The sequence below is a fragment of the Mucilaginibacter lappiensis genome (assembly GCF_050433765.1).
Lineage (GTDB): Bacteria > Bacteroidota > Bacteroidia > Sphingobacteriales > Sphingobacteriaceae > Mucilaginibacter > Mucilaginibacter lappiensis_A.
On sequence record NZ_JBNPWP010000017.1, the window covers coordinates 1 to 57,671 of the forward strand.

General features: G+C 42.9%; 48 protein-coding genes (1 of these 48 running past the window's edge). 20 read left to right on the plus strand and 28 right to left on the minus strand.

Features of this window, described 5'->3' with window-relative positions:
* Positions 1-195: 195 nt before the first annotated feature.
* A complete protein-coding gene (locus M2273_RS29945; protein ID WP_429401943.1) occupies positions 196-681 on the minus strand; it encodes a DUF6644 family protein in 486 nt (161 codons plus the stop codon).
* A 2-nt stretch (positions 682-683) separates the two neighbouring features.
* Positions 684-1,037 carry a DUF6152 family protein gene (locus M2273_RS29950; RefSeq protein WP_429401944.1) on the minus strand — a complete coding sequence of 118 codons (354 nt, stop codon included), beginning with the start codon at positions 1,035-1,037 and terminating at the stop codon, positions 684-686.
* A 425-nt stretch (positions 1,038-1,462) separates the two neighbouring features.
* Here M2273_RS29950 and M2273_RS29955 point away from each other — a divergent pair, with 425 nt between their 5' ends.
* A complete protein-coding gene (locus tag M2273_RS29955; protein WP_429401946.1) occupies positions 1,463-2,539 on the plus strand; it encodes an AAA family ATPase in 1,077 nt (358 codons plus the stop codon).
* Between the two features lie 106 nt (positions 2,540-2,645).
* Here M2273_RS29955 and M2273_RS29960 read toward each other — a convergent pair whose 3' ends face one another.
* Complete coding sequence (locus M2273_RS29960; RefSeq protein WP_429401948.1) at positions 2,646-6,278, minus strand: DUF7149 domain-containing protein; 3,633 nt, start codon at positions 6,276-6,278, stop codon at positions 2,646-2,648.
* A gap of 281 nt (positions 6,279-6,559) precedes the next feature.
* On the opposite strand from M2273_RS29960, the gene M2273_RS29965 reads away from it, so the two are divergent.
* Positions 6,560-7,540: an acyl-ACP desaturase gene (locus M2273_RS29965; protein ID WP_429401950.1), complete on the plus strand. Its 981-nt coding sequence runs from the start codon at positions 6,560-6,562 to the stop codon at positions 7,538-7,540.
* Between the two features lie 534 nt (positions 7,541-8,074).
* On the opposite strand, the gene M2273_RS29970 is transcribed toward M2273_RS29965, so the two are convergent.
* Positions 8,075-9,682 (minus strand): mechanosensitive ion channel family protein, encoded by a 1,608-nt coding sequence (locus M2273_RS29970; RefSeq protein WP_429401952.1) that lies wholly within the window; start codon positions 9,680-9,682, stop codon positions 8,075-8,077.
* Positions 9,683-9,728: 46 nt separating this feature from the next.
* Positions 9,729-10,055, minus strand: a complete 327-nt coding sequence (locus M2273_RS29975) for a hypothetical protein (protein WP_429401954.1) — start codon at positions 10,053-10,055, stop codon at positions 9,729-9,731.
* Positions 10,056-10,266: 211 nt separating this feature from the next.
* On the opposite strand from M2273_RS29975, the gene M2273_RS29980 reads away from it, so the two are divergent.
* Positions 10,267-11,286: an aldo/keto reductase gene (locus M2273_RS29980; protein ID WP_429401956.1), complete on the plus strand. Its 1,020-nt coding sequence runs from the start codon at positions 10,267-10,269 to the stop codon at positions 11,284-11,286.
* A gap of 139 nt (positions 11,287-11,425) precedes the next feature.
* Here the strand turns inward: M2273_RS29980 and M2273_RS29985 are convergent, their stop codons facing one another.
* The 4 genes from M2273_RS29985 to M2273_RS30000 all read right to left on the minus strand — a co-directional run bounded on the left by M2273_RS29985 (position 11,426) and on the right by M2273_RS30000 (position 17,605).
* The gene (locus M2273_RS29985) at positions 11,426-12,190 is read right to left on the minus strand and encodes a DUF4846 domain-containing protein (RefSeq protein WP_429401958.1); all 765 of its coding nucleotides are present in this window, start codon (positions 12,188-12,190) and stop codon (positions 11,426-11,428) included.
* Complete coding sequence (locus M2273_RS29990; RefSeq protein ID WP_429401960.1) at positions 12,187-12,948, minus strand: M23 family metallopeptidase; 762 nt, start codon at positions 12,946-12,948, stop codon at positions 12,187-12,189. Before M2273_RS29990 ends, M2273_RS29985 begins: the two co-directional genes overlap by 4 nt.
* Before the next feature lie 46 nt (positions 12,949-12,994).
* Entirely contained in the window at positions 12,995-13,567 is a 573-nt protein-coding gene (locus tag M2273_RS29995) for a pentapeptide repeat-containing protein (protein WP_429401962.1), read from the minus strand.
* Positions 13,568-14,107: 540 nt separating this feature from the next.
* Positions 14,108-17,605, minus strand: coding sequence for a methylmalonyl-CoA mutase family protein (locus tag M2273_RS30000; protein WP_429401964.1), 3,498 nt, complete (start codon positions 17,603-17,605; stop codon positions 14,108-14,110).
* A gap of 138 nt (positions 17,606-17,743) precedes the next feature.
* On the opposite strand from M2273_RS30000, the gene M2273_RS30005 reads away from it, so the two are divergent.
* Positions 17,744-19,870: a TonB-dependent receptor gene (locus M2273_RS30005; protein ID WP_429401966.1), complete on the plus strand. Its 2,127-nt coding sequence runs from the start codon at positions 17,744-17,746 to the stop codon at positions 19,868-19,870.
* A 418-nt stretch (positions 19,871-20,288) separates the two neighbouring features.
* Here the strand turns inward: M2273_RS30005 and M2273_RS30010 are convergent, their stop codons facing one another.
* A complete protein-coding gene (locus tag M2273_RS30010; protein ID WP_429401968.1) occupies positions 20,289-22,850 on the minus strand; it encodes a family 20 glycosylhydrolase in 2,562 nt (853 codons plus the stop codon).
* Between the two features lie 290 nt (positions 22,851-23,140).
* Positions 23,141-24,070: a cobalamin-binding protein gene (locus tag M2273_RS30015; RefSeq protein ID WP_429401970.1), complete on the minus strand. Its 930-nt coding sequence runs from the start codon at positions 24,068-24,070 to the stop codon at positions 23,141-23,143.
* Between the two features lie 233 nt (positions 24,071-24,303).
* Here M2273_RS30015 and M2273_RS30020 point away from each other — a divergent pair, with 233 nt between their 5' ends.
* The 6 genes from M2273_RS30020 (at position 24,304) to M2273_RS30045 (ending at position 28,573) form a co-directional block, all read left to right on the plus strand.
* Entirely contained in the window at positions 24,304-24,924 is a 621-nt protein-coding gene (locus M2273_RS30020) for a LysE family transporter (protein WP_429401972.1), read from the plus strand.
* A 112-nt stretch (positions 24,925-25,036) separates the two neighbouring features.
* Positions 25,037-25,597: an NUDIX domain-containing protein gene (locus M2273_RS30025; protein WP_429401974.1), complete on the plus strand. Its 561-nt coding sequence runs from the start codon at positions 25,037-25,039 to the stop codon at positions 25,595-25,597.
* Between the two features lie 41 nt (positions 25,598-25,638).
* Complete coding sequence (locus M2273_RS30030; RefSeq protein ID WP_429401976.1) at positions 25,639-26,373, plus strand: lysophospholipid acyltransferase family protein; 735 nt, start codon at positions 25,639-25,641, stop codon at positions 26,371-26,373.
* A gap of 309 nt (positions 26,374-26,682) precedes the next feature.
* Positions 26,683-27,156, plus strand: coding sequence for a ribonuclease H-like YkuK family protein (locus M2273_RS30035; RefSeq protein WP_429401978.1), 474 nt, complete (start codon positions 26,683-26,685; stop codon positions 27,154-27,156).
* A 58-nt stretch (positions 27,157-27,214) separates the two neighbouring features.
* A complete protein-coding gene (locus M2273_RS30040) occupies positions 27,215-28,051 on the plus strand; it encodes a sulfurtransferase (protein WP_429401980.1) in 837 nt (278 codons plus the stop codon).
* A gap of 48 nt (positions 28,052-28,099) precedes the next feature.
* Positions 28,100-28,573 (plus strand): SRPBCC family protein, encoded by a 474-nt coding sequence (locus tag M2273_RS30045; protein WP_429401982.1) that lies wholly within the window; start codon positions 28,100-28,102, stop codon positions 28,571-28,573.
* A 797-nt stretch (positions 28,574-29,370) separates the two neighbouring features.
* On the opposite strand, the gene M2273_RS30050 is transcribed toward M2273_RS30045, so the two are convergent.
* The 13 genes from M2273_RS30050 to M2273_RS30110 all read right to left on the minus strand — a co-directional run bounded on the left by M2273_RS30050 (position 29,371) and on the right by M2273_RS30110 (position 45,791).
* Positions 29,371-30,594, minus strand: coding sequence for an acyltransferase family protein (locus tag M2273_RS30050; protein WP_429401984.1), 1,224 nt, complete (start codon positions 30,592-30,594; stop codon positions 29,371-29,373).
* A gap of 166 nt (positions 30,595-30,760) precedes the next feature.
* Complete coding sequence (locus tag M2273_RS30055) at positions 30,761-31,711, minus strand: TIGR01212 family radical SAM protein (RefSeq protein WP_429401985.1); 951 nt, start codon at positions 31,709-31,711, stop codon at positions 30,761-30,763.
* A gap of 170 nt (positions 31,712-31,881) precedes the next feature.
* On the minus strand, positions 31,882-32,214 hold the full coding sequence (locus M2273_RS30060) for a hypothetical protein (RefSeq protein ID WP_429401986.1): 333 nt from the start codon (positions 32,212-32,214) through the stop codon (positions 31,882-31,884).
* A gap of 346 nt (positions 32,215-32,560) precedes the next feature.
* Positions 32,561-33,811, minus strand: a complete 1,251-nt coding sequence (locus M2273_RS30065) for an acyltransferase family protein (RefSeq protein WP_429401988.1) — start codon at positions 33,809-33,811, stop codon at positions 32,561-32,563.
* Between the two features lie 279 nt (positions 33,812-34,090).
* Positions 34,091-35,116, minus strand: coding sequence for a hypothetical protein (locus tag M2273_RS30070; RefSeq protein ID WP_429401990.1), 1,026 nt, complete (start codon positions 35,114-35,116; stop codon positions 34,091-34,093).
* Between the two features lie 174 nt (positions 35,117-35,290).
* Entirely contained in the window at positions 35,291-36,292 is a 1,002-nt protein-coding gene (locus M2273_RS30075) for a histidine phosphatase family protein (RefSeq protein WP_429401992.1), read from the minus strand.
* Positions 36,293-36,935: 643 nt separating this feature from the next.
* Positions 36,936-37,952 carry a FimB/Mfa2 family fimbrial subunit gene (locus tag M2273_RS30080; protein WP_429401994.1) on the minus strand — a complete coding sequence of 339 codons (1,017 nt, stop codon included), beginning with the start codon at positions 37,950-37,952 and terminating at the stop codon, positions 36,936-36,938.
* A 23-nt stretch (positions 37,953-37,975) separates the two neighbouring features.
* Positions 37,976-38,932 (minus strand): hypothetical protein, encoded by a 957-nt coding sequence (locus tag M2273_RS30085; RefSeq protein ID WP_429401995.1) that lies wholly within the window; start codon positions 38,930-38,932, stop codon positions 37,976-37,978.
* Between the two features lie 215 nt (positions 38,933-39,147).
* A complete protein-coding gene (locus M2273_RS30090; protein WP_429402037.1) occupies positions 39,148-39,588 on the minus strand; it encodes a hypothetical protein in 441 nt (146 codons plus the stop codon).
* Positions 39,506-41,680: a DUF5916 domain-containing protein gene (locus M2273_RS30095; RefSeq protein ID WP_429401997.1), complete on the minus strand. Its 2,175-nt coding sequence runs from the start codon at positions 41,678-41,680 to the stop codon at positions 39,506-39,508. Before M2273_RS30095 ends, M2273_RS30090 begins: the two co-directional genes overlap by 83 nt.
* Before the next feature lie 468 nt (positions 41,681-42,148).
* Complete coding sequence (locus M2273_RS30100; RefSeq protein ID WP_429401999.1) at positions 42,149-44,563, minus strand: TIM-barrel domain-containing protein; 2,415 nt, start codon at positions 44,561-44,563, stop codon at positions 42,149-42,151.
* Positions 44,564-44,711: 148 nt separating this feature from the next.
* Positions 44,712-45,170 (minus strand): hypothetical protein, encoded by a 459-nt coding sequence (locus M2273_RS30105; RefSeq protein ID WP_429402001.1) that lies wholly within the window; start codon positions 45,168-45,170, stop codon positions 44,712-44,714.
* A gap of 12 nt (positions 45,171-45,182) precedes the next feature.
* Positions 45,183-45,791: a DUF1684 domain-containing protein gene (locus M2273_RS30110; RefSeq protein ID WP_429402003.1), complete on the minus strand. Its 609-nt coding sequence runs from the start codon at positions 45,789-45,791 to the stop codon at positions 45,183-45,185.
* A gap of 650 nt (positions 45,792-46,441) precedes the next feature.
* Here M2273_RS30110 and M2273_RS30115 point away from each other — a divergent pair.
* Both M2273_RS30115 and M2273_RS30120 read left to right on the plus strand, forming a co-directional pair.
* Positions 46,442-48,157 carry an IlvD/Edd family dehydratase gene (locus M2273_RS30115; protein ID WP_429402004.1) on the plus strand — a complete coding sequence of 572 codons (1,716 nt, stop codon included), beginning with the start codon at positions 46,442-46,444 and terminating at the stop codon, positions 48,155-48,157.
* Between the two features lie 217 nt (positions 48,158-48,374).
* Positions 48,375-49,142 (plus strand): SDR family NAD(P)-dependent oxidoreductase, encoded by a 768-nt coding sequence (locus M2273_RS30120; protein WP_429402006.1) that lies wholly within the window; start codon positions 48,375-48,377, stop codon positions 49,140-49,142.
* Here M2273_RS30120 and M2273_RS30125 read toward each other — a convergent pair.
* Positions 49,139-49,438, minus strand: a complete 300-nt coding sequence (locus M2273_RS30125) for a GNAT family N-acetyltransferase (protein WP_429402008.1) — start codon at positions 49,436-49,438, stop codon at positions 49,139-49,141. The genes M2273_RS30120 and M2273_RS30125 overlap by 4 nt on opposite strands.
* Before the next feature lie 311 nt (positions 49,439-49,749).
* Here M2273_RS30125 and M2273_RS30130 point away from each other — a divergent pair, with 311 nt between their 5' ends.
* From M2273_RS30130 to M2273_RS30145, 4 genes are all read left to right on the plus strand, one after another.
* The gene (locus tag M2273_RS30130; RefSeq protein ID WP_429402010.1) at positions 49,750-50,445 is read left to right on the plus strand and encodes a hypothetical protein; all 696 of its coding nucleotides are present in this window, start codon (positions 49,750-49,752) and stop codon (positions 50,443-50,445) included.
* 108 nt (positions 50,446-50,553) lie between these two features.
* A complete protein-coding gene (locus M2273_RS30135) occupies positions 50,554-52,449 on the plus strand; it encodes a DNA topoisomerase IV subunit B (protein ID WP_429402011.1) in 1,896 nt (631 codons plus the stop codon).
* Between the two features lie 278 nt (positions 52,450-52,727).
* A complete protein-coding gene (locus M2273_RS30140; protein WP_429402013.1) occupies positions 52,728-53,216 on the plus strand; it encodes a cytidine deaminase in 489 nt (162 codons plus the stop codon).
* 2 nt (positions 53,217-53,218) lie between these two features.
* A complete protein-coding gene (locus M2273_RS30145; RefSeq protein WP_429402015.1) occupies positions 53,219-53,878 on the plus strand; it encodes a GDSL-type esterase/lipase family protein in 660 nt (219 codons plus the stop codon).
* A 57-nt stretch (positions 53,879-53,935) separates the two neighbouring features.
* Here the strand turns inward: M2273_RS30145 and M2273_RS30150 are convergent, their stop codons facing one another.
* From M2273_RS30150 to M2273_RS30160, 3 genes are all read right to left on the minus strand, one after another.
* Positions 53,936-54,370: a nuclear transport factor 2 family protein gene (locus M2273_RS30150; RefSeq protein WP_429402017.1), complete on the minus strand. Its 435-nt coding sequence runs from the start codon at positions 54,368-54,370 to the stop codon at positions 53,936-53,938.
* A 140-nt stretch (positions 54,371-54,510) separates the two neighbouring features.
* Positions 54,511-54,948: a nuclear transport factor 2 family protein gene (locus tag M2273_RS30155; protein WP_429402019.1), complete on the minus strand. Its 438-nt coding sequence runs from the start codon at positions 54,946-54,948 to the stop codon at positions 54,511-54,513.
* A gap of 137 nt (positions 54,949-55,085) precedes the next feature.
* Entirely contained in the window at positions 55,086-55,514 is a 429-nt protein-coding gene (locus M2273_RS30160) for a nuclear transport factor 2 family protein (protein ID WP_429402021.1), read from the minus strand.
* 173 nt (positions 55,515-55,687) lie between these two features.
* Between M2273_RS30160 and M2273_RS30165 the strand changes: the two genes are divergently transcribed.
* From M2273_RS30165 to hutH, 4 genes are all read left to right on the plus strand, one after another.
* Positions 55,688-56,200, plus strand: a complete 513-nt coding sequence (locus M2273_RS30165) for a YdeI/OmpD-associated family protein (RefSeq protein ID WP_429402023.1) — start codon at positions 55,688-55,690, stop codon at positions 56,198-56,200.
* Between the two features lie 95 nt (positions 56,201-56,295).
* Positions 56,296-56,733: a hypothetical protein gene (locus tag M2273_RS30170; protein ID WP_429402025.1), complete on the plus strand. Its 438-nt coding sequence runs from the start codon at positions 56,296-56,298 to the stop codon at positions 56,731-56,733.
* A gap of 252 nt (positions 56,734-56,985) precedes the next feature.
* Entirely contained in the window at positions 56,986-57,495 is a 510-nt protein-coding gene (locus tag M2273_RS30175) for a MarR family winged helix-turn-helix transcriptional regulator (protein ID WP_429402027.1), read from the plus strand.
* Positions 57,488-57,671, plus strand: the beginning of a protein-coding gene (gene hutH / locus M2273_RS30180; RefSeq protein ID WP_429402029.1) for a histidine ammonia-lyase. 1,376 nt of this gene lie beyond the right edge of the window; 184 of the gene's 1,560 nt are visible here — the first part of the coding sequence; it begins with the start codon at positions 57,488-57,490; its stop codon lies beyond the right edge, outside the window. Before M2273_RS30175 ends, hutH begins: the two co-directional genes overlap by 8 nt.

The window sequence follows — 57,671 nt, forward strand, 5'->3', positions numbered from 1 at the left end:
GGGGAGGGAATATATATGGGGATTATAATCTTCAGAATCCCTGTGGGCTTATTTAATAGCCAATAAAGAGAAATCCCGGCTCATAAAAAAGACGCATGTGATGCGTCTCTACAATAGCTGGAATTGGTAATTGTTATCCCAGCGCTTCATATATCTCCGCGCTCAGCAAGCCACTCCCACCGCCATAATGCTGTACTAATAAGCCAGTAAACGCCCGCAGGCTATAATTGCCACCCAAACAATAATGGAAATAATTGCAGATATCTTATTCAAAGGGGAAATATTTGGAACTTCCGAATCAGAACGGTTCCGGAAAATAAACCTGTGAAACACAAGCACATTAAGTGCGGCCAGAATTAATAAGATCATTTTGAGCCAGAAAGTTGGATCGGCACCCAGTGCTTGTGCATTTGTAATGAACAATAAAATCCCGGAAGGAATGATAAGCCACAATCCCCGGCGTGACCAGGGTAATAAATGGCGGGCCAAAAACACTATCGAAAGATTTCTGGAAAAACCCAACAGGCGCAGATCAAACATAAGTGCTGCTCCAACAAGAATGACTATTCCTACAATATGTACAATTTCCAAAGCCGGGTATAACCATAACGATTGACGGATGCTAACCGCCCAGGATGAGGCTTCTAACCAGCTTAAAAATTGAGCTATAAAAGGAGCCACAATTAACGCAACTCAAATTTTTTGGCCTGAACATATATCCGTTCAGCACGCATCTCGGTTTTTATGGTTTTATGTGGATAGCCAACTATTCTTACGGAGGTACCCTTTTTAATCATATCCGCAGAAAGGCCACGGTCTGTCATGCGGCCTGCAGGTGCCAGATAAACCGTCCATAACTTGCCCTGGTATTTCACTTTTGCAATAGCATGCGGATTTTCATAAACAGATTCCTCAATGATGGTTTTATAATCGAGCACTTTAGTCTGATCATAATTAGCCCAGCCATGGTGAAAGAATGTAAACGATGTGCAAAGTAAACATACTATTACCAGCGATGTGTTTTTCAGATAAGCCATAACGTGAAATTTAATGTTAATAAATTGCTAAACAGTTGTTTAACTAAACAAACAAATTTAAGAATAGTTATTTGCAGGTTAAACAATTGTACAATACAGAAGGGCCCCGCTATCGTAATGCGCTGACTTGCGATACGTTTGCTTGTGCTTATATTTTCCCGAAAGTGTTCATATGCACACCCGTGAACGCTCATGAACACTAAAGAATATCTGATAATCAGGTAAATACATATACAGCCTTACTGACAAAACACTGTCACCACTTTCATCATCTATACCTGTTATATTTGAATATACGGTACAAGCTTTAGCCTTTAAGTCATAAGCCAGGAGTTTTGAGTCCTGAGTCATAAAATAATATCGAATACACTTTTGACTTCTTACTAAGGGCTTTAAACCTTCCTTTAACTTTCACCTTTATTCAAATGTCCCACCAAAATTATTCTGCCGAACGTCCGCTGCATATCGAAAATATCCGTGCCGAAGTCCGCGGATATCCGCTGCGCCCGGCTAAAAGATCAAAAATAGCAGCCATTCCCGACCCTGAAACATGCCGTTACCTGTTTACTGTTTTCACCGGCAACCGCTGGATGGAACTTGGCGAACGTGAACCTGAATCTAAAATGCTTTTCGGTGAATTTTGGCACCAGGGAGAACTTTGTATGCTTTTTGCCGATACTAACGTTGGTAAATCCGTGCTGGCCGTGCAAATCGGGAACAGTATAGCTCATGGCAAAACAATCGCGCAGTTTGCCCTGGATGTTAAACCCAGCAAAGTGCTTTATATCGATTTTGAACTTAGCACCAAGCAATTCTATCAACGCTATACGCACCCGCAAGGCAATTACAGTTTTACTGATCATTTTTTACGCGCTCAGTTTAATCCCGATGCCGAAATGGAGGGCAACTACAGCAACTATGATGAATATATTATTGCCGGCCTCGAGTACAAGATAAAACAAGTTAAAGCCACTGTACTTATTATTGATAACATCAGCTGCCTGCGCGGCGGTACCGAAAATGCTGCTGTGGCCCTCAGCCTCATGAAAAACCTCAAAGCGCTCAAAACCGATCATCACCTGTCCATATTGGTGCTGGCGCATACACCCAAACGCCGTAACCCCGGCTCGGCACTTTCGGCCGATGACCTGCATGGCAGCAAACTGCTCATCAACCTTGCCGACAGCGCCTTTGCCATAGGTACAAGTAACGCCGACCAGCGCCTGCGTTACCTCAAGCAAATTAAGCAGCGCAGCATCGCACAGGTATATGGCGAAGATAATGTATGCCTTTGCCGCATTGCAAAGCCCCAAAACTTTTTGCAGTTTGAGTTTGAGGGCAATAGCCACGAATGCCTGCACCTGCGTACCCGCAACATGCTGAAGCAGGAATTATTAACCCAAAAAGTGGTTGAACTCTCTGCCAAAGGCCTCAGCCAGCGCCAGATCAGCCGCGAACTTCATATTGCTGTAGGCTTGGTTAACAAGTTAATGTCCAGGTGATAAAATGAGTTCGATGATGTTAATGAGAAAAACATCGGCGTAGAGAATATCGAGTAATGGATATCAAATACATAATCAGTCCTTTAATATATATCATATATCGTTGCTATTTAGCCCCGCCCTCTACGATCTTTATTTCTTCTTCTGTTAAGTCGTAAAGCTGATAAACAAGTTGGTCGATTTGGATTTCGAGGTTTCTGGAATTGAAATCAGTATTTGCATTTTTTAATGAAATTATTTCATTTACAATTTGAGCTATTTCCTCAGCGTTATTATTTAACTCTGTCATGATAGGGAGATCTTTAAAATGTTGGAGCTTGACCTTGGGAAATAATTCATCAAATTCGGAATATTTGTTCCTAAAATAATATATCATCAATTGGGAATTAATTATTCCAAGCACTGCTTTGGTGTAAGCATCCGAACCATCAAAACGAGCAATAAACACTGATTGATCAACTATAAAATGCGAGTTTATAAATGTCGCAATTAGTTTTTCACTGGGTATTTGCCGTAAAAGAATTCTATTACCATCAAAATATTTTGGCTCTCTTGGTTCTGCCAGCCATGTACCATAACTTATGAAGGAATCATTATCCCACTTTACCAAAAAAGATTTAATATTCTTTCCCCGCAAATAGGGAACAAAAGTTTCGTCCTTCTTCTCTTTAGATTGATAAGGGTTTTGCTTTATTAGATCTTTAGTATGGCCTACTCTCTTATGATAAACTCCCACTCCACGCGCAATACTGCTGAAACTTTTTAATTTGCGAGATCGTTCTTCGATTTTTCTTAGTAATCGGTAGTTATTCTCATCTTGAAAAATATTAATGCTATAGTTATCATTGAGCAAGAAATCTTTTTGTTTGTATTTATTCCTATAGATAAATGACTCATTTGCATAGGCCTTTATTTGAGTATCGATATTTTTTTTTGTCTTGCTGCCCTTTATAATTATTGTATCAACGACTGCTTCCTCAAATATGCTGCTTGGCATATTACATATTTCAAGTAAAGACATATTTTCAATAAAATACTTTCTGACTTCAGATAGAAAAAGATTATTCAGCCACGCATTAGGCGTTATATATGTTACATACCCCTCCGTTTTCATTAGTAATATTGCCTTTTCGATAAAAAGAATATATGTATCTATCTGATAGTAAGATGTTTTATAATTGGACAATGAGTATTCCTTGAAGATCTTTTCAAATTTTTCTCCTTTACTATTAACATATGGCGGATTTCCTATTACCACATCAAACCCTAAAAAATCACCTTCATCATTTAATACCTCTGGGAACTCAAAGCGCCATTCAAAGGCATTTTCATAAATCTTATTATTCTTAATTTCTTCAATAGCGCTTTCCTGGTTACCGATTGCTATTTCTAATCTTCGCTGTTCTAACTCTAACTGTTTTTTATTCTTTTTTGTACCAAACAGATCTTCGTTAGTACTTAACAATTTATCTAATTGCCCACGCAGTTTGCTTAGTTCTTTGTATTCTTTTGCATTGCGGCTAATGGAGGTACGGAAACTATTTTTAATACTATCAATCAACCTTACCAGCTCATGTTTAGATGCTTTGTCAGTTGCATTTTTATAGGTGCCTACCGCTATTTTATAGTCGTTTATATTCCATTTGGTATTGCGCAAAGCCTGCTTTAAATCGGCATCTAACGCAAAGCGACTAATGAGTGAGTTACCTGTTTTTATATTGATATCAATATTGGGCAGGGTTTCCAACTCTTTGGTATCCGCTTTGTAATAGGCATTTTTTAACAGCTCTATCCACAAACGCAGGCGGCATATTTTCACCGAGTTGGGATTTATATCAACTCCAAAAAGGCAGTTTTCAATAATGGTTTGCTTTTCGTGAAAAAGGGTTTCCTGTATGCGCTGGCTTTCTTTGCTGTTGGGGTTATATTCAAAAATATCGCCGTTCTCGTCGGTAATAATCAGCTCATCATTTTCAACTATTAAGCCGTAACTCCGCAGCGTGCGGCCATCCTTATCCATTAATACCTGCAGGTCGCTTTTTATAGCGATCATCTCGTTTAAGGCTGATACCAGGAAATGACCCGAACCTACAGCTGGGTCGCAGATTTTGAGGCTATTGATAATGGCGTTTGCTTCCTTTTTATCCTGTATGTTATTATACAGTTCATCGTATTCTTTTAATTCCCAGCCTTTGGTTTCGTTAAATTTTTGCACCACCGCGCGGCGAATAGTTTCGCGGCACATGTACATGGTAATAAAGCCCGGCGTAAAAAACGATCCATCTTTATAACCGTTAATTTTTTCAAATATTAGTCCTAAAACTGAAGCATTGATTAGCTGTTTGTTATCTTCCTGTATTTCTTCGGCACCTTCACTGCTAAAATCATAGGCATTTAAAAAAGCAAAAAGGTAATCTAAAGTATCCAGATTGCCTTTCAGCGCTTTGCCCTTTGCATCTTTTAACACGGTTGAACTAATGACTGGCAGGGGTACAAAATCTTCCAGTCCGTTTATAAACAGGGTTTGATGTTCCAGCTCAGTAGGTTCAAAAAGTGATGAATTTAGGTAAGGTACTTTAGCAAATAGTTTTTGAATATCCTCAGTACGTTCGCCCGGTATTTTGGCCAATACACGGAAAAACAATTTATCCAGATCGTCAAAATCTTTAATCTTCTCTTTGGTTAAAAAAGTATAGCTGCGATCGCCTTTATGATAATTGATCAGTTGTGCTTCCAGTAGTTTTAAAAACAAGATGCGGTTAACCCAGGTGATCACCAGTTCAAGCGCTATATTGTATAAACGATCTTGCTGATTATCGCCATATTGCGAAGGCTTATCCACCCTTGAAACTTTATCGTGACTATCCAACTGAATAATGGCATTTTCCAGTAATGAGCCCGTATTTCGTTCGCCGGGGTTTTTACGGTTAATCAGTTTTTTGCTGCCTTCTTTATATTCGTGAAGCCCTATAATGTGCAGCAATTCTGAATAAAACTTTGGTTGCAGTGTATTGCTGTCATTTGCAAAAGGCAGCTTTAGTAAGTGTACGGGTGATAGTATTTTATAAAGTGCAATCAGGCTTTTATCATCCTGCTTATCGGCATTGGTAATAACCTTTTTATAATCGCGAATATCAAAATGAGTAACATCAACTGATAGTTCCGTATGACTTGCCAGCAATTTTTTTAGCTCATCATAAAACCAGGGATTGTCCTTATTGTCTGACTTTTTTAGCTCATATAATTTTTTAATAGCCGTATTACGATAAATCTTTTTATCAAACTCATTAGCATCAATAATGTACCAATCGTAAATATTGGTAATAATTAATTGCTTAAGCTCATTGCGGTTGCGCGTTATGCGTTCATCTAAATAATAAAGTATGAGTTCATGAACGGCCTTTACATTAGTTTTTCCGGCAGTTATCATTTCGCCTGTATTAGACGGACTTTTAACTTCCAGTATCACTCCATAAGGATCATTGGGCGATTTACCTGTATGTATCACCAGGTCATTTTTTCCAATGGGGTTTATCTGATGTTGTGAGTTATTATACCAGGTAAGTTTTAAAAAATCGGCAATTAATGATTTCAGATGTTCCTCATCACCCTTATCATTTATTTTACCCATAAGATCGATAAAATGGGCTTTGAAAAGCTCAATATCACTACGGCTTATCTTCTCTTTAAGATAGGCTTTGTTTAATGATTGTTTGGGTGTATTTATTTTAAGGTTCATGTAGTAAACAAGCCCTGTAAATTAACAAACAATTACCGGGATGGCAAATAGATGTTTTCATCATCGCTTGTAAGTAACTATATAAATTCATTACCTGTACAGTCCGCGATTGCGTCGTACCTCGCAATAACATGATTTTGTTACCCTTGCTACCGGGATCCTCCTGCCAGCTATCAAAACCTTGCCAGATTGCATGAAAAACGCCATTTAATCCAATACTGTAAAAATGAAATAATGTAATTATTCTTTAATTGATTACCTTTGTGTGATAAAGAGTTGTTATGAAATTTTTTGAAGAAAAACGTCAGGAAGTAATGGTGCATATTGAAACATTTATGCTTGAAAAAATGTTTGAATATTTAAAGCCCGTTGATACCATCTGGCAGCCATCCGATTTTTTACCTGATTCTACAAGAGACTCTTTTTTCAGCGAAATTAAAGAATTGCGGGAAAGCGCGCAGGGTTTAAGCTATGACCTTATTGCGGTTTTAATTGGTGACACCATTACCGAAGAAGCCCTGCCAACCTATGAATCATGGCTTACCATGGTTGAAGGTGTTTCGAAAGACGAAGAAGGCGGCTGGATGAAATGGACCCGCCACTGGACCTCTGAAGAGAACCGTCACGGCGATCTGCTTAATAAATATCTCTACCTGTCGGGCCGTGTTAATATGCGCATGATGGAAGTATCAACCCAGTACCTGATAGCCGATGGCTTTGATATAGGTACCGGTACCGATCCTTACCGCAACTTTATATATACTTCGTTCCAGGAACTGGCTACAAATGTATCGCACAGGCGCGTGGCATCACAGGCTAAAAAAGATGGTGATACCCTGCTGTCAAAAATGTGCGGTGTTATTGCAGGTGATGAAGCACGTCATGCAAAAGCTTATAAATATTTTATCGAAAAGATATTTGAGGTTGATCCGAGCGAGGCCATGATTGCCTTTGAGGATATGATGCGTAAAAAAATTGTTATGCCTGCTCACTTTTTACGTGAGGTAGGTTTAAAAATTGGTCAAACCTTTGGCCATTTTACCGATGCTGCTCAGCGCTTAGGTATTTATACCGCTATTGATTATGTGGATATACTGAAAGAACTGATAGAAGACTGGCACATTGAAAGCACTACCGACCTGAATGAAGCCGGCGAAAAGGCGCGTGATTATATCATGAACCTGCCATCGCGCTTACTGCGTGTTGCCGAGCGCATGAAAAACCCAATGCTGGAGTACAAATTCAGCTGGATAAACGGATAGGTTATTCTCATAAAATATTGGAAAGAGGCGCAGATGATGCGCCTCTTTTTGTTTTAGGGAAAATAACAAACCTGTCATCTCGAACGAGGTACGAGGAGAGATCTTATACGCAGGGTATATGCTGATAGGACAAGATTTAGTAGGTTAAATTCCCTCCTTGGGGAGGGGCGCATGGTTTGTGTAATGGCAGGGAGGGGTTTATTCGTGATGCAGGCCGCATAAACCCCTCCCTACACCCTCCCGTTGGGAGGGAATCGCACAAGCCAACACAGCTATCAAACTTTGAGGAGAAATAACACCGTCCACAGTCGACTCACCCGGTCTGCGCTTCGCTGGACCACCCTCTCTGCGGCTTCGCCGCAAAGAGGGTAAAGGAAAAAAATGTTGAAATCCCTTCTTTACGCGGAGCGTAGAGAGGGGTGACAAGCGCAGCGATGTCGGGGTGAGTCGATACCGCGTTTAATTCTCGTCGTCTGTCCAATAATAGGCTATTACTCTCAAAAGAGGGAAATCGCACATGCCGGTGCTGTTAATTCACTCTCCATCCACTTTAAAACCAGGTTTTGTGTATCCTTCGGGCACATAATTTTCCGGTATTTGTATGTGGTTGCCATCCCGCAATGCGGTGTAATGCGGCGACATGATCTCGACCCCGGCTTCGTTAAACTTGTCCTGTATGTTTTGGTGCAACCTGGAATAAACGCCAGCCATCTGGTTTGATAAGGCGGTATAGGCATTTACCTGGTAGCTCACATTAAAATCATTAAGCGCTGTTTGCAGTACAAAAGGCTTGGGTTCTGATGATACGCCATCGGTAGCTTCGGCTGCGGTAATGAGCAGGTTATGCACCGTTTGCCAGGGCACATCATACCCAATGGTAACGGTTGTATTTAATATAAGGCCCATAGTTTTGGCTACGGTGGTGTAGTTAGTGGTGTGTCCGCTTAATATGGTAGCATTGGGTATGGTAATATCTTCGTTTTTAATAGTACGCAAACGGGTTACCAGCAGGTTTTTTTCTACCACATCGCCTGTAGCTTCGCCAACCTTTATACGGTCGCCAATTTTATAGGGGCGCATATAAGTAAGCACAATACCCGATACCATATTTGCTATGGCCGATGAAGATCCCAACGAAAACAAGATCCCCAAAAACACCGTAACTCCCTGAAATATCTTTGAATCTGAGCCAGGCAGATAGGGGAATATCACCACAAACATAAAGGCATACAGCAGCACCCGGATGATATTATAAGTAGGCATAGCCCATTCAGGGTAAAAGCTATTAATGGTGATGGCTCCCTGCGCAATCTCGTTGGCAATAAATTTTATCAGTTTTACTATATACCGTGTTACTATATAAATAACAGCAATAGTTAGCAGGTTGGGTATATAATGCAGTAAGGCCAGCAATATTTTTTTAAACGGGTTTACCACATAACTCAATAGCTGCACCGCAATAGGTTTTGACGCCGGAAAAATGAAGAACAAAACAGGTAATGCCAGGTAAATCAGTATAATAATTAGTATAAACCTTACTATGCGTAACAAACCGGTAATGAGCGGTAACAGGCGTTTGGCATACATAACCGGTGCACCCTGCGCAGCCAGTTTATCCATCCGGCTTTCCCAGCTTCTTAATATTTTTAGTTTTGCCCATCTTGTACCCTTATTCAATGCCCATATTAAAGCAATAAGCAGCACAATAACAGCAACGGCCTCCAGTATATTAATAATAACCTGTTTGCTATTGTTACTGGTAAAATAATTACCCAGCTTTTTTTTCAAAATGTCAAGGTAACTGGCTGCCAGTTGCGGGCGGTTTAGTTCAGAGAATGTGGCATCCTTATTATTTACAGCCAGTATAATTTGGGAGTTGTAGGAAATTACGGAAACTGAGGTGTCGTTTTTTAAGGTAAGTGAGTCGGGATTAAAGTCAATACGCTCAACCAGGGCTTCTATGCGTTTGGTCACTATTCCTGCCCGTTCTTTCGCGTCAAATAAACCCTGCCCGGTATAAAATTTAAAGAGGGTATCGCGGTTAATAATTACAGGTTCGCCTTTGGCATCAACCGTTTTTTGCGCATGTGTTGTAAAAGCAGCAAATAAAAGCAGGATAAGCAGGTAATAATTTTTAGGCATAACAGGTAGATTTTATGCTAAAGCTAAAAATTATATTTCAATTCTTTTAACCTTCCTGCACCAAATCAGTACCCTTGCTACCAGATAGATCCTTAAACAGATGGTTTAGTATGGACTCAATGGTTAGTGAATTTACATCATTCACGTAATGCTCAGACCGGGTTATCTGCAACTGGGTGCCATTTACCACTATGCTGAACAAAAAGCCTTCATACATTTCCGGCTGACTTATTTCAATAGTATCGCCCTTGCGCTCAATAATAAAGTTAATATTGCTTTGCCTGCGCTCATGAAAAAACTGGTTGAGCTTTTGCTGCAACAGGTTGTATAACTCATTTGTGTGGATAGCACTATGCAGGGTTATAATTTTCATGGTAATACATTTGCAATGTTTAATATTACAAAGCAATTTTGTTATTGTTTGCTATATAAGCTATATCATTGCGAGGAAGCCCCCTCTAAATCTCCCCCAAAGGGGGAGACTTTTAAAAAAATATTTTAAATCCCTCTCCGAAGGAGAGGGTTGGGTGAGGCGCTACGCTCGCGATGACATGTTGAAAAGGGATATCAAAAACACTACCTATATGAATTACAAATTACTGGGCCGCTCGGGCCTTAAAGTTTCAGAATTATGTTTGGGCACTATGGGCTTTGGTACCGAAGCCGGCTGGGGTGCCGATAAGGATACCAGCTTTGCCATTATGGATGCCTACGCTAATGCCGGGGGCAACTTTTTAGATACGGCTAATATTTATAAACTGGGCACCAGCGAAAAAATAATAGGCGAATACATGGGTAATCATGACCGCGATTATTTTGTACTGGCCACCAAATACACGTTAAAGGATAATATGACCAATCCCAATGCGTCGGGCAATAATCGTAAAAATATGATGCGCAGTGTAGAGGAGAGTCTCAGGCGTTTAAAAACTGATTTTATTGATGTGTTATACCTGCACATTTGGGATAATATTACCCCGATAGATGAAGTGCTGCGTGCCCTTGACGACCTCATAAAACAAGGCAAGATTACCTATGCCGCTATAAGCGATACGCCTGCCTGGGTGGTAGCCAAAGGCAATACCCTGGCCGAACTGATGGGCTGGAGTCAATTCATAGCTTTACAGGTGGAATACAGCCTGCTGGCCCGCACTGCGGAGCGTGAGCTGATCCCGATGGCTAAACATTTCGGGATGACGGTTACACCCTGGGCGCCATTAGCCGGAGGCGCGTTGACCGGTAAATACCTGCGCGGTGATCATGGCCGCATTAAACCCGAAAGTAAACGACTGGACGAACGCAGTAGAAACATTACTCAAACCGTTGTTGATATTGCTGCAGAGCTGGGCGTATCAGAAAGTCATGTCGCTTTAAACTGGACCCGTCAGCAAGGTTTCTCCTGCATCCCGATAGTTGGTGCTACCAAAGTTGATCAACTGTTGGATAACCTGAAAACAGTTGAGGTGACCCTAAGCCAGGATCAGCTAAAAAGGTTAAATGATGCCAGCGCCATTGAACTCGGTTTCCCCGGCGACTTTTTTAATGAAGAGGCCGTAAAAGTGAATTCCTTCGGCGGGTTTTATGATAGGGTGGAGAAAAGATAATATATAAAAGTTTTGTCATTCTGAGGAACGAAGAACTAACTCTTGAACGTAGTGAAAAATCTATTCACGTACTTGCTAATCGCCGAACAGATTCTTCGTTCCTCAGAATGACAAATTCGGTATAAAGCCATAGCGGTTATTACTCAAACCGCTTTAAATAATTCTTGCTGATCAATTCGCCGTACAAAATATCGCTTCGTTTATCCATACTAAACCAGGGATCACTATCATATTGCAGTATCTGGATGTTTTGCGCCGGCATAAAGCTTTGCGCCAGCAGAAACTTTTTATGATGCTGCGCGTTTTCAATCACATCCATCACTATAAAGCAATGTCCTGGTGAGCCACCCCGTATAAAAATATCTCCGGTTTTAAGGGTACTGCTGTTTTGAACGCTTTTTAATTCTTTTTGCAGCGATAATGTACCCGCATAGCTAAACACCAGGCTCATATAACGCATAAAACGGGGATAGCTGTAATCTTTTTTTGCTTTTAAAACCCAGTTGTCGTTCTTGTAGCGGTAACCATTGGCATAATGCACAAAATCGCAGCGGAAGCCGCTGGTGAAGTTGAAGGATATAGCTTTATAGTTTTTTTGCTGGTACAGGTATTCACCACGCAGGCGCATTACGGCATCGGCACATTGCTGCAGATCCTGGTTGCCAATGCTCATATCAACAATAGCCGCTGTGTACAGTTCGGTACGGGCAATGTCGCCTTTGTAAGTTTTGGCTGGTGTACCCACAGGTTTAAGTGGCAAAGCCCGAAGCCATGTACCAAAACCTCCTGCCGTAGTCGTGCTACGCTGATAGCCAGCAGGGATTTTAAACCGGCTCAATACATTGTCTGTTTTAACCGGATTGATCCAGCATAACATTCCTATCAGCAGCAAAAAGCTTTTCATAACGTTTTAGCCTTTTTTAATTGGGAGTAAGGGTTATAAGGAACCGGCAGATCATTAACCAAATGGAATGCCGAAAAATGTAAATGCGTTGGCGACCGTTTCTTAAAAGCATTAAATCCGGTACGGCCTACTTCGGCAATTTTTTGACCAGGTTTTACCATATCACCAGGTTTTACAAAAATGCAGTTATTGTGGGCGTAGTAAGTAATGGTCTCCATATTGGAATTTACTGCTTTGGAAGAGGAGACATAACTGAAAGTATTGTAATGATATATCCAGATATATTTACCTCCGCGTAAATTGCTTGTAGGTTCCCATTCATTGCTGCAGGCTATTACAATACCAAAATCAACAGCAAGCACATCTACCGGTTTTTTAGTACGATCATCAATGCAATCCTGATTTTTATCGTTTATAAATATATCATGAGCAGGATGAGCGGTGTGTTTGTTGCCATCAATGTAATGATAGCCCTTATCTGAGTACCCATCCCCGTTACCACCGATGGCATGATAATTATATCCTTGCAGTGGAAAAGTCCAACCAAGTAGTATATCAAGCTGACTGCGACGCATGTACCATTGATTTATTTTTTGCAATACCTCTTTAATAGCATTTTGCGCTGCCTCTTTTTTAATGTCACCTTTTAAAACGGTTGTATTAAAGTCGTTAAACTTAATACAGGCTTTTTCAAGATTTTGAGCATAAACGGCGACGCTAATAAACAAAACACCAGCAAGCAGGATGATCTTTCGCATAAGGTTTATTGTGAAGAATAAATATAACTAAATAATAGTTACAATATTATTCAATCCTGATATCGTATTTACTCAGCAATCCCGGCAAGCCGTGCAGCGAGAACATGGCCTTTTTTATAGTATTCCCATCAGGGTCAATAGTGAAATTATAAGAGGTCCGCAAATCGGCGCCTTTTAATATGGTGCGACTAAAAAATGCCCGGTTCAGGTTGCAATTGATGAATTTAGCATCGGTCAAATCGCACTCAGTCAAATCAGTTTCTACCATGGAGCAATCACTGAATTTTGCTTTTTTATTTTTCTTTTTATAGAAGACGACGTTATCCAGGATGCAGTTTTCAAAATGGACTTCAAACAAAAAGTCAAGGGCCTTGCTAAAATTCACTCCGCTTAGTTTACAATGTTTAAAGGTGATGTTTTGAAAACCCGCGTTACTTACATCGGCTAATGACAGGTTGCAACCCTCAAACACGCAATCAATAAACACAACGCTATAAAGGTTTGCATAGGCAATATCACAGTTGATGAATTTGCAGTTTTCATAAGTACGACTATGCCCGGTTATTTGGTCGGCAGTTAGTTTGGTAAAAGTTTGGTCTTCCTGATGTTGAGGTTGCATGTGGCAAATTTATGTTTCCTGCGCTATATTTTAACCTTGCGCTCGTTTAAACCACAGGTGTTGGGAAGAAATAAAAACGTTGTCATTTCGACGAGGAACGAGGGGAAATCTTATACAATCTGCAATTAAAGCTTTGCATTGCGTAGAAGATTTCTCTTTCGCCCTCTTGCTCTTGCCGCCCGAGCTCTAAATGACAATTTTTTTGGAATTTTCGTCTTCCCAACACCTGTGGTCACAGACGAGCGCAGGATGGACAGACAGGGTTTATTTGGCTAAAGCCAGGTAACAATTTCTTAAACCGTCCCATAAATGAGACGGCAATGAATTTTTTCAACCATGTTGTTATTCACTGTATTTATCATTGCCGTTGGCTTTAGCCAACGGATAAAAATCAACAAGTTTGGCTTTAGCCAAATTGATGCATATAGGAAATATTTAACATCTACAACTACTTGCATTGGTACATGTTAGGTCACAGACGAGCGCAGTGTAGTTATATTTTACTTTGCTTAATAACTCCCCCTTCAGGGGGCCGGGGGCTTACATATTCCTCCTGTACTGCCCGCCAACCTCATACAGCGCATGGCTGATCTGCCCTAAAGAGCAATATTTACAGGCTTCCATCAGGCTTTCAAAAATATTGTGGCCGGCTATGGCCGCGTGTTGCAGATTTTTAATTAATTGGGGTATATGTTCCTGGTTGCGTTGCTGAAAGGCGTGCAAAGTCTCGATCTGATATTGCTTCTCTTCCTCAGTAGCGCGGATCACCTCGGATGGTATAATGGTAGGTGAGCCCTTTTTATTCAAAAAAGTATTAACGCCGATGATGGGGTATTCGCCTGAATGTTTCAGGGTTTCATAGTACAGTGATTCCTCCTGGATCTTGCCGCGCTGGTACATGGTTTCCATCGCCCCCAGTACGCCGCCGCGCTCGTTCAGTGCTTTAAATTCAGTAAGTACGGCTTGCTCTACCAGGTCAGTTAGCTCCTCAATAATGAAAGCGCCCTGTATGGGGTTTTCGTTTTTAGCGAGACCAAGTTCACGGTTAATGATGAGCTGTATAGCCATCGCCCGGCGGACAGATTCTTCGGTAGGAGTGGTAATAGCCTCATCATAAGCATTGGTATGGAGCGAATTACAGTTATCATAAATGGCATAAAGCGCCTGCAATGTGGTGCGGATATCATTAAAATCGATCTCCTGCGCGTGTAGTGACCGTCCGCTGGTTTGGATGTGATACTTGAGCTTTTGCGAGCGATCATTCCCCTTGTATTTATTTTTGATGGCCTTGGCCCAAATACGACGGGCCACGCGACCGATCACCGAATATTCGGGATCAATACCGTTACTGAAAAAGAATGACAGGTTGGGCGCGAAGTCATCAATATGCATACCCCGGCTCAGATAATACTCCACATAAGTAAATCCGTTCGATAGCGTAAAGGCAAGCTGTGTAATAGGATTTGCACCGGCCTCGGCAATGTGATAGCCGGATATAGACACCGAATAAAAATTACGTACTTTCTCCTGGATAAAATACTGCTGCATATCGCCCATCATACGCAGCGCAAACTCAGTCGAAAAAATGCAGGTGTTCTGCGCCTGGTCTTCCTTCAAAATATCGGCCTGTACCGTACCGCGAACGGTGGATATGGCGTAGGCCTTTATCTTTTTATAAACATCGGCAGGGAGTACCTGGTTACCGGTTAGGCCTAATAACATTAATCCTAAGCCATTGTTGCCTTTGGGTAAAGAGGCCTCACCTAACTTATCTCCTTTGGAGAGGGCCGGGGTGAGGCTATTATACCTCGGTCTATCCAGCCCCTTATCATCATACAATTCCTTAAACTTCGCCTTCACCAAATGTTCCAACTTATGCTCGGTAATATATTTTTCGCATTGCTGATCAATGGCTGCATTCATGAAAAAGCCAAGCAGCATAGGAGCAGGGCCATTAATGGTCATGGATACGGAAGTGGATGCTGAGCACAGATCGAACCCTGAGTACAGCTTTTTGGCATCATCAAGCGTGGCAATGCTTACGCCGGAGTTGCCTATTTTACCATAAATATCAGGGCGGATATGTGGGTCCTCACCATACAGGGTAACCGAATCAAAGGCGGTCGACAACCTATGCGCCGGCTGACCAAGTGATACATAATGGAAACGTTTGTTAGTACGCTCGGGCCCGCCCTCGCCTGCAAACATGCGGGTAGGGTCCTCGCCTTCGCGCTTTAAAGGGAACACACCGGCTGCATAAGGGAACTCCCCAGGTACATTCTCGGTAAGCAGCCAGCGCAGCACATCGCCCCAGGCTTCATACCTGGGCAATGCTATTTTAGGGATCTGCAATTGCGATAGCGAAGTATAATACAACGGCAGTTTGATCTCCTTATCGCGTACTTTATAAATAAAGTTTTCAGCTTTATATTTTTTAACCGTTTCGGGCCATTCTTTGAGCAAGCGTTTACATTCGGGGTGAAGTTGGGATTCGAGAGCCCTGAAAACTTCACCTAACTTCTCTCCAAAGGAGAGGACTTTGCCTTGCATATTTTTATCTCCCTCTCCTTTGTTGAGGGCCGGGGTGAGGTAGAGGTCAATCACTCCCTTTACCTGGAACATTTGTTGGGCAATTTTGCATTGCTCGTTTACCCAATCATCATAGGCCTTGCTGTTTTCTGCAATTTCGGCCAGGTATCGGTTACGGTCGGGTGGAATAATGTAGATCTTTTCAGATTCCTCACCCGGTTCTATTCCAGCTACACGCTCCCCACTCCCCGAACCACGCTCTAATAGATCCACACTGGTTTTGGTTTTAATGGTTTTCATGATGGCGGTGAACAGGGTGTTCATGCCTGGATCGTTAAATTGTGAGGCCATGGTGCCAAATACGGGCAGTTCATCATCCTTGGCGGTAAAAAGCTGGTGGTTGCGTTTATATTGTTTGCGCACATCGCGGATGGCATCAAGGGCGCCGCGTTTATCATATTTGTTGAGGGCCACCAGGTCGGCAAAATCAAGCATGTCTATCTTTTCGAGCTGGGTGGCCGCGCCAAACTCCGGGGTCATCACATAGAGGGAAACATCGCAATAGTCGGTGATCATGGTGTCTGACTGGCCAATGCCCGATGTTTCCACAATGATAAGATCATACCCGGCAGCTTTACAGATGTCGATACTTTCCTGCACATGTTTGGATAGCGCAAGGTTGGCCTGCCGTGTAGCCAGCGAGCGCATATATACCCGTGGGTTGTTAATGGCATTCATCCTTATCCTATCGCCTAAAAGGGCACCGCCGGTTTTACGTTTGGATGGATCGACAGAGATAATAGCCAGCGTTTTGTCGGTCGCCATCAGGAAACGGCGTACAATTTCATCAACCAGTGACGACTTGCCCGAGCCTCCGGTGCCGGTAATGCCGAGAACTACGGCCTCACCTAAATCCTCTCCAAAGGAGAGGGGGTGACCATACATGATGAAGTCCGCTTCTTTAGAGAGGGCCTGGGTGAGGCTATTCTCCGCCATCGTGATCAGCCGGGCAATAGCGCCTGCATCTTTTTCGGGCAGGTGTTTAAGCTCGCCGTTGAGTTTGGTAACAGTAGGGTAATCGCACTGCTGCAGCATATCGTTTATCATACCTTGCAGGCCCATGGTGCGGCCATCGTCGGGCGAGTAAATGCGGGTGATGCCGTAGGCCTGCAGTTCCTCAATTTCGTGGGGAAGGAACACACCACCACCGCCACCAAATATCTTGATGTGACCTGCGCCGCGCTCGGCCAGCAGATCATGCATGTATTTAAAGTATTCGAGATGACCGCCCTGATAGCTGGTGAGCGCAATGCCCTGCACATCCTCTTGTATGGCGCAGTTAACCACTTCATCAACAGAGCGGTTATGGCCCAGATGTATCACCTCGGCACCGCTGCTTTGCAGTATGCGGCGCATAATGTTGATGGTAGCATCGTGCCCATCAAACAATGAAGCGGCTGTTACAAAACGGATCTTGTATTGGGATTTATATGGGACAATGCTTTCCATGCGGGCAATAATTGGTCAACACAAATTTAGTAATTGTTTTGAGGTAGATGTTATGCATGCATAATAAATGAGGATCAGGCGGAAAAAAATGATGACCCTGGCGAGTCACAATTTGTTTACACCCTGCAATATAGTTTTATGGGCCAAAACACATACTTTTGGCTTTCTGCCAATCAGCCCATGCTAAAAACTTATACTACAATATTTTTCATTTTTGCTGCCGCAATAAGCGCCGGTGCCCAAATCAAAAGACCAACTGAAAAAAAAGATACAGTAACGCACTTGCAAACTGTTACCGTTAAAGGTTATTTGAGCGAAGAACCTGTTTTAAGTGTACCGGCTTCAGTAAGCGTATTAGGTGCGGCGCAGCTAAAGTTACAGCCCGATAACTCCTTTGTCAGCGCGCTGAATACCGTCCCGGGCGTAAGGGCCGAGGAGCGTTCGCCGGGGAGCTACAGATTATCTATCAGGGGGAGTTTACTGCGTTCGCCTTTTGGGGTGCGCGATGTGAAGATCTATTTTGATGAGATCCCGCTTACCGATGCCGGCGGCAATACTTATTTAAATGCCATTGATATTGCCAGCGTTCCCGGTATTGAAATTTTAAAGGGCCCTGATGGCAGTTTGTTTGGCGCCAACTCGGGCGGCGTTATGTTGTTAAGTCCCACAAACAAATATACCGATAGCAGTTACAGGTCAATTGGCATTAACACCGGTTCGTACGGTCTTTTTCATGAAAAGGTAAACATACAACAGCAGTTCGGCAAAAATCTGCTGAGCATAAACCAAAGTTACCAGGCTTATCAGGGTTATCGTCAAAACAGCAACATGAGCCGCAACTATGTGCAAGTTGCTGATAAATGGAACTATAGCGGCAAAAACGAACTGCGCTTCCTGGGCTTGTATTCTGATCTGGCTTATGAAACTCCAGGCGGGTTAAACCTTGCCCAGTTAGCGGCCAATCCGCGGCAGGCCAGGCAGCCTACGCCTGTTGTTCCGGGAGCTATTCAACAGCATATTGGTATCACCACTACCATGTATTTAGGCGGCCTGGTTAATGAATACCATTTCAGCGACCGTATCCGTAACGTACTGGCTGTTTTTGGCAACCATGTTGATTTTGCCAATCCGTTCATTACTAATTTTGAACAGCGCAGCGAAAACACCTACGGTTTCCGCACTTATTTTGAACTGGCCGGACTGCCTCATGAAAACATCAACTGGAAGGTTAACCTGGGGATGGAGTGGCAGCAAACCAACTCACGCATCAGCAATTACGGCAATAACAGGGGGGTAAAGGACACCACCCAAACCAGTGACGATATACACAGCAATCAGCATTTTATATTTGCCCGTTACTCGGCCGATATGTTTAAGCGCCTGCACCTGGAAGCCGCCCTGAGCCTTAACTGGTACGAGTACGATTTTAAAAACATTTATCCGCTTAACCAAACCGGGTTTACCAACCGCAACTTTACCCCGCAGCTGATGCCGAGGCTGGCCCTGAGCTACCAGGTTACCAACGATTTTATCTGGCGGGCATCGGTAAGCCGGGGTTACTCTACCCCAACCACTGCCGAAGTGAGGCCAACCGATAATATTGTGAACACTGCCTTGCAAGCACAATACGGCTGGAACTATGAAACGGGTTTCCGCCTGCGCAACCAGGACGAAACCATGTTCCTGGATGTATCTGCCTTTTACTATCGTATTAGCAACGCCATTGTGCGCCGTGTAAATGCCGACGAAACCGAGCATTACATTAATGCCGGCGGAACAAATCAGCCGGGTGTTGAACTATCATTTACCGACTGGCTTATCCGCCAAAACAGTACCCATTTTATACGCGGGTTACAGTTTAATGAATCATTCACTTTCAGCAAATTTAAGTTCAGGGATTATGCCGATGCTACTACCAATTACTCGGGCAATGATCTCACGGGCGTACCGCAGCAGGTTTTTGTAAGCAGTTTGCAGGTGAAATTTCCGCAGGATATTTCGTTGTTCGCGCAGCATAACTACACCTCCAGGATCCCGCTTAATGATGGCAATACCGTTTATGCCGGGCATTACAACCTGTTACAGGCCAAAGTAAGCTGGCAGCCAACCATTAGTCGTAAAACGCATCTGGAAATTTATGCAGGGGCTGATAATATCCTGAATGAAAAATACAGCCTGGGTAATGACCTTAACGCCGTTGGCAACCGCTATTATAATCCATCGCCGCTGCGGAATTATACCGTAGGGATGGGGGTTGTTTTTTAGATTTTGTCTGAACCGGGATTTGTCGGATTAAGGGATTATTAGGATTTTTTATCTGCCACTGGTAATAGTGCAAGTTTAATTGCGCAGAAACCCCTCCCTGCTACTGCACAAGTCAACCGCACCCCTCCCGTGGGGAGGGAATTTGAAGCCAGAATAAAATGAAAAAGACGCATCACATGCATCTCCTATACTCAAATCTCATTTAGCAAATAATAACTCCGCAGTCGCTCGGCTCCAGCCGAGTGACGACTATTACCAGGCCTCCGGCCTGCGAAATAAATTATCGATAGGTTTCTGCGGCGGGACGCCGGAAAATAATAGTCACTCGGCTGGAGCCGAGCGACTGCATGTAGACGCATGTAATCCGTCTCCCATATGCAAATCTCATTTAGCGACTGACCACGCCAGCGGTAACAGCTTACGGATTCAAACTGTTGCTTCCACCTTCGGCTATGTTGCCGCCACGGCCCTTGGTGTCAAAGGCGCGGAACTTGATCACGCCGCCGTTATAGCTTACCGGACCGGTGTATAATTTACTTTTTTCGTCAGGATCTTTACCGTTGGTGGTGTAGCGGATGGTTAAACCCGGGAATTCCACATTGCTCAGGTATTTGCCATCCTGCAGGATAATGCCTGGTTTTGGGATACGGTAATTAAAGCCGCCCTCATAGTAACTTAAGCGGGGCAGCTCGCGTTTACCCAACACATTCAGGAAACCCGACCATGCCTGCTGGTATTCCTGTTGTGCTTTAACCCGGTCAGGCTCAGTAGCCCATTGCGGATCCTTTGCCCAGGCACGCTCGGCCAAAGCAAGCAAACGCGGAAATATCATGTAATCCATGCGTTCGGTGCTTTTTACTGTTTCGGCCCAGAGCGCGCCCTGCAGGCCTACTATATTGCTTTTGCCATAATCGGTTAGGCGTTGTTTGCCTATAAATAATGATGGGTTAATGGGGTTACCATTCTTATCAACGTCGGCATTTTTAAAATAATCATAAGGGATAAATGAGTAAAATTTATCGATACCCAAAAAAGCGCCCCAGTAATAGCCCGGCTCATCAAAGGCCTTATAATTGGCCATATCAAAATACAAATTGGTGACGCAGGTAAGCACTACCTTGTAACCGGCATTAGCTAAACGATAAGCCAGGTCTTCCTGTCCGCCACCTAAAACATTGTTCCAAACATCGGCCTGTAAATGTTCATTCGTAAAATCAGGATTGGGTACGTATGCCGGTTTACCGTCAAGGGTGGTTTTGCGCAGGGCCATTTCTTCCCAGCCCGAAAGGCGGATGCCTTTGACTTTTAAGATCTGATTCACCCTGCCATAAAAATAATACCACAGGTCGTTGGTGTCTTGTATTTCGGGGTGACTTGCTTTTAAAGCCAGATATGCCGGTGATTTTTCCCAAACATGCGGAGGTACTTCATCGCCGCCAAAGTGGATGGTTGGCAATGGCGCACCGGCTTCTTTGTAAATACCGGCAACATCGCTCACCACGGTTTCTACAAAATTATAGGTTGATGGCAGTGATACATCGATCACGTTATCGTTCCAGTATTGCACCGAGCGGTATTCCGATTTATCGTTCAGATCGCGCAGCAGATATTTTTCAGCTTCGGCCTTTTTACCTTCGGCCATCAGGCGCTCATATCGCGCGTCCATGGCTTTGATCGGTGCCCTGGCATGTCCCGGTGTTTCAATTTCAGGGATCACGGTAATATGGCGGTCGGTAGCATACCTTAAAATTTCAATATAATCGGCACGTGTATAAAATCCGGTTCCAACGGTATTATTCACATCCGGACCAGAACCGTGCGATGCCGGTAAAAAATGTTTGCTATCCAGCGTATGGCCGCGTTTGGCGCCAACCGAAGTGAGTTCAGGTAATGACGGCAGTTCTAAACGCCAACCCTCGTCATCGGTTAAGTGCAGGTGCAGGGCATTTAGCTTATACAGGCTCATGGCTTCAATAAGTTTCAGCACCTGCTTTTTAGGCTGAAAATTACGGGCAACATCAAGCATTACAGCACGGTAGCCAAAGCGGGGTTCGTCCTTAACATCAACACAAGGTATTTGAATGGATTTTTGTGTTTTAGCGAGTGCGGAGCCTGGTATCAATGTTTTTAATGATTGGATACCATAAAAAGCACCTGTAGCGGTTGAGGCATTAATAGTAATGCTTTTTGGCGTTACTTTTAACTCATATCCTTCAGGGGCAATGCTGCTCACTTTAGTTAAGTATATGATAGCGCCTGTTGATTTACCGGTATTAACCAATGGTTTCCCTAACAACCCGGCCAGATCTTTTTTAATATAGTCGGCCTCTTTTGTAAAATCATGATCGGCAACAACGCTAATTTTATCATCTATACTGAAGCTGCCGCCTGTTTCGCTATAGCTCAATGGTGTAGGGAAAACCTTAGGCAGCTGATCGGCAGGTATATCGACCGTAGTTTTATTCCTGTCAAAAACAATTTCGGGGGTTACCAGACCCTGGTAAGTGGGTTTATAGGGTTCAATGTTGAATGATGTTATGGAATATCCTTTGTCGGGCTGCGCATCCCAAACCATGTAGATCCCTTCGGGGGCATCAGTAGCATTTACTACCGGGTCGTCATTAATATATTCTATACGGGTAGATGCACCGGGTTTCAGTTCCTTAAAACCATCGGTTGGGGTGATGCTGTACAAATCGCCGTTTACCTGGTTTATTTTTGCATTGCCACTCACCGCGTTTTCGGTAAAACCCCGGCCCGAATTGAAATAGAATTTCCACCCGCCGGCAGGCAATACATCATGCCCGCTATTGGTGATCACCAACGCAGTTAGCGCCCGGTTTTTGTTTTGGTAATTATTATCAACCACCTGCCAGCTCATGCGCAGATCGGCCACTTTAAACTTTATTTCATCAGTATTTGTAAAAGCAGTGCTCATAAAAAATGCCGCGATCAGCATCGTTGTAAAAATTTTGCGCATAGTTTAGTATTGATTGATAATGAATTGAAAGGTAAATATAAATAACCTTTCAAAATTTCAACTATACTTTTTAAATAATTTTAATAAGTGGGAACTTGTCAGTGGTTGAATAGAAAAGCGTCAATGCGAGGTACGAAGCAATCCCCGACTTACAGAGCGACTCTGTACAGCATAGAGATTGCTTCGTACCTCGTAATGACGCGTGTGTAAGTTTTTTTCAGCCCCTCTTTCCAGCGAAGCTGAAGAGAGGGGCGACGAACGTAGCGATGTCGGGGTGAGTCGTCTCCGCTCTACACCCCAAACCTGATCCAACCCTCACCCTCATAACCAAACGCGAATTGTTTGGGGCGGATGATCTCGGCAAGTATCTCGATAGAATCAACAATACGCGGACCAGGGCGGTTAAAGTACTGGTTGCCATCAACAATAAAAAGCTGGTTGTTCTTTACCGCCTTCATATCGGCAAAGCCGGGGAGCTCCAGCAGCAGGTTAATTTCTTTCATGGTGCGCTCTATGGAAAAACCGCAGGGCATTACTACTATAAACTCGGGGTCTTGTGTACGAATATCTTCCCATTGCACATAAGGGGAATGTTTGCCATCCTGCGCAACTAATATGGGTGTACCACCGGCAATGTTCACCAGTCCCGGAACCCAGTTACCGGATACCATCATCGGGTCGAGCCATTCTATACAGGCAACGGTTGGCCTGCTTTCGCTGAATTTTAATTTATGTTTAATGATATCAACCCGTTCTATGAGGCGTTCCAGCAGGTCGGCGCCAGCTTCGGGTATGTTGAGCGCTGTTGCAATAGTAGTGATATCAGCAAAAATATCTTCCAGGCTATTGGGCTGTAAGGAAACGATACGTGCTTTTTTGTCGAGGTAATCATCCAATGCCAGTTCCACATCGGCTAATGAAACAGCGCAAACCTCGCACTGGTCCTGGGTGATCACTACATCTGGCGCCAGATGTTTTATCTGCTCACGCTTTACGGTATACACTGACAGGGCATCGGCCAGGATCTCTTTTACCCGCACATCAATTTCGGCACTGCCCAGGTTATCGGGGAAATTAGCTTCGGTACATACCGGCAATTGTTTTACTGACGCGGGGTAATCACACTCATGCGAGCGGCCTACCAGGTTATCTTCAAGACCCAGGGCGCAAACTATTTCGGTAGCGGATGGCAGTAAGGAAACTATTTTATCAGTTGGCATGTTAATCAATATGCAGATTTCAGATGTGCAAATGTGCAGATGATTTATTTGATGTGCAAATAGTTGTCTTGATGTGCAGATTTAAACCAGATGTGCAGATTTCGGATGTGCAAATGTGCGGATGATTTTTTGATGTGCACATTTGTAATCTGCACATCCGCATATCTGCACATTTGCACATCTGCATATTTGCACATTTGTAATCTGCACATTTACAACTTATCTTTGCGCCGATGATTTTCCTAACCTTTTTTATCGGGCTTATTGCAAATTTTATTGGTTATATACCACCCGGAAACATTAATCTTACTTTAATACAGATCACCATAAACCGTGGCTTAAAAGAAGCTTTACGTTTTATTATAGCTTTTTCATGCGTTGAATTTTTTTTCACCTACTTTATTATGCACGCCGCCAGGTGGTTATCCGGCGAGTTAAGACTGACCGTTATTATTGACTGGATCATGGTGATCCTGTTTGGTGTTTTGGGCACTATTACCTGGATACACCGTAAAAAACCACCCGAAACCCATTATTCTGAACATGCCAGCATCAAATACGGTATACTGCTTGGTTTTTTAAACCCTATGCAGGTACCCTTTTGGATGGTAACAGGTACTTACCTCATCACCCATGAATGGATACTGGACGGAAGGATTGCCCTGGTGATATTCAGTATCGGCTCTGCAGCGGGGGCTTTCCTGTGCCTGTTCCTTTATGCCAAGTTCGCTAAGTATATACAGGAAAAATTTGCCCTGAGCACACGGTTCATCAATACCGGTATTGCCATACTGTTTTTCTCATTCGCCGCATACCATGTAGTGAAACAGATTTATTTGACGTTTTTTAAATAAGAGGCCCGCCCCCCAGCCTCCTAAAGGGGGAGCTTTCTGAAATAGCTTGCTATTTATATAAAAGTCTCCCCTTTAGGGGAGATTTAGAGGGGCTTTTACTATTTTTAACGCCATGCATCACCCCGAAGAAAATCCCTGGACAATCACCTCCGAAAAAACTATTTATAATAACCCCTGGATAAACGTTACCGAGTATCAGGTGATCAATCCATCGGGTAATCCGGGTATTTATGGCAAGGTGCATTTTAAAAACATGGCCATTGGCGTTTTACCGCTTGATGATGAAATGAACACCTACCTGGTAGGGCAATACCGTTTTGCGTTGAATCAATATAGCTGGGAAATGCCCGAGGGCGGCGCACCAGAAGGTACCGATCCGCTGGAATCTGCTAAGCGTGAGCTGCTGGAAGAAACCGGTCTTAAAGCCACCCAGTGGACCGAAATACAGCGCATGCACCTGAGCAACTCGGTAAGCGACGAACTGAGCATTATTTACCTGGCCCGCGGTCTGGCCCAGTTTGAGGCCGAACCTGAAGATACTGAGCAGCTAATAGTTAACAAAGTACCCCTTGCCGAAGTGTACCGCATGGTTTGCGACGGCAGCATCACCGATTCTATAACGGTAGCAGCTGTGCTTAAAGTACAATTGCTTTTGTCAGAAAACCGTTTATAAAAACAATGGGTTTACTTAAAAAAGTATAAATTTGGTGGTCGATGAAAAAGTTTTTAGGCTATATTTTGTCCCCGCTTGCTACTGCAGCATTTTTTTTAGCACTTCTTATTTTTCACCCTATACAGTGGGTATGTTTCCGCTTATTTGGCTATGCAGCACATAAAAGGGCTGTTGATGTTTTAAACCTGTGTTTGCTAAGTACAGCTTACCTGCTGGGCAATACGATTACTTTTATCAATAAGCAAAACCTGCCAGTCGGTCGCCCAATTATATTTTTGGCCAACCATCAAAGCCTGTTTGATATACCGCCGCTCATCTGGTACCTGCGTAAATATCATGCTAAATTTATTTCGAAGGTTGAATTGACCAAAGGCATTCCCTCTATCTCTTATAATTTAAAATATGGCGGCGGCGCCAATATCGACCGTAAAGACTCGCGTCAATCCGTTGCCGAAATTATAAAACTGGCCAACCGCATGAAAGAGAATCAATGGTCGGCAGTGATATTTCCTGAGGGCACACGTTCCAAAAATGGCGAGGTGAAAAGTTTCCAGGTAGGGGGTATTGCTACCATACTAAAAAAATGCCCCGAAGCCCTGCTGGTACCTATCGCCATTAAAGATTCCTGGAAAATGATACGATATGGCATGTATCCGCTAAATACTTTTACCCCCATGACCTGGGAAGTACTTAGCCCCATTGAACCAGGTAATGCCCCGATTGAAGAACTTGTGCTTGAAGCCGAAAACCGGATCAGGGCAGCGTTGGGATCCTGATATTTTGTCTGAATCAGAATTTTCGGAATTATAGAATTTTCAGAATACTTTTTTATTACTGCTGTTTGCGTCCCCTCAAACAGTCAATCATTCTATTGATTTATGCTTTAGATTGTTTAAACAACGATTTTCTGTTCATATTGAGGTTATTGGCATAAACCCAGGGTTCACACAAATTCCACAACTTGTTAATATTCAGTTAAATGTTAACAAATAAATCATATCTTGTTTACGTTAATATGGAATCTTATCGCTTATTTTTATAGACCGATAAAAAAGGTCAGCTAAAATTTACTTAAAACAATTTTTATGACCTGGAGAAAATTCAGTGGAGAGGTGATCCAATCACCCATTATGGAAGAGGTTGAAAAGGCAATTGAACGCGAAGCCGCCCTCGGTAACAAACTCAAAGTATGTATCGGCACCGACTCACAAGTAAAAGGCACCGTTACTGATTTTGCTACCGTTATTGTTTTCGTGCGCGAGCAGCGGGGAGCTTTTATGTTCATTCATCAGGAGCGTACTTCGCAAAAAATGAGCATTAAGGAGCGTATGCTGAGCGAGGTTCAAAAATCAATTGATATTGCCTACAAACTTTGCGATCTGCTTGATTTGTACGATGTGGAGCTGGAGGTACATGCCGATATTAATACCAACCCAATGTTTAAATCAAACCAGGCGCTGCATGAGGCTATGGGTTATATTTTAAGCATGGGCTTTGTATTTAAGGCCAAACCCGAGGCTTTTGCAAGTTCATACTGTGCCAATAAAATAGTGCAGTAAAAAGTGTAAAACACCCGCGGTGTATTTATATTTGATTTTTCTATAAATCGAATATGCTATGTCGCCACTAATTGAAATCAACGATCCGGCTTTGTCCGGCGCGAACACCATTCTTATCGACGCCCGTGCCGGGCAAAATACCCACCAACGCTATCTTGACGGTCATTTAAAAAACGCGGCTTTTGTTGATCTGGATAAAGATCTGGCAGCTCCCGTTACCGATGCATCCATAGGCGGAAGGCACCCCTTGCCTGATGTTGAGGACTTTGCAGCCTTGTTAGGCAAATTAGGCATTACACCCCAAAGCCATGTTGTTGTTTATGATGATAAAGCAGGCGCGTTTGGCGGTGCCCGTTTTTGGTGGATGCTCCGGGCAATTGGCCATACCAATGTGCAGGTTTTAAATGGCGGTTTGCAGGCTGCTGTAAATGCCGGCATCCCATTGAGTACGGATGTTTATACACCAGCCCCGGTTAGCCCATACCCTGTTACTGATGGCTTTAAAGGCACAGTAGATATTGAAGAGACCGGAGTTGCCGCGCATGACGCGAACCGCATTGTAATTGATGTACGTGAAACCCCGCGTTACCAGGGCCAAACAGAACCAATAGACCTTATAGCAGGTCATATCCCCGGCGCATTTAACCTGCCTTATATATATAATCTTGATGCCGATGGCAAATATCTGCCTGCCGAAACTTTACGTAAACTTTATGACGATGCCATTGATCAGGTAGCGCACACCGGCGTTATTGTACACTGCGGATCGGGCGTTACAGCTTGCCATACCCTTTTAGGAATGGAGTATGCGGGCATCAGCGGGGCAAAACTTTACGTTGGCTCCTGGAGCGAGTGGTCGCGCCGTGACCTGCCTGTGGGCACTACCAGGCGGTAAATTGCTGGCTGCTTAAAACAATTAGTCCTTACAGTTTGTCAGCAATTGGTGAAAATATACGTATTAAAAACAGAGCAGGCCATACCTATTACTTTAGATGAGGCCTGGGAATTTTTCTCGTCGCCATTGAACCTGGCCAAAATTACGCCAGTCGACATGAGCTTCGTGGTAACGTCTGACCAAACCACCAGCACCAAAGTGTACGCGGGCATGATCATTACCTACAAAATAGCGCCGCTATTGGGTATCAAGATGGACTGGATGACCGAAATAACCCACGTTGTAGAAAAACAATACTTTGTTGACGAGCAACGCTTTGGGCCCTATGCGCTATGGCACCACCAGCATCATTTTAAGGAGATAGCTGGTGGTGTTATAATGAACGATATTTTACACTACGCCATACCTTATGGTGTGATAGGCCGATTGAGCAATAGCGTTTTTGTTGGTAATAAGGTTAAACAAATATTCGCCTTTCGCGAAAAGGCTATTGAAAGGATGTTTGGGGTTTATAAAGGATAATAGTTCAATACCGCTATGGCCGCGGGGACCCTTTACTTTTGTCGCAACAAAAGTAACAAAAATACTTTTTTCTTTTTAGGCTTTTTTGCCGCACAAGGCCTTCGCCCTGCAAATCAGGCAGAACCACGGACTGCAAAAAGTTGCCCCACTGCGTTCACACAATTCCACCGCTTCAGCAAATATTAGCCATGCCTTTTACCACGCTCAAGGGCCACCAATGTTCTGTCTGCTTTCACCCAAAGCGAGCTGCATTTATCTATATGGAATTTTCTGAACTTTAGAATTTAGATAATATCATGCAAGCAAATCAAAATCGTTCCCTGAAAAGAATTAGTAGAACCTTCTTCCCCGTCAGCGGATAAGCTTCGGGTGAAAGCAGGCAGAACATGATGGCTTGTGCGGCTAATGTCTGAACCAGGATTTATAGGATTAAGAGATTGCCAAGATTTTACTTTCAATTATTCAACTCCCATGTCAGCAGATAAGCTTCGGGCGAAAGCAGGCAGAACTTGGTGGCCGTGTGGGTTGGAGGGGCATTAGCAATTTTGCAGAAGCAATGGAATTGAGCATGCGTAGCAGGGCAAAATTTAGCAGCCCGTGGTTCTGATTGATTTGCAGGGTAAGGGCTAAGAGCGCAAAGAAGCATTTCTGCTGACAGCCTTTTTGGTTACTTTTGTGGCGACAAAAGTAACTGGCCCTCCCGCGGCCAAGAGCGGGTATACGATATGCTTATACGCTTTTTACAGCATAGAAATTGCTATGCCTTCCGCTTTAATTGTTATTTAATTAAAACTGTTTTAAACAATTGATTTGGTATGCGTTGGTTTATATTTGATCAAAAACCCCGATTTGCGGATATAATGATTAACCGGTTCCTCAATAAGTTTAAACAGGGTTACAGAGATGATATTTAATATTATAAAAGCATACAAGAGGTTCAGGCTATCGTACTCAAAAGGTGAATGCCACGCTACTCCCCATTTATCATACAATTCAAAAACCTGATCATTTAAGCTATCAAACTGCGCATGCAGCAGGTTATATATCCAGCCCAGGTGTACCAGGTAAAATATGTAGGAGCTTTTGCCCAGCAGCTCAATAAAAGGCAATGCCAGGAATTTTTTAAATAAGGTGGTTTCGGTAAGTATGCCGTAAAAGAAAAGGGCTACCGCAATACATAAAAAGTAATTATTAACAATGAGGCCCACCGGGCTCTCCACTCCGGCGTTCCAGCCTTTGGGCACAGGCTGCAATGCCATTACAAACACACAAACAAATATCAGTACAAAGCCTGTATAGGTATAATTTACTTTATTGGTACGTTTAAACCCTTTTTTAAGTACATAACGGGCAAGTTGCATCCCCACAAAAAACTCAAAACAGCGCCCAAAAAAGGTAAACAACATTACAAACGTAAAATTGCCAAAAAAGCCAAACCAGTTTACATGGCTGAATATAAAGTACAGCAAAATGCCCGCACAGGTAATAATAACCGGCTGTATATAAAATTTATTAAAGCGCTTGGCTATTAAAAATACGATGGGTGCCGAAAAGTAAAAACATTCCTCTACCGTTAGTGACCAGCCCTGGGCTATGCCGGTATCCCAAAACTGGTAAAAGAAACCGCGTAAAAAAGTAATGTTCATGAGCATTAAGGCAACCGGGTGCGCATAGCCTTTGGTAATGGTTTGATCTTTCGTGATAAAGTAATAAACAAAGGCCGCTACTGTAAGTAAAAAGTACATGGGGTAAATGCGGGCCACCCGGTTTTTAAGGTATTGCAAAAACCAATCCTTACTTAAACCATGAAAATTATTATAATATCTAAAAGTTATCAAAAAGCCTGATAGCACGAAGAAAATGCTTACCCCAATGTGAAACTCGCCAAAAAAGCGTTGCATAATATGAGGAAAACTTTCATCAAAAACATAGGCAAAATGCGATATAAACACCAGGTAAGCGGCCAATGCGCGTACACCGGTTAAGGCAGGAATGTAATTTTGTTGCGCTCGTTGTGACAAAGTAGCTATAAATTTAACTATTACACCAATATTTTCAACCCGGGGGTTACAAAACTGATACCAATTGTTTGAATCAGAATTTACAGAATTTAAGAATTAACAAAATGTTATTACTGAATTTGTTGTAATGCAAATTCAATAATTCTTAAATTCTGTAAATTCTGATTCAGACAGCCGAACCCTGCACTACGCCACGGCTCAGTATCCTTTGGTCTATATAATATTGTATCTCTGATTTTTTGAGGCCCCAGTTGGGTGCTATCAGCAGTTCCCTGTCGCTCAGGCCGAAGAGGCGCTGGATCACGATATCGGGGCGTACACGGGGTAGCAGTTCGCACAGGAAATCGGCATATTCATCAATGCTGAAAACCTTAAAAGGTTCGCGTTTGTATTTTACACCCATTACCGAACCCTCAACAATGTGCAGATGGTGAAATTTAACAAACTTAATTTGCGGAAAACGGTTTATCTCGTCGGCATATTTAAGCATCATATCATGCGTTTCCCAGGGGAAACCAAATATGGTATGCACACAAATATCAAGCTTGGTGTTTTCAACCAGTTTAAGGGCTTTTATCAGCTCCTCATGATTGCAGCCACGGTTTATCTGCGCCAGGGTATCGTTATATATCGATTCCATGCCCATTTCCAGGTCGACATCAAAACGGTCGGTATAGCTCTCGAGCAGGGCTATCTTTTCCATATCAATACAATCCGGACGGGTACCTATGCTCAGGCCCACAATATCCTCGGTGCCATAGCTCAGTGCCTCGTCATACATCATCTTCAAATAATGCGCCGGGGCGTAGGTATTGGTATTAGGTTGGAAATAAATAATGAACTTATCGGCCTTGTTGCCTTTGCGGGCGCGCTCCATACCTTGTATTACCTGCTCACGAACGGTTGGCGCATTGCGACTTACTGATGGTGTAAACGAATCAACATTGCAATATGTACAGCCGCCATAGCCTTTGGAGCCATCGCGGTTGGGGCAGGTAAAGCCACCGTCAACAATAACCTTAAACACCCGCTGCCCTTTATATTTATCGCGCAGCCAGGGGCCATAATTGTTATAGCCCTTTTCCCAGGTTGGCGTTATGGAGTCTGTTAATTGCATTTGCGGCAAAGATACGGAATTTTGTTTTAGGTTCGGGATTCCCTGGAGCCGGGTGCAGCAGCAAGGGAGGGCTTGAAGTTTTTCCAAAATTCCCTCCCTAAGGCAGGGGTGCTGCTGTTATGAGCGCAATGGCAGGGAGGGGTTTGTTCCCTCTGCATGTCTTTGGCCCTTTAAGCCGGTTTTTTAGGATCGTTTGAGGTAAGGTCAATATCAGTAGTGGTTGTACCGCCTATGCTGGTATTATCGCCTGTAACAGTCAGTTGTGATGGTACAGATTTTTTTGAAGATATTCCCGGACTCAGCAAGTTAAAACAATAACCCACCAGGGTGCCTATAAAAAATATCAATACCTGCCTCGCTGTTTCTATATTATCTTTCGGTATCGGAATAAAAGTTATTAAAAAGCAGTAAATGATAACAGAACCAATTACATATGCGCATAATTTGAACAGCTTATCCCAATGATTATTGTCGTCCAAGATCTCTTTGCGTGAATCAGCCATGATGCAACAAATTTGTATTTAGGTTTATATAATAATCAGTATTAAGTACAAGTTAATTTTAATTAAACTAAGTTGCAATTGACGAGGTAAATTGTAAATTCATTATACACTTTATTTACACAAATTGTAAAGTGTGTAAAGGGAAGGATTTGGGCGTTTCCTTTGGGCCGGGCTGTACGCTCATACTGCTGCAGGCATTAGGCACAGGGCCGGTATCCGCTGCCATCCATTAACGCGGGAATGCCATAGTGCTTGTTTTATTTGTTAAACAGGTTTAAGTTTCGGTGGTGTTCACCTCCCGTCCATCTTTTTGGGTGTTTAGCCTGATTACGACACACCTCAGTAGTTAAACAACCGGTACCGAAGCTGCGGGTGATTCACTTGTTACACTGTTCGCAATAACAGGAGCTGGGGTTTTAGCCGGGAAATATTTGTTCCTGATATTTAAAAAGGGAACTTCAAGCCATGCCGTAAATAGCTTACCAGCCACCAATGAAATGATAAAATAGCCCAACAGGTAATAAATCCAATATAATTTGTTAGTTGCAACAATGGGGAAATAAACCAGGATGTAACTGCCTACAAACACATGCCATAAATATATTGCATAAGAAAGCTTTCCGATTGTGGCCATAAATATGCTCCTGAAAAATCTGCTTTTTGATTCTAAAGCAATCATTAGGATAGAGCCGAAACATAAGGGGTGAACACCAAGGGAGATAACCGACATCCACTTATTTACCTGCCGGTCAAATACGTAATTTGTTAGGAGATAACCGATACTTAATATCAGCAGATAAACCTTATACTTTTTGAAAAACGCTAGTTTTTCTGGGTAAAACTGATATAGATAAGCTAAATAAACTCCGAAAAACAAAGCATCAAGTCTGAAATGCGTGGCTGCATAATGGGTAGGGGCCCTAAAAACAGGATGATAAATATTAGCTATCAATCGGGCTATTATACCTACAACAGTTAAAAATATATAGGTTCTGGTAACAACTATATAGTTTAGTTTATTTTCAACAGGCGAAAGTGATTTTTTACTTGAATGCTTTCTTTTAATCAGGTAAACAAAATATAGCACAAGTAATATATAAAAATGCTCCTCTACATCCAATGACCAGGAATGGCCCCATCGTCCATTTGCGTAGTTATGAATAAACATAGCATCAAGAATGTAACCCCACCAGTAATATTTTTGTTTAGCCTCAACAGCTACAGGTAAATTAAAATGAAGGGAAACTATTTCGAACAGTAAGGTTGCTATCAGAAATACAAAAAACAAAGGATAAATTTTAAACCCCCGCCTGATCAGGAACCTAACGGGATTTATTGTATTTGTTAACTTATATTCCTTAAACAGAAGCCCCGAAACTAAAAAACCGCTTAACACAAAAAAGAAATCGACCCCTATCCAGCCGCCGGCTTTCAAGAATAAAATCACCGATTTAAATATATTGAATACCTGATCAGTAAAACTTTGCGAAAGCGCGATAATAGGTTCTTTTATGTGAAAAAACATTACCATTAATACAGCAATACCTCGTATTACATCTAACGCTATATTCCTGGTTTGTTTATCGCTTGCTAACATATTTAAAAATTAATAAGGTTAGATAATTTTTAAAATTAATCCCTGTTTTGTCGTAAAGATATAAATTAGGATAAGATATGAGCCTTTTTTTGCCACTTTTCCTTTCGGGCAACTGAAAAAGGAAAGTAGTTTGGCCATGGCTGCCTGGTAGCAACGGGCCAGAAAATTATTGAATATAATGACCACATAATGCATACTTAGCAGGGCGAACCACAGGTGGGACGTATGCGGTAGCAGAAGAAAAGACGACGCTTTGAAAGCGCTTGGGAATTAATGAATTTAATTGCTTTTAATAGGTTTTGAATAACTAACGCTGAAAGGTATGTTTACCGGCGCATTCCATTTGGTATCCAAACTAACTGTAAATTGTGCGGCCTTTGTAAAAAGGGCGCCGGTATATGTGTAGTTTGTGTTTATTTTAATGAGGACAGCGTCACCACCCTGACTCGGCAAAACCTTATGATTTATAACATTCCCCAGCTTATCTATACAATCTAAAGTTATCCCGCTTGAATAGAAAGATTGGTAAGGGAAAACGATCGTGCTAAATTCAAAGTTTGATTTCCCAATTTGTGATGCACTAATATTGTAACTAAACACCGCGCTGTCAAAAATGTCCTCTCTTCCGTGGAATTTTCCATTTCCGCTAAACAGGTCAAAAGCAGGCGGGTAATCGGTGAATGTCAAAATAAACTTTGCAGCATTAGCGGGTATCGCGTCGGTAATGCGAATAGTGAGCTTACTTACCATACGCTTAAGTGTAATCGCTTTACTGATAGGCGCCTTTATCAGGGTATCAAACCCGCTAAAATATATACCCGAAGTTAAAAGCGCATTATCCAGGTGGTAATATGGAAGTGTCCAGTAAATACCGCCGGAACCGTGTGTAATTTCACCAAATATTTTACCTGCCAACTGATCTCCAACTATATAAAACCAATATTGCCCATCACTTAAAGATGCTTTAAAAGTCCCGAAATTGGCATCTGTCGACTTCTGAATAATATCTTTAACAGGACCTGCTGCGAATTGAGGATATAGTTCGAATGGAGGATCCATTACAATTCCCCTATCCTTATAAATAACTAAATGCAGGTACTTTATTTGATCTTTTAACAATGCGCTCGCCTGGGTACTGTTGGTGCTTAAGTTTTGAGTGGTGCTCTCGAAACCAGGAACCGTAAAGCTAACTTCATGGAGCTTTGTACTCACTTCAGGGGGAGAAATTAGGTTTTGTGTTGAATCTTTCTTACAGGACGAAACAACGATGCATATGGCAATGCATAACAGGTAAATGTTTCTCATGATAATTGGCTGTTTCTTTAAAGTTAATTATAAAAAACGCCATAAGGTTGTAATTATATGAATATGAGCCAATAATGTATAAATAGACGAAGCCTTGCATACTTTATGACCATGGCTTTGTTAATTTTAACGAAAAGTGGTAATTGGCGAATTTTTGTCAATTGCAAGGTAGGATCAGGTTTGAGGAAATTTAATATCTCTCCAGTATTTAAACATGGCCCAGGATACAGCACCCAGATAAGTAACTGTTTTATCAGGAGATATTTTAATCAGATAAGCGCCCGTCCAGTTAAAAGGCGACACATCAGGGAAGCTGGGATAACCCGTAGCTGACCGGGGTTCATTGATGGGGTGGTGGGCGATGATGAGGGTAATCTGATTATCGACTGGTTGTTCCTGAATAATGGACAGCATCCCTTTAAACAAGCCATCGGGATATACCGTATGACTGAGGTGATTGATCCTGCCATCGAGGACTGGCGCAGGGCTGGCATTGATGAGCTTTGCCGTTTCCAGCGCTCTGTTAAACTCGCTGCTGATTACTCTTTTAATCGGATAACTGAGATCTTTAAAAACCTGACCCAATATGGTAGCTCTTTGTACTCCCTGGGCGTTCAGTTGCCTTGCCAGTGCGGAATCAGCAGATTTCCACCAGTTGGGTGGCCCCATATTGGAATGGTTCACAGAAAAGTCAACACCAATGCTTGCATCTGCATGCCTGAGCACGATGGCATAGGTTTCACCCTTTGCCGGAAATGTTTGTAATGTTTTCCAACCTTGCTGATAAGCAGCAAAAGCATTGGTGGCTAAAGCTCCATGGTAATGTTTATAAGGAAGGTCCTGGTTGATGTCGGTTGCACCCAGCGCGTAAATTATAAGTTTAGGCTTAGCAGTATTTTTCCAGGTAATTTCAACAGGCACGATTTCGGCTGAGGTTAACCGCCTGATCAAACCCGAATTTGTAATTTGAATATGCGGGTCTGCGGAGGAAAAAGTAGCAGCTTCACTTGTGAGTATCTGGTAATTATTTTTGTTAACAAACAAAAGCTGATCGGTAAATTCCGGCGACGTAATTTTCAGGTTGTCCTTTACAGGAGCGGGCATATCTCCGGCTTTTTCCCGGGAGCAGCCAGCTAATAATATTATAGCGATGAACAGGATTTTTAAAGCTTTCATAATCTGTTGAACTTAATACCGGTAGCTTTATGCCAGTACGATTAAATGGTGTCTTTTCGTATGGATCGTATTTGGTTATAAATTGATAACACAAAATAGTGTTATTTGCAACAGGAAAAAACATCAATTTGGTAACAATCGCACAGCTGTTGGCTGTGAATCAGCAATTTGTGGGAATGACATGCATTTTTTTGATTAGAAAGGAAGGTTAGGATTGTTCATGATTGACTGGCTGAGGTCTTGTATAATGCAGCCCTTGCTTTGTCAGCAGGAAGCAAGGAAATTATTGAATGTAATGATCACATAATGCATACTTAGCATGCGGACCACAAGTGGCACGTTTGCGGTAGCGGGGGCGCACACGTGCCCCGTGTGCTTCATACCAATAATAGGATGATAGGCCCCTTGCTTAATCTAAATATTACACCAGTAAGTCCACTTAATAACCCCCCGCTGGCGCACGTGTGCCGCGTATGCTTCGTGTTAATAACATGGTGGTAGCGAGCGCTTGGTCAGCAAGAAGCAAGATATTATGCTTCCTCTCTCTTTGCCAATTTTATACAAGATAAAAAGCCTGAAAATCAACAAAGTGCAGGCTTTTATTTTAACGAAATGGCGGTATTATACCTCAAGCCTCATTAAATTACGGAAATTTTTTAATTATTTGGGTACTGTTCCAGGCGGTATCTAAAAAAATATGAAAACTGCCTGAGCCATTGGCGGGGTTACCACCAAACATATTCCCTGTTAATACCGTGCGGGTATTAATTGCACCATTAACATTCGGAATAACTTTTTGCGAAATCATTGGTAAAAACCCTAAATTATTAAAACTATTATATTCCGCCACAAAATACAGATTTACTGTAAATGGGGAGATATATAAAAAAGGGGTTGAGTAAAGCTTGTAATTTACCGTTCCAATATCAGCAGGAAGAATTGTGACAGCAGAAGAATAATCCCCATTAGGATCACCTTCTGCTCCCGAAAGCGGGAGTGCCGCAGTGCCACTTCCGATATAAAACTTATATCCTATCTGTGTGGGCGCATGCATATATATAAAAGCCGTTTTCGCATTCGCAGGTATCGCGTCTTCAATATTTACCTCTATCTGTGAAGTGATTCTGTCAAGACTAATATTCTGACTAAAATCGCTGTTAGTAACAGTTAAGGGAATTTTTTTGTAAAATGCATCCTGGGTAAAAGTGCCTGAATATTTTAACACATCTGTACCCAGCTGGCTGGTTGGAGTTTCAGCGGGGAGCACGCCATGTCCAATACCAGGTATAATATCCCTGGCCAATTGGAATCCCGTTTTACCGGCTGCCACCACAAGCGTATATTTTCCGGGCGCGAGTGTATCAACATAAGTATAGGTATCGTTATTAACGATCACACGTCTGGTGTGAACATTATTTCCTCCCGAATTATAAACAGCAAAATACATAACATCCACCAGGTCATCGACCGCATGTGCTGTTTTATCACTGCTGTTTACTTGTAACTTAGTTGAGTTGATACTTATGGAACTTTGCGAAAAACCAACATTGTAGGTGATCTTGTGCGGCCCATTATTAATAACAACATTATTTGTATGTTCCTTTTTACAGGATAACATGAATACCATTAACGACATTAAATACCAATGATTCTTCTTCATTTTATTTGTAGTAATGATTTTTTTTAAAAATGGATGGTGATAGGAGTAACATTCCACTGGGTGTTTAAAGTTACATTACCGGGGCTGCCGCCACCGAATAATTTTCCAGACAATAATGTAATTGTATTTCTTTGAAAAACTACGTCGCCCACAGCTACCTGCCCCAGTATTTTAGAATTTGCATCATAACATGTTATAGTAATAGTAAAGGGTTTGCCCATGGTTAAAACATTCTTAGATATTTTGTAGTTGGTAGTTCCTATAGCGCTACCGGCGATGGTAGTAATATCAGAAATATTTTTTATGCCGTCGTACTCAACAGGAACGCCTGTGTCAAATCTTAAAAAACAACGTTCATAATCAGTACCTGTTGAAATAACAATTTTTTTGGCTGTAGCTGGTAACGGGTCTTCAATATTTACCTGCAGTTGTGCTATCAGGCGGGTTAGGTTAACGCTTTGATTAATATCGGTGTTACCTACTACCAATGAAAAATTGCTATAAAATGTGTCTTTCCAGCCAAACGGACCAGGTAACGGGCTATCTACATATAGATCATTGTAGTAAATAACAGGCTCGTCGTGTCGGTATCCAATTTTAAATGCCAGGCCCGACATTCCTGCCGCAACGGAAACTTTATAATTACCGGCGGGAAGTTTATCGGTGAAGCTTCCAAAATTGGCTGTTGTTGAATCCTGGCTTAAAGCATGCACCTGGACGCCATTCACATCATAAACCGCGTAGTAAAGCGTTTTTAAATAACCGGAGTTAATATCAATAACATTGGTTTTAAGCCCATTAACGGCTAATTTTTTATCAGTTAAACTTTGGGGTAATTTACTGACGCCGGAAGCAGTAAAATGTATATTATAAAGCTTTTGCGGCTCCGTTACTACCGGCTTAGATGAATGATCTTTATTACACGACAAATTAAAAAGGCACACTAACAGGAAAATGAGGGAGAATAATTGTTTTGTCATGGTTTAGGCATTTGTGATACAAAAGTATTAAAATAATATCACAACAAGTATTAAAATAAATATCAAACTTTACTGGCGCAAGTATGTCCTCTTGCTGGCGCATGCGTGCCGCGTGTGCTTCATGCCAATAATAGGATGATAGGTCCCTCTCTTCGCTGGCGCACGCGTGCCGCGTGTGCTACACACTCGCACGGGTTAGACAGTGTCAAGTATCTTTACATTATCAGGATTTTTTTGTCAATTAATATATTAACAATATCACCAACTTTTGGCGTTTTCTGGGGTTCAAATGCTTGTTTTATGGTTACTTGTCTATATGAAGTACCCGCAGTTTCAATTTCCAAAATAATTTTCATTACTGGTCGTGCATATATATTCACTGTACCAGTCTCTATCAATGTCTTATTAATGCCAGTTACTTTTGCCACAGCAGAAATTCCATTTTTTAAGAGATAGCTTCTCCTCTTGCGATAAATGAATGTGTTCAAAACACAAAAGACGACAAATACAAGGCAATAAATAACGATTTTTTCCAAGTCTATATTTTTTATTGGGACAATTTCATAGTTACTTCTAAATATTACACCAATAAGTCCACTTAATAACCAGCTGGCGGTTTTTAACGGTAAACGGCGAAGGGGTGTTGTTATCGCCATAAACAATAAAAAAGTCTGACGCGGGTTTGTAGCGCCACTGCATCCGGATGTTGGTGTTGATGTTTTTAATTTGTCCGTTATACTGCAAGTAGGTGGTAAAGTAAAGTTTATTGCTAATGGTAATATCGGTACGCGGACCAACCAGCCAAAAACTGGTATTGCCATAAGGCTGGGGCAGGCGCAAGTCGTTATATGAACTGTTTATGGCTATGTTTACATAAGGCTGAAAGCGGTATCCCAACTGCCCGATGATGGTTGTTTTGTGACCGTTTTGATAATAGCCACCGTAGGCGGCTTCGGCAAGATAGGTGAACAGGGCCTGGGGTTTAGAAGCAAACTGGGCATCAACCGTGTTCCAATGGTTTTGCGTGCCGATGGGCAAAGGTGTTTTGCCGGTATTGGTTGGATCAAAAGGTACCAGCAGTTTAATATAATCATTTATAGCCGACAGGGTAAACGTGCTGCGGTTACGCAGGGTAATGAGGTAGGCAAGGGTGCTTTCGTTATCGGTACGTTTAAAACTTTCGTCGAAATAATAGTTGGAAGTAAGCTGTATACCGTGACTTAAAATGGCTCCTGATTTAGGGAAAAAGTTACGCAGCAATAACGGACTGATCTTGTTGTAACCCGTTCGCGGCACATAACCAACTCCTGCCGTATAGTTTTTGCCAACGTACTCTTCCTGCAAATAAGCTGTCCAGTATTTACTGAGGTATTGGAGGTGACCGGCTGCTACCACATCACGGCCCTTTAATCCCGGGGTAAATGATTTTATAGCCAGCAGCTTACCCGTTAACAGGTTATTTGACGATGCCAGATTAAACTCCATACCCACATTACGGTTGTATTGGTTGCCGGGTGTTGCCGTGCCTGTGGCATCTTTATTAATGAACATAAAGCCAATATTGGAGCGGGCAAAAACACGGCGCTGCAAAGTAAGTACGCCATAATTTTGCGCCGGGGTAGCGGCAACATCCGATGCGCCGGTTTGTATATCCATTAAACCCACGCGCCAATCCTTATCAATTTTACCGGTAAGCCGGGTTCCAAACCTGATGGGGGCGTTAAGCCCGATACGCCGCGAAAAAAAGGGCCGGATATCGGCATAACCAAAGTTGGCGAACAGGTCGCCGTTCTCTAAAAAGAACTGACGTTTTTCGGGGAAGAAAAGTTCGTAGCGATTGAGGTTAACCACCTGCTGGTCCACATCTACCTGCGAAAAATCGGGATTAACGGTAAGATCAAGATTCAACGATGAGGTAAGACTTACCTTGGCATCACCACCGATCTCCTTGCGCCAGGCCACTCCGGTTTTGGCTTGATAATCTTTAGATACACCCGCCAGCGCGTAGGGAATTATCGAGATATTGGTACCGGCATCAGGAGGTGGCTCGTCCCAAACCAGCGAACCGGTATAGGCCAGCGATGCGGTAGGGAACTGCCTGGGTATGGGTGTCCAGCTTGATTTTTCGGTAGTTTTAAGATCATTACGGCTAAAGTTGATGCCCCACACATCAACGCCTTTTTTGTAGCGGATACTTTTAAAGGGGATGGCGGCTTCAAATACCCAGCGGTCGGGATAGTTTTTTACCACTGATGTCCACTTGTTATCCCAGCTCAAATCAACCTTGCCACCCTCATACATGGTGCCATCCCACTGGCCCCCGGCGGCGTTGGCTCCAAAACTAAAGCCATCGGTACGGGTATCAAAAGGGTCAAGAAAAAATATAAAGTTGTCGTTTTTTACAAAGTTAAAATCGCGCTTCATGGATTCTACCATGTATTGCCCCGGCCCTTGCGTATAACATGTGGCTATGATGTAAATGTTGTTATTATCATAGGTCATGCGCACATCGGTTTGCATTTTGGCCCGGCTGGTATCCATAGGTAAAACCATAAAAAAGTTACTGGCCGAATCTGCCTTGAGCCAGGCATCGTCCATAATGCCATCAATAGTGATAGGCCCGGCCGACTTGCGGATGTGGTACTGGTAACCGGCATTCTTTTTTTGGGCGTTTGCCTGAAAAGCGAACAGGAACAAAGCCAGCATTAATATTATTTTTCCTGGCGATAGGGGAAGGGTAACGTTCAAAATTAATGCTGGTGTGATGGGTTGTTAAATCGATTTATGTACGGGCAAGTTAATAATTATGTAGGTTTCAGAGAAGTTGATCTCAATTATTTCGGGATCGCACAAGCAAGGTAGCGAACATGTTACATTTATTTGCATGTGACATGTTTAAACAAGTTCAGCATGGCTTTGGTTCCATTCCCTCCCCACGGGAGGGGCGTGCCGGACTGTGCGGTGGCAGGGAGGGGTTTATTCGTGAGACAGGTCATATAAATCCCTCCCTACACCCTCCCAAGGGAGGGAATCGCTCAGGCCAACACTTTAAAATTTAATCCTGTCTTTTCATAGGCTATTACTCACGGGAGGGGCGTGCCGGACTACGTGATGGCAGGTAGGGGTTTATACATGTGATTAATATTTAATAATCCAATAAACCCCTACCTCCCCCTTCCCCAGGGAAGGAATCGCACTGCCTCTGCTTTTTCTTATCTATAAGCTAACTACCATTCCTTTACCGGCGTATTTTACCACCTTATCGGCTTTATCAGTTATCTCCACATCGGCACCGTGCGCGCCTTTTACCATCACGATGTTGAACGTGCGGTTTTTAAGCATACCAGGGAATTTACCTTTGGTATCGGATATGGTGAGCTTGCGGGTTTTGTCGTTCCAGTTCAGAGAGAAAGTGGCATACTGGCCTTTTTCGTAATTGTAATTATCGTTCTCATCCTCATAAAACATAAACGAACCATTGGCACCGGGATAAATACGCAGCTCGATGTTATCGGCCGGTTTTTCGGTAGCATATTCCATGTGCGGACCCATCGGAACAATGGAGCCGGCTTTAACATATAATGGCAAAATTTCGATAGGCGCGGCCGCGCTAATGCTTTGTCCTCCTTCAAGCAGTTCGCCGGTCCAAAAGTTGTACCATTTGCTGGCGGCAGGCAGATACACCTGGCGGGCTTTGGCCTTCCTGTCGGCATCGGCCGAGGTGTATAATTGTTCGGTTACCGGGTTCACCATAAATGCCGGACCGAACATATATTGATCAGGTATGCCGTAAACTTTGCTGTCGTTCCTGAAATCAAAGGCCAGCGAACGCATAATGGTATAATTATCGGTAGTTACACGACCTGCCAGTGAATAAATATAGGGCATCAGCCGGTAGCGCAGCTTATCAAAGTTTAACAGAATGGCTTTGGTTTTATCATCCCAGTTTTTGCTGAACAATGCCCGCTCACCCTTGCCGTGAATGCGGAATATGGGGCTGAACGTGCCAAACTGGAACCAGCGGGTAAACAGTTCGCGCTTATCGGGTTGCGACCAGTCGGCAGGTTTCCAGTGGAAGTGATAACCGCCGATGTCTGAAGTCCAATAAGGCAGGCCCGATGTACAGGCATTGATACCCTGCGGTACCTGGTTCTTAAAATCTTTAAAAGTACACTCAATATCGCCCGACCATAAGGTGGAAGCATTGCGCTGCTCGCCGGCAAATGACTGCCTTACCAAAAAGAAAGCACGCTTGCCGGGAATATCCCTGCGCCAGCCTTCATAAACGCCTTTGGTATGTTGCAAAGAGTAAGTATTAAAATAATCGATCCCCTTACCAATGCTGAAATTGCTTTGGCGGCGCGCATCCTGCAGGGCGCCATTGTCGGGCTCACACTGGTCAATCCACCAGGCATCCCAGCCATAGCGTTTTATCAGGCTGTCGCGGGCCTGGTCCCAGTAAAGCTCGCGGGCTTTGGGGTTGTGGGCATCGTAGTAAGTATCAAACGTGTGGGTAACTACGTTGTCCCAGGTAATATCGGTTAAGCCGCCCATTTTTTCCAGGGCGTCATAGTTGGGTGTGCCTTTGCCAAATACCGGCCAAATGGATATCATGGCGTGAATGTTGGCTTTGTGCAGTTCATCAACCATTTGCTGTGGATGCGGGTAACGCTCGGGCTTCATCACATGCGAACCGATAGGCAACGGATCCCAGTAATACCAGTCCTGCACAATTACATCAACCGGGATATGGTTGTTGCGGTAATTATCTTTAACGCCAATGATCTCCTCTTCGCTCATATACCTGTCTTGTGACTGGAACAAGCCAAAGGCCCATTTCCCAAACATGGGCGCACGACCTGTAGCGGTACGGTACAGATCAATAATATGATCAAATGACGGGCCGTAGAAGAAGAAATAGTCAACCTGTTTGCCGCTTTCGGATACGTATTTGAATTTAGTGTTATCAGCCTCGGCGCCATAAAAATTGGAGGCCGAATAGTTATCCCACAGCAAGCCATAACCTTTGGTTGATAGCAGCACCGGGATAGCGCCGGTAAGGTATTTGATCAGCAATTCCTGGTTGCGCCCCTTATAGTTAATGGACAGGGAATCAAGCGGGTGACAGCCCAGACCAAACAAACCCTCGTTTTGCGGCGATATGAATTGCGTGCTGATGGTATTGGTACTGATGCCCGCAACAGTAGCCGGGGTAATGGTTTTGTTGTCGCTGTCTTCGGCGGTGATGATGTTGCCTTTTAAATCGGTGTAGGTTATGGCATTGGTGGCCTTGTTTACCCTGATCTTTAATTTAGCCGTGGTGATGATCACCTCTGTTTTGGTTTCGGTAACCTGGTAAGCGGTTGGCGCTTTCCAGCTATTGTTAACCACTAAGGATGGTTTTGTTTCAAAAGCATCAAATATGGTGTACTTTACTTCAACAATATCGGCACGGCGAACCAATACTTTCATCAGTCCCTTATCCAAAGAAAAGGTAACGCCATCAACACCTTTTTTAAAGGATTTAACAGTTGCATTTGCGGGTATAATCGCTATGCAACCTGTCAGCAAAAACAATAACGCAATCGATTGTTTTATTTTTACATTTAGGTGGAGTAAGTTTTTGATCATATTGAACATCAGTATATTGGTTTATAATTAGTGTAAGAGTAACACTTGCTTTGAAAATGTGAATATAGGTTACTTTTTTTAATTTGTAAAGAGTTTTTTTGAGGAGGTGCGGGGAGTGAGGATGGGGGTGCGGGAGGCACGATATTTATTATTTTTTTGCTTTTTGGATATTAACGAATTTTTGTACTGTGAATTGAGAAGTATTGCTTCCTAAATGCCCATATCCATTTTTATTGCTGTTATCGAAAAAGCCAATAGCATCAATAATTAAATAGCTGTTCCAGTAGTGTTCATGAACATATTTAAGTAATTTTAGGTTTTGGGGATTGAGATAAACGCTATCGGGAATTTCTAAATCAGTATTACCGTCAAAGTCTTTACATTTTTTATCAATGGGAGATAGTCTCCAGTATTCATCCACACCGTTGTATGCAAATCGTGTGTAAACCAATTCGTGTTTATGATTTGGAAGTTCACAAGCATTAATGTATTCAGGATCAGAGATGCTAAGTATTGGAGGAGGGAACATTATAGGTTCTCTTTTTTGCCCCCATGTAACTTGAGTTAGCATTATGAACGCAAAAGTTGCAATTAAAACTCCTTTCATTTCCCTTTACAATCAATGTTTCACCTCTTTACCAAATAGCTTTTCGCCCACCTCCACAGCAATATTTAACTGGTTCTCATCCGGTGGCTTAGGACAAGCGTAGCCACTTGCAAAAGCGCAGTATGGATTATAGGCTTTATTAAAATCAATCACTACAGTGCCGTTTTTAAAGTCGCCGGTACGCAGGTCGATATACCGGCCGGCCCCATAGGTATCCTTACCATTGGTATCATCCGTAAACGGCAGGAATAAGTAATCGCTATACAGTGGGTTTTTAGATAATGCAATGCTTTTATACACCGTTAGCTGCATGGGTTTACCTTTAAGCATAAACTTCAGCACCGCATAACGCTCATATTGCTGGCCCGCACCGCTAAATACCGGCATTAAAAAAGCAGGTCCGTTCATTACAACCTCGGCTTGTGCTGTTACCCTGTATGTACTGTCGGCATCATAAAAACGCAAAAATTGCAGATCATCCTTTTTTAGCGGGGAACGTTCATCCTTCAGGAAATCATTCATGTAACCTTTGCGGTAATCGGCAATCTGCGTTTTATAGTCCTGTGCAAAACAGTTCAGGCTCACCATAAATAGCAAAACCAGGAAATATCTCATGATCATGGGTTTTCTTTTTAAAGAATTGCAATATATGCAAAATGCGATGCATTAGGGAGTGGGAATAAAAGCAGGTATACTCACCCGATCTACGCTTCGCTGGATCACCCTCTCTTCGGCTTCGCCGGAAAGAGGGCAGGTAAAAAATTTGTCATGCTGAACGGAGTAAAGCATCTGTTCTGCGATTTGCATATCAGCGAATAGATCCTTTGTTATCGCTACCCATGACGTGTTTGTTTTTAGTTCCCCTCTTGAGAGGGGGCGCGTAGAAATCGAGGGTGGCAGGGGTGTGTTTATACGTGCGATGAAAAGGACACACCCCTCCACCCCTCTCAAGAGGGGAATCGCGCAGCCATCCGCTCCCTACGTCATTTAATCTTTAGATACCGCTGGTTTTTAAAACTCAGGATAACAAATTAATATTAACATTCCATCCCCTTCTTTCCGCCGCAGGCGAAGAGAGGGGTGCCGCGCGGAGCGCAGGCGGGGTGAGTCGTCTGCATCATTTCCATAACACAATTTTTCAAGCCGTTGTTGGAGTTGTCTCACGCCGTTGTTGGAGTTGTCTCCAACAACTTTTATCTGCTATTAATTGCCTAAAACGATTTACAGAAATATATATTTGCTTATTGAACCTTCAAAATACCAATAAACTTATGGACAATAAACCACTTAGAAGCAGGGGATGGTTTGGTAAAACGGGCAAGGATGGTTTTATATACCGGGCCTGGATGAAAAATCAGGGTATCCCGGCGCACCAGCTGCAGGGCAAGCCGGTGATTGGCATCTGTAATACATGGTCGGAGTTGACGCCCTGTAACGCGCATTTCAGGGAACTGGCCGAATCTGTAAAGAATGGTATTTATGAGGCGGGCGGCTACCCGGTGGAGTTCCCGGTAATGTCATTAGGCGAAACCCTGATAAAACCCACCGCCATGCTGTACCGCAACCTGGTGAGCATGGATGTGGAAGAATCCATCAGGGCAAACCCGCTTGATGGTGTAGTACTGCTTTGCGGTTGCGATAAAACAACACCCGCCCTTATCATGGGTGCTTGCAGCGTTGATATACCAACTATTGTAGTTTCGGGCGGGGCTATGCTTACGGGTAAATACCGCGGGCATGATATAGGTACCTCAGATATCTGGCGTTTTTCTGAAGATCACCGGGCCGGCCATATGAGCGATGAGGAACTGTATACCGCCGAAGCCTGCATGGCCCGCAGCCGTGGGCATTGCGCGGTAATGGGCACTGCCTCAACCATGGCCTGTATGGTAGAATCATTAGGACTTTCGCTGGCCGAAAACGCTGCTATTCCTGCTGCCGATTCGCGCCGTAAAGTGCTGGCACATCTGTCGGGTAACCGCATTGTTGATATGGTGCGTGAGGATCTTAAACTGTCAGACATACTTACGCCGCAGGCCTTTGAAAATGCCATCAGCGTAAACGCGGCTATTGGCGGGTCAACCAATTTTATTATCCATTTACTGGCCATTGCCGCCCGTATCGGGGTGGATCTGAATATGGACGATTTTAACACCACGGCCAAGCGCATCCCGCTGCTGGCCAATCTGCAGCCATCGGGCAAATATTTTATGGAGGATTTTTATTATGCCGGGGGATTACCTGCCTTAATGAAAGAATTGCATGAGGTATTGCATGGCGATACCATTACAGTGAGTGGCAAACCCATGAGGCACAATTATGAGCATAGCGAATGTTTTAACCGCGACATGATAGCTACCTGGAAAAAGCCATTTAATGAGGTGGCTGGTATTGTAGTGTTAAAAGGTAATTTGTGCGAGAACGGCGCGGTACTAAAACCATCGGCGGCAAGTACTGAGCTGATGATCCATACCGGGCGTGCCATTGTATTTGAAGATATTGAAGATTATAAACGCAAGATAAATGATCCCGGACTGGAGGTTGATGAAACCAACGTGCTGGTATTAAAAAATGTTGGTCCCAAAGGCTATCCGGGTATGCCCGAGGTGGGTAATATGGCCATCCCCAAAAAACTGCTGGACAAAGGCGTGCGGGATATGGTGAGGATATCTGACGGGCGCATGAGCGGTACGGGTTTTGGCACAGTGGTGCTGCATGTATCGCCTGAGGCGGCTGTTGGTGGCACCCTGGCCATTGTGCAGGACGGTGATATCATCAGCCTTGATGTGTATGCCGGGACCTTGCACCTGGAAGTAAGCGACGAAGAAATAGCAGCCAGAAAAGAACAGCTTGTATTGAGCACCAATATAGCCAAGCGTGGTTATGTGCATTTATACCAAACCCACGTGGAACAGGCGCACCTGGGGGCTGATTTCGACTTTTTAAAAGGCGGATCGGGGAGTGAAGTGGTGAGAGATTCGCATTAATTATTGAATTAATGAGTTATTGAATTACTGAATTGTAAGTCTGGCAAAGTAAGATTTTGCGCAGCGGGCTGGAGCGATTCCCCTCTTGAGAGGGGTGGAGGGGTGTGTTTTTTAGGGCGAATAATAACACACCCCTGCAACCGCACTACCGACGCGCCCCCTCTCAAGAGGGGAACTGGAATTGAATTGAGATTAATGTATCAACCTAAATAAAAAAATGACAGCTAATAATTTTACCGGGCAGGTAGCTATTGTAACGGGAGCAGGGCAGGGCATAGGTTTTGAAATTGCTAAACAAATAGCCCTGCAGGGCGCGGCTGTGCTTATTAATGATGTGGATGATGAGCTGGCAGTTAAAGCTGCTGAAACTATTAATAAGCTTGGTGGCAATTGTATCGACTTAGCCGGCGATGCTGCCGATATAAATTTTATACAGCAAATGATTGATACGGCGGTACAGCAATTTGGTAAACTAACCATAGCCATTGCCAATGCCGGCATCACCTTATATGGCGATTTTTTGGATTACCCGGCGTCATCCTTACAAAGTGTAATGAACCTGAACCTGCAGGGTAGTTTCTTTTTAGCCCAGCGAACAGCAAGACAGATCATTAAACAACAGAGTGGTGGCAGTATATTGTTCATGTCGTCGGTAACGGGGCACCAGGCGCATAAGGACCTGGCGGCGTATGGCATGACCAAGGCCGGACTTGAAATGCTGGCCAAAAGCCTGGTGGTGGAGTTATCGCCCTATCAGATCACCGTAAACACCGTGGCCCCCGGCGCCACCCTTACCGAACGCACCATGGAAGATGCCGGTTACCAGGATACGTGGTCGCGTATTACGCCTATGGGGCGGCCCGCTACCGTGCAGGATGTGGCCAGTGCTGTTTTGTTTTTAGTATCGCCACAGGCAAATCACATCACCGGGCAAAATATAGTAGTTGATGGCGGATGGACGGCAGTGAGCACATCGCCCTATTAACTTTCAAGCGGGTAAGCTCTTAACCTGTTCCATTCGGGATGGCGTTTGAGGTATACCAGTATATACGCACAAAGCGGTATGATCTTTAAATGGTGCTGCTCCAGGTAAGTAAATGCTTTCTCAAGAAGGGCCGATGCAACCCCCTTACCCTCCAATTCCACAGGAACTTCGGTATGTATCAAATATATCTTGTCGCCTCTTAATTTATAATCAATAAAGGAACGTACACCTTCAACCGTGAGTTCAAAGTTATGCCGGGCTTCGTTATTTATAAGTGGGATGTCTTCGTATTTCATATTTTTGCAGATATATAGTGTATTTTTATGATGTATAACAGATTTTTTACACAATATTGATAGCTTGTTAGCTCATTTATATGAGTAATAAAGATATAAACAAGTGCTGAAAACACTAATTGTAAATATTTTTTATTGGTGATAATTAACCAAAATTAAATAAATTGGTCAATAATGCGTTTGTAGAGTGACTGAAATGAATAATGAGTAGCTTGTTTGCGTTTTGTTCATTTCTTTAAATTTTAATTAGTTTTGATTTGTATTTATACTTTTATAAAGTTACTTTAAGGCACATTGTATTTTCGCTGAAAATGAAAGCTATCGTGAAACAAACTAAGCAAATATTATTACAGCTTGTGCTTTTGTTTTTTGTTACGAATAGCGGTGGTGCACAAGTAAAGCGTCAGCAGTTACCAGGTTCTGGTAAAAGGAAGCCTGTACCCGTACGAATTAAAAATACACCCCCGGTAAGTGTTCAGCTTAAGGAGTTTTCACAGCTTTTAGCTCAGGCCAGCATTACTTTTACATTTCCAAAAGGATTTAAAGAGATAGCGGCGGTAAATAATGAGGACTTTTCTTTTGATTATGCCATGGAAATGCCGAATAAGGATTTTGAAGTATGGTTCCAGGTAAAATCGCAAAAAGAAAACTGGGCCAGTTACGAACGATCGCAAAACGATAATAGCAGCAGCCAGCTTGCAAATCCTGATTCATTGTACCTGGATATGGGTAAGGCCCATGCCACAGCTTTTACGGGCGACAGGAATTATTTTGTACGTAACATGCCGCAAAATGTGTTAGACAGATATAATGCCGATGCCGGTAAATCATATCTGCTTAACCTGCTCGATCTGCCAGCTACCAAGCATTATAAATACGCCTTGTTAATTACCCTGCAGCGAAACCACACCGGTACTATTATGATGGTTTGTTTTACCAACGAGAAAGACCCCGAGTTTTTTAAGAACATTGATAGGGCCACTAATTGCCTTAAGTTTAAACCATAATAACATAATGTTAATAAGTTGACAGTTTTGAGCGATAAGTTCAAAACCGAAACTATATTTTTGCAAACGGGTGCGTATACGCGCCTATTTTTAAAATCTACTTTATAAATGGCAGAACCAGTTAATTATAGTGAAGATAGTATCCGCTCACTGGATTGGAAAGAACACATCCGTTTACGCCCCGGAATGTACATTGGTAAACTGGGCGATGGCTCGGCATATGATGATGGGGTATATGTGTTGCTGAAAGAGATCATTGATAACTCGATAGATGAGTTTGTAATGGGATCGGGCAAAACCATTGAGGTAAGCATGAGCGATCATAAAGTATCTGTGCGCGATTATGGCCGCGGTATACCCCTTGGTAAGGTGATCGATTGCGTATCAAAGATCAATACCGGTGGTAAATATGATAGTAAAGCATTCCAAAAATCGGTGGGCTTAAACGGGGTGGGTACCAAGGCGGTTAATGCTTTGTCGAACACGTTCATTGTACAATCATACCGTGACGGCCGTACCAAGCTGGCCGAATTTGCCAAAGGCGAACTAATTCGTGATGAAACGGAAAAGGAAACCACCCAGCGCAACGGTACCGCCATTAACTTTATTCCCGACGATACCATTTTTAGGCATTACCGCTTTATACCGGAGTTTGTGGAGAGCATGATCTGGAATTACGTATTCCTTAACTCGGGCTTAACGCTAAACTTTAACGGTCAAAAATATTTTTCAGAACGTGGGCTTTATGACCTGCTTACCCGCAATACCGATGTAGATACCCTGCGCTATCCCATCATTCACCTTAAAGGCGAGGATATTGAGATAGCCATGACCCACGGCCAGGCTTATGGCGAGGAGTATTACTCCTTTGTGAACGGGCAAAATACCACACAGGGCGGTACGCACCAGGCCGCTTTTCGCGAAGCTGTGGTAAAAACCATCCGCGAGTTTTATAAAAAAGAGTATGACGCGGCCGATATCCGTGCTTCTATCGTGGCTGCTATTGCCATCAAAGTACAGGAGCCGGTATTTGAATCGCAAACTAAAACCAAGCTCGGCTCACAAAACATTGCCCCGGAAGGACCATCCGTTCGTGGTTTTATCAATGATTTTGTTAAAAAGGAACTTGATAACTACCTGCATAAAAATACAGCCGTTGCCGATGCATTGCTGAAACGCATTTTGCAGTCGGAAAGGGAACGTAAAGATATTGCCGGTATTAAAAAGCTGGCCAATGAGCGCGCAAAAAAAGCATCGCTGCATAACCGTAAACTGCGCGATTGCAAGCTACACTTTGAAGATACCCATGAACGCCGCCAGGATACCACCCTGTTTATCACCGAGGGCGACTCGGCAAGCGGGTCTATCACCAAATCGCGCGATGTAATGACGCAGGCTGTGTTCAGCTTAAAGGGTAAACCGTTAAACTGCTACGGACTAACCAAAAAAGTGGTTTATGAGAATGAGGAGTTTAACCTGCTGCAGCATGCCCTGAACATTGAGGACGGACTGGACGCCCTGCGTTATAACAATATTGTAATAGCTACCGATGCCGATGTGGATGGTATGCACATACGCCTGCTGCTGATGACCTTCTTTTTGCAGTTTTTTCCTGACCTGGTAAAAGCTGGGCATGTATTTATCCTGCAAACACCATTGTTCCGCGTACGTAATAAAAAGGAAACTATTTATTGCTACAGCGACGAAGAACGCAGAAACGCGATTGCCAAATTGGGCAACAAGCCAGAGATAACCCGCTTTAAAGGATTAGGCGAAATATCGCCCGATGAGTTTGGACTGTTTATTGGAAAAGACATCCGCCTTGACCCGGTGATATTGAAGGATGCCAACATTAAAGGCCTGCTGGAATATTTCATGGGCAAAAATACGCCGAGCCGCCAGCTGCATATTGTAAACAACCTGCGGGTGGAGAAAGATGACGAAAGCATCAATCCGCTGGTTGCCGAAGAAGCGGATAGTTTGGCCTTGCCGGTAGCGGTGTAAGGTTGCCTGAACCTGGATTAAATTTAAACGCGTCATTGCGAGGAACGAAGCAATCTTTACACAGGCAGGTCAAATATTCAAGGTTTGTAACCTGGTATCCGCTCTGTACAGCATAGAGATTGCTTCGTTCCTCGCAGTAACGTTATTTTATTCCTGGCATCACATGTGTCGCTCATAATCTGTTTAATCCCGGTTCAGACAAAATCACAGTCAAAAAAAACTTATTTCAAAAATAATCCTTATCTTGTTTCCCCCGCTTTTTTTAAGGGGAAATTGTTATGATTAACCATGAGATAAAAATTGCTTTTGACGAATATGATTCGCTAAAAGATCTTGACACCGCCGACTATGATCTGTGCCTTGAGGCGGCCACCGCGTTAAAAAACTCACATTCACCATATTCAAAGTTCCGGGTAGGGGCGGCCCTGCGTTTGCACAGCGGCAGAATCATTTATGGCAGCAACCAGGAAAACGTAGCTTATCCATCGGGTTTATGTGCCGAGCGTGTAGCGCTGTTTTATTGGGGTGCCAACCATCCGGATGACCCTGTTGAAGCTATGGCGGTTACCGCTCAAACAGATGAATTTATGCTCTCCAAACCGGTTACCTCCTGCGGATCATGTTTGCAGGTACTGGCAGAAGTTGAAAAAAAGCAAGACAAGCCCATCAAGATCATATTATACGCCGGGCAGGGGCCTGTATGGGTAATAAAAGGCATCGAAAACCAATTACCATTTTTGTTTTTTGAGGAACGGTTAACTACTTAACAATGAAACTGAAACTACTTTTATTTTTAATTGGCTGCGCTTTTACGGCAAATGTATTTGCCCAGCAAGGCTTTCCGTTTGATAACGAGATCCGGGATTTTAAACACCAGGATAGTTTAAGCTTCCCCAAATCCGATGGTATATTATTTATTGGCAGCTCATCCATCCGCCTATGGAGCGATCTGGAACAACGCTTTCCCGACAAGCCCATTATTAAACGCGGTGTTGGTGGTTGCCAGCTATGGCAGCTGGTTGATTATTATACGCCTTATATCCTGTTCCCGTACCACCCGCGCAAGATATTTATTTATGCCGGCGAAAATGATATTGCCGATGGTAAACCGGCCACATTTGTGGCTGATGAATTTACCAAACTATGGACCATGATCCACCAGCAATTACCCGGGGCCGAGATCTATTTCATGTCGATAAAACCAAGTCCGGTGAGGGCTAAAAATTATACAACGGTTGCAATGGCCAATGACATGATAAAAGGGTATTTAAAAAATAAGCCAAACAGCCATTTTGTTAACCTGGTTCCTGCTATTTACAAGCCCGGTACAACCACTCCCGATTCCAGTTTGTTTAAAAGCGATTACCTTCACCTGAACCCTATGGGTTATGATAAATGGCAATCGGTGCTGCAGCCCCTGGTAAACTAAAAAGATAAAGCCCCGCATAGCGGGGCTTTATCTTACACATTTAACACTAAACTAAGACTAAAGTTGCTTAAAAACACTGTAAACATTGGTGATCTTCCAGCCTTTGCCGGTGTTGGCAATGGTTACATAATTGCTGCGTACAAAGCCGTCAAACTGCATATCAACCTTTACAATGGCTATATCACCGTTGCTTTCCATAATTGAGGTGCTGGTGGTACAGTCCTCCTCTACATTTTTATTAAGTTTTAATGATTCAAACACCTGATCTCTGGTATAGCTTATGATTTTTTTTCCACTAAGCAGGCTGAATTTTGCATTTTGATCTACCACATCATTCAATCCTTGCAGCTTACCGCGGGTCACGGCATCAACATAAGTATTGATAGCGTAGGTTCTGGTTAAATTTTCACCATCTGCATAGATGCTTGCTTTTGCAGCATTGCATACCACCAGTAAAGCAATGCCGGATAGTATTAATTTTAATGTTTTCATATTATTTATTGTTTAGATATCACTTGAGTTATATCTATAAGACAACGTTTATTTTCAATACGTTACAGGAAAAATAAAGTAAATAAAAAGCCCCGCAACGCGGGGCTTTTTATTTACACATTTAACACTAAACTAAACTTTTATTTGAAAACACTGTAAACGTTGGTGATCTTCCAACCTTTACCGGTATTGGCAATGGTTACATAATTGCTGCGTACAAAACCAACAAATTGCATATCAACTTTAACAACAGCTAAATCAGAATTGCTTTCCATAATTGAGGTGCTGGTGGTACAATCCTCCTCTACATTTTTATTAAGTTTTAATAATTCGAACATTTGATCTCTGGTAAAACTCAGGATTTTTTTTCCGCTAAGCATGCTGAATTTTGCATTTTGATCAACCACATCATTCAATCCTTGTAGCTTACCGCGGGTCATGGCATCAACATAGGTATTGATAGCATAGGTCTTGGTTAAGTTTTCGCCACCTGCATAGCTACTTGCTTTTGCAGTATTGCATACTATCAGTAAAGCAATGCCGGATAGTATTAATTTTAATGTTTTGATATTTTTCATTGTTTGGATATCATTTGAGATATACCTATAATACAACGTGTATTTTCAATACGTTACAAGAAAAATGAAGTAAATAAAAAGCCCCGCATCGCGGGGCTCTCTACTTACATATTTAACACTAAACTAAAACTAAACTTTTATTTGAAAACACTGTAAACGTTGGTGATCTTCCAACCTTTACCGGTATTGGCAATAGTTACATAATTGCTGCGTACAAAACCATCAAATTGCATATCAACCTTAACAACAGCTAAATCAGAATTGCTTTCAACAATTGAAGTGCTGGTTGTGCAATCCTGGTCAACATTTTTGTTGGCTTTTAATGATTCGATCATTTCGTTTTTAGTGAAACTCAAAACACTTTTTCCGCGTAACATGCTGAATTTTGCTGATTGATCTATCACTTCATTTAACCCTTGTACTTTACCACGGGTCATGGCATCAACATAAGTGTTGATAGCGTAATTTTTTGTTAAATTTTCGCCTTCTGTATTATCGTTTGCTTTTGCAGCGGTGCATACTATCAGTAAAGCTAAGCCAAGCATGATTGATTTTAAAGTTTTCATTGTATTGTTATTTAAGGTTATTTATTATTATTAATTAATTTTATACTCATAAGACATCAGCTATATCCCTAACGTTACAAGTAATGTTATAAATTTTGACGATTTAACAATCATTTAACATATTGCATGTTTTTTTAAATACTTAGCAACAAATAATATATTTAAGCACCTTTATGGTCGACTTTAACACCATTATTTTACAATTTGGAGAACAGGGCGAAAAAACCGGCTGGACCTATATTGAAATTCCGGCTGATGTAGCACAGGAAATGAAGCCCGGCAATAAAAAATCATTCAGGGTTAAGGGTAAATTAGACGAACTGCTGGTTGCGGGTATGGCCCTGATGCCTATGGGCGAAGGCAATTTTATCATGGCGCTAAAAAGAGAGATCTGTAAGGCCCTGCATAAACATCGCGGCGCCATGTTACGCGTACGGATTGAACCCGACGATGATTTTAAGTTTAGCGTACCTGCCGATTTGCTGGAGTGTTTTGAATTTGAACCTGAAGCAGGCGAGTTTTTTAACAGCATAGTTGAAAGCCACCGTGGCTATTTTATAAAATGGATAGATAGCGCCAAAACCGAACAAACCCGTGCCAACCGAATTGCCTACACCATAAACGCCATGGTGCGCCACATGGATTACGGGCAGATGCTGAGGGAGCAAAAGAAAGCGCGGGAGTGACCATATCTCACTGAAAAATTACAAGCCGTTTTGTAGCTATATATTCCGAATTACTTTATGTTTACGGTAGTTAAACATACCCAACCTAAATCTATATGACAACACTTGATCAAACCTGGCTTGAGCCGGCTATAGGACAAAAAATCTACAAAATAAAAACAATTCAGGTTGCTACCTTTGTAGGAGGGCCATTAGTTGCCGGTTATTTGATGGCCGAAAACTATAAGGTTTTCAATGAGTACGGTAAGGCAAAAATGGCCTGGGTTTACTCCATCATTGCAACTATTGTGATATTTGGAGGAATATTTTTAGTTCCGGATTCTGTCAAGATCCCCAGGATAATTATTCCGCTGATTTATTCATGGCTTACCTACTTAATTGTACAGCAGTTACAGGGAGCTCAAATTAAAACCCATTTTACTGCCGGCGGACAAGCTTACACCATATGGAGGGCTTTATTGATCGCGCTGATTGGAACCATTATAACAGTAGCTGTGATTTTTGGTGTCCTTTGTCTTTTACCCGGTGATTGATCAATTGCACTTTGCCTGCTTATTGCTAAAGTCTATGATCACCTTTTTAAACCACCCCATAAATGGGACGGCAATGAATACTTAATCATTTTTTTCAAGCCACCGTGTTCATTGCCGTTGGCTTTAGCCAACGGATAAAAATGCATAAAAGCTGGCTTCAGCCAAAACCTACCCATAGTTAGATGGAGTTAGCAAATTCCTTTCACATCAAAATAAATTTGCAATTATATAAGTACTTATATAAATTGCATCATGAATTTGTATAAGCGTTTAGGATACCTGGTTTTGGGCAGCCGTTTGAGGCGCATCAGCGAATCTTTTTTGTCTGAGATCAACCGTGCTTATCAGCAGGAGGGTATTGAGTTTGAAGCCAGCTGGTTCCCTGTTTTTTACCTGCTGTCGCAGCATGATACGTTATCAATAAAAGAACTGAGCGAGCATATAGAGGTGAGTCACCCCGCGGCCAGTCAGCTGATCACCAATCTTAAACAAAAAAAATTACTAACCACCACCACCAGCGCAACGGATGGCCGTAAACAACAGGTAACCTTTACCGACAAGGGCAGGGAGCTGCTTATGCGAATAAAGCCCATTTGGGATGCTGTTGATATTTCCATGAACGAAATGATGAACAGTGAATTAGGCTGCAAGGAGTTATTGCCGGCCATTACCGCGCTGGAAAGCGCCCTGCAAACCTATCCCCTGGCCAATCGCATCAGTCGCAACCTTAGTAAACAACCTAAACCTACCCACCATGAATAGTATATTTAATTATGGTACCGATCATTTAACCATAGGCATTTGCCTGGATATAGCAGCCGGCAAAACAAAGGGCATCATTAATGCCGAAGCCGACCGGGCTATCCGCGCGTCATGGCGCGAGGTGGAAAAAATTGTACATGCCCATCATCCCGTTTACGGTATCAATACGGGCTTTG

Bases quoted from the DNA above. Each gene is read 5' to 3' on its own strand.
- M2273_RS30100 (WP_429401999.1), bottom strand. From the start codon at position 44,563: ATGATCAAAAACTTACTCCACCTAAATGTAAAAATAAAACAATCGATT.
- M2273_RS30150 (WP_429402017.1), bottom strand. From the start codon at position 54,370: ATGAAAACATTAAAATTAATACTATCCGGCATTGCTTTACTGGTGGTA.
- M2273_RS30015 (WP_429401970.1), bottom strand. From the start codon at position 24,070: ATGCCAACTGATAAAATAGTTTCCTTACTGCCATCCGCTACCGAAATA.
- M2273_RS30145 (WP_429402015.1), top strand. From the start codon at position 53,219: ATGAAACTGAAACTACTTTTATTTTTAATTGGCTGCGCTTTTACGGCA.
- M2273_RS30110 (WP_429402003.1), bottom strand. From the start codon at position 45,791: ATGATCATGAGATATTTCCTGGTTTTGCTATTTATGGTGAGCCTGAAC.
- M2273_RS29975 (WP_429401954.1), bottom strand. From the start codon at position 10,055: ATGAAAATTATAACCCTGCATAGTGCTATCCACACAAATGAGTTATAC.
- M2273_RS30060 (WP_429401986.1), bottom strand. From the start codon at position 32,214: ATGGCTGATTCACGCAAAGAGATCTTGGACGACAATAATCATTGGGAT.
- M2273_RS30165 (WP_429402023.1), top strand. From the start codon at position 55,688: ATGGTCGACTTTAACACCATTATTTTACAATTTGGAGAACAGGGCGAA.
- M2273_RS29960 (WP_429401948.1), bottom strand. From the start codon at position 6,278: ATGAACCTTAAAATAAATACACCCAAACAATCATTAAACAAAGCCTAT.
- M2273_RS30105 (WP_429402001.1), bottom strand. From the start codon at position 45,170: ATGAAAGGAGTTTTAATTGCAACTTTTGCGTTCATAATGCTAACTCAA.
- M2273_RS30085 (WP_429401995.1), bottom strand. From the start codon at position 38,932: ATGACAAAACAATTATTCTCCCTCATTTTCCTGTTAGTGTGCCTTTTT.
- M2273_RS30030 (WP_429401976.1), top strand. From the start codon at position 25,639: ATGAAAAAGTTTTTAGGCTATATTTTGTCCCCGCTTGCTACTGCAGCA.
- M2273_RS30065 (WP_429401988.1), bottom strand. From the start codon at position 33,811: ATGTTAGCAAGCGATAAACAAACCAGGAATATAGCGTTAGATGTAATA.
- M2273_RS29955 (WP_429401946.1), top strand. From the start codon at position 1,463: ATGTCCCACCAAAATTATTCTGCCGAACGTCCGCTGCATATCGAAAAT.
- M2273_RS30120 (WP_429402006.1), top strand. From the start codon at position 48,375: ATGACAGCTAATAATTTTACCGGGCAGGTAGCTATTGTAACGGGAGCA.
- M2273_RS30070 (WP_429401990.1), bottom strand. From the start codon at position 35,116: ATGAGAAACATTTACCTGTTATGCATTGCCATATGCATCGTTGTTTCG.
- M2273_RS29950 (WP_429401944.1), bottom strand. From the start codon at position 1,037: ATGGCTTATCTGAAAAACACATCGCTGGTAATAGTATGTTTACTTTGC.
- M2273_RS30155 (WP_429402019.1), bottom strand. From the start codon at position 54,948: ATGAAAAATATCAAAACATTAAAATTAATACTATCCGGCATTGCTTTA.
- M2273_RS29965 (WP_429401950.1), top strand. From the start codon at position 6,560: ATGAAATTTTTTGAAGAAAAACGTCAGGAAGTAATGGTGCATATTGAA.
- M2273_RS30090 (WP_429402037.1), bottom strand. From the start codon at position 39,588: ATGGCGATAACAACACCCCTTCGCCGTTTACCGTTAAAAACCGCCAGC.
- M2273_RS30175 (WP_429402027.1), top strand. From the start codon at position 56,986: ATGAATTTGTATAAGCGTTTAGGATACCTGGTTTTGGGCAGCCGTTTG.
- M2273_RS30055 (WP_429401985.1), bottom strand. From the start codon at position 31,711: ATGCAATTAACAGACTCCATAACGCCAACCTGGGAAAAGGGCTATAAC.
- M2273_RS30135 (WP_429402011.1), top strand. From the start codon at position 50,554: ATGGCAGAACCAGTTAATTATAGTGAAGATAGTATCCGCTCACTGGAT.
- M2273_RS29980 (WP_429401956.1), top strand. From the start codon at position 10,267: ATGAATTACAAATTACTGGGCCGCTCGGGCCTTAAAGTTTCAGAATTA.
- M2273_RS30125 (WP_429402008.1), bottom strand. From the start codon at position 49,438: ATGAAATACGAAGACATCCCACTTATAAATAACGAAGCCCGGCATAAC.
- M2273_RS30000 (WP_429401964.1), bottom strand. From the start codon at position 17,605: ATGGAAAGCATTGTCCCATATAAATCCCAATACAAGATCCGTTTTGTA.
- M2273_RS29995 (WP_429401962.1), bottom strand. From the start codon at position 13,567: ATGCAACCTCAACATCAGGAAGACCAAACTTTTACCAAACTAACTGCC.
- M2273_RS30025 (WP_429401974.1), top strand. From the start codon at position 25,037: ATGCATCACCCCGAAGAAAATCCCTGGACAATCACCTCCGAAAAAACT.
- M2273_RS30020 (WP_429401972.1), top strand. From the start codon at position 24,304: ATGATTTTCCTAACCTTTTTTATCGGGCTTATTGCAAATTTTATTGGT.
- M2273_RS30080 (WP_429401994.1), bottom strand. From the start codon at position 37,952: ATGAAGAAGAATCATTGGTATTTAATGTCGTTAATGGTATTCATGTTA.
- M2273_RS30035 (WP_429401978.1), top strand. From the start codon at position 26,683: ATGACCTGGAGAAAATTCAGTGGAGAGGTGATCCAATCACCCATTATG.
- M2273_RS30010 (WP_429401968.1), bottom strand. From the start codon at position 22,850: ATGCGCAAAATTTTTACAACGATGCTGATCGCGGCATTTTTTATGAGC.
- M2273_RS30170 (WP_429402025.1), top strand. From the start codon at position 56,296: ATGACAACACTTGATCAAACCTGGCTTGAGCCGGCTATAGGACAAAAA.
- M2273_RS30005 (WP_429401966.1), top strand. From the start codon at position 17,744: ATGGGCCAAAACACATACTTTTGGCTTTCTGCCAATCAGCCCATGCTA.
- M2273_RS29970 (WP_429401952.1), bottom strand. From the start codon at position 9,682: ATGCCTAAAAATTATTACCTGCTTATCCTGCTTTTATTTGCTGCTTTT.
- M2273_RS30040 (WP_429401980.1), top strand. From the start codon at position 27,215: ATGTCGCCACTAATTGAAATCAACGATCCGGCTTTGTCCGGCGCGAAC.
- M2273_RS30115 (WP_429402004.1), top strand. From the start codon at position 46,442: ATGGACAATAAACCACTTAGAAGCAGGGGATGGTTTGGTAAAACGGGC.
- M2273_RS30075 (WP_429401992.1), bottom strand. From the start codon at position 36,292: ATGAAAGCTTTAAAAATCCTGTTCATCGCTATAATATTATTAGCTGGC.
- M2273_RS30130 (WP_429402010.1), top strand. From the start codon at position 49,750: ATGAAAGCTATCGTGAAACAAACTAAGCAAATATTATTACAGCTTGTG.
- M2273_RS29990 (WP_429401960.1), bottom strand. From the start codon at position 12,948: ATGCGAAAGATCATCCTGCTTGCTGGTGTTTTGTTTATTAGCGTCGCC.
- M2273_RS30160 (WP_429402021.1), bottom strand. From the start codon at position 55,514: ATGAAAACTTTAAAATCAATCATGCTTGGCTTAGCTTTACTGATAGTA.
- M2273_RS30140 (WP_429402013.1), top strand. From the start codon at position 52,728: ATGATTAACCATGAGATAAAAATTGCTTTTGACGAATATGATTCGCTA.
- M2273_RS29985 (WP_429401958.1), bottom strand. From the start codon at position 12,190: ATGAAAAGCTTTTTGCTGCTGATAGGAATGTTATGCTGGATCAATCCG.